Source organism: Corynebacterium sp. NML120713, assembly GCF_001875735.1.
Lineage (GTDB): Bacteria > Actinomycetota > Actinomycetes > Mycobacteriales > Mycobacteriaceae > Corynebacterium > Corynebacterium pseudogenitalium.
Window position 1 is genome coordinate 172,294 of sequence record NZ_MLCR01000005.1, and the last position, 57,020, is coordinate 229,313.

The 57,020-nt window shown below is 58.9% G+C and carries 55 protein-coding genes (2 of these 55 only partly in view); 39 read left to right on the plus strand and 16 right to left on the minus strand.

All coding sequences use genetic code 11. The annotated features are described in order from the left end of the window. The 3 genes in view from BJP06_RS00830 to BJP06_RS00840 are tightly spaced (at most 21 nt apart) and all read left to right on the plus strand, a layout consistent with a single transcriptional unit that may run on beyond the window. Positions 1–780, plus strand: partial view of a YifB family Mg chelatase-like AAA ATPase gene (locus BJP06_RS00830; protein ID WP_071572508.1) — the 3' portion only. It extends 777 nt beyond the left edge of the window; only the last 780 of its 1,557 coding nucleotides appear in the window; its start codon lies beyond the left edge, outside the window; the stop codon is at positions 778–780. After that, entirely contained in the window at positions 777–1,961 is a 1,185-nt protein-coding gene (locus BJP06_RS00835; protein ID WP_071572509.1) for a DNA-processing protein DprA, read from the plus strand. Before BJP06_RS00830 ends, BJP06_RS00835 begins: the two co-directional genes overlap by 4 nt. A gap of 21 nt (positions 1,962–1,982) precedes the next feature. Next, positions 1,983–2,888, plus strand: a complete 906-nt coding sequence (locus BJP06_RS00840; RefSeq protein ID WP_071572510.1) for a tyrosine recombinase XerC — start codon at positions 1,983–1,985, stop codon at positions 2,886–2,888. A 4-nt stretch (positions 2,889–2,892) separates the two neighbouring features. Here BJP06_RS00840 and BJP06_RS00845 read toward each other — a convergent pair whose 3' ends face one another. Next, positions 2,893–3,384, minus strand: coding sequence for a M23 family metallopeptidase (locus tag BJP06_RS00845; RefSeq protein WP_143110510.1), 492 nt, complete (start codon positions 3,382–3,384; stop codon positions 2,893–2,895). Between the two features lie 308 nt (positions 3,385–3,692). On the opposite strand from BJP06_RS00845, the gene rpsB reads away from it, so the two are divergent. The 3 genes from rpsB (at position 3,693) to pyrH (ending at position 6,476) form a co-directional block, all read left to right on the plus strand. Beyond that, complete coding sequence (rpsB, locus tag BJP06_RS00850; RefSeq protein WP_070362281.1) at positions 3,693–4,607, plus strand: 30S ribosomal protein S2; 915 nt, start codon at positions 3,693–3,695, stop codon at positions 4,605–4,607. Positions 4,608–4,774: 167 nt separating this feature from the next. Further along, on the plus strand, positions 4,775–5,593 hold the full coding sequence (tsf, locus tag BJP06_RS00855; protein WP_070362282.1) for a translation elongation factor Ts: 819 nt from the start codon (positions 4,775–4,777) through the stop codon (positions 5,591–5,593). Between the two features lie 199 nt (positions 5,594–5,792). Beyond that, positions 5,793–6,476: a UMP kinase gene (gene pyrH / locus BJP06_RS00860; protein ID WP_218161310.1), complete on the plus strand. Its 684-nt coding sequence runs from the start codon at positions 5,793–5,795 to the stop codon at positions 6,474–6,476. Between the two features lie 3 nt (positions 6,477–6,479). Here the strand turns inward: pyrH and BJP06_RS00865 are convergent, their stop codons facing one another. After that, entirely contained in the window at positions 6,480–7,571 is a 1,092-nt protein-coding gene (locus BJP06_RS00865) for an amidase family protein (protein ID WP_252930797.1), read from the minus strand. Positions 7,572–7,708: 137 nt separating this feature from the next. On the opposite strand from BJP06_RS00865, the gene frr reads away from it, so the two are divergent. Genes frr through rlmN form a run of 3 tightly spaced genes read left to right on the plus strand, consistent with a single transcriptional unit; the run spans position 7,709 to position 10,326 of the window. Further along, a complete protein-coding gene (gene frr / locus BJP06_RS00870) occupies positions 7,709–8,266 on the plus strand; it encodes a ribosome recycling factor (RefSeq protein ID WP_070362284.1) in 558 nt (185 codons plus the stop codon). Positions 8,267–8,278: 12 nt separating this feature from the next. After that, positions 8,279–9,208, plus strand: a complete 930-nt coding sequence (locus BJP06_RS00875) for a phosphatidate cytidylyltransferase (protein WP_083433144.1) — start codon at positions 8,279–8,281, stop codon at positions 9,206–9,208. Between the two features lie 20 nt (positions 9,209–9,228). Then, a complete protein-coding gene (rlmN, locus tag BJP06_RS00880; RefSeq protein ID WP_070478868.1) occupies positions 9,229–10,326 on the plus strand; it encodes a 23S rRNA (adenine(2503)-C(2))-methyltransferase RlmN in 1,098 nt (365 codons plus the stop codon). A gap of 93 nt (positions 10,327–10,419) precedes the next feature. Here rlmN and BJP06_RS00885 read toward each other — a convergent pair whose 3' ends face one another. Then, positions 10,420–10,860, minus strand: a complete 441-nt coding sequence (locus BJP06_RS00885) for a DUF2631 domain-containing protein (protein ID WP_070478870.1) — start codon at positions 10,858–10,860, stop codon at positions 10,420–10,422. Between the two features lie 327 nt (positions 10,861–11,187). Between BJP06_RS00885 and dxr the strand changes: the two genes are divergently transcribed. The 5 genes from dxr to map all read left to right on the plus strand — a co-directional run bounded on the left by dxr (position 11,188) and on the right by map (position 17,592). After that, a complete protein-coding gene (gene dxr, locus BJP06_RS00890; RefSeq protein ID WP_071572513.1) occupies positions 11,188–12,351 on the plus strand; it encodes a 1-deoxy-D-xylulose-5-phosphate reductoisomerase in 1,164 nt (387 codons plus the stop codon). A 27-nt stretch (positions 12,352–12,378) separates the two neighbouring features. After that, positions 12,379–13,587 carry an RIP metalloprotease gene (locus BJP06_RS00895; protein ID WP_071572514.1) on the plus strand — a complete coding sequence of 403 codons (1,209 nt, stop codon included), beginning with the start codon at positions 12,379–12,381 and terminating at the stop codon, positions 13,585–13,587. 20 nt (positions 13,588–13,607) lie between these two features. Further along, positions 13,608–14,771 (plus strand): flavodoxin-dependent (E)-4-hydroxy-3-methylbut-2-enyl-diphosphate synthase, encoded by a 1,164-nt coding sequence (ispG, locus tag BJP06_RS00900; RefSeq protein ID WP_070362289.1) that lies wholly within the window; start codon positions 13,608–13,610, stop codon positions 14,769–14,771. A gap of 62 nt (positions 14,772–14,833) precedes the next feature. Then, complete coding sequence (locus tag BJP06_RS00905; RefSeq protein ID WP_071572515.1) at positions 14,834–16,657, plus strand: penicillin-binding transpeptidase domain-containing protein; 1,824 nt, start codon at positions 14,834–14,836, stop codon at positions 16,655–16,657. A gap of 35 nt (positions 16,658–16,692) precedes the next feature. Continuing rightward, entirely contained in the window at positions 16,693–17,592 is a 900-nt protein-coding gene (map, locus tag BJP06_RS00910; protein WP_071572660.1) for a type I methionyl aminopeptidase, read from the plus strand. 131 nt (positions 17,593–17,723) lie between these two features. Here map and BJP06_RS00915 read toward each other — a convergent pair whose 3' ends face one another. The 4 genes from BJP06_RS00915 to BJP06_RS00930 form a co-directional block, all read right to left on the minus strand. After that, positions 17,724–18,170 carry a hypothetical protein gene (locus tag BJP06_RS00915; protein WP_071572516.1) on the minus strand — a complete coding sequence of 149 codons (447 nt, stop codon included), beginning with the start codon at positions 18,168–18,170 and terminating at the stop codon, positions 17,724–17,726. Positions 18,171–18,223: 53 nt separating this feature from the next. After that, positions 18,224–18,631: a hypothetical protein gene (locus tag BJP06_RS00920; protein WP_071572517.1), complete on the minus strand. Its 408-nt coding sequence runs from the start codon at positions 18,629–18,631 to the stop codon at positions 18,224–18,226. 344 nt (positions 18,632–18,975) lie between these two features. Continuing rightward, positions 18,976–20,388 carry a mycothione reductase gene (mtr, locus tag BJP06_RS00925; RefSeq protein ID WP_071572518.1) on the minus strand — a complete coding sequence of 471 codons (1,413 nt, stop codon included), beginning with the start codon at positions 20,386–20,388 and terminating at the stop codon, positions 18,976–18,978. Positions 20,389–20,391: 3 nt separating this feature from the next. Next, complete coding sequence (locus BJP06_RS00930) at positions 20,392–21,396, minus strand: alpha/beta hydrolase (RefSeq protein ID WP_071572519.1); 1,005 nt, start codon at positions 21,394–21,396, stop codon at positions 20,392–20,394. Between the two features lie 259 nt (positions 21,397–21,655). Here BJP06_RS00930 and mqo point away from each other — a divergent pair, with 259 nt between their 5' ends. Next, the gene (mqo, locus tag BJP06_RS00935; RefSeq protein WP_071572520.1) at positions 21,656–23,152 is read left to right on the plus strand and encodes a malate dehydrogenase (quinone); all 1,497 of its coding nucleotides are present in this window, start codon (positions 21,656–21,658) and stop codon (positions 23,150–23,152) included. Between the two features lie 58 nt (positions 23,153–23,210). Here the strand turns inward: mqo and BJP06_RS00940 are convergent, their stop codons facing one another. Next, positions 23,211–24,419 carry a protein adenylyltransferase SelO family protein gene (locus BJP06_RS00940; RefSeq protein WP_071572521.1) on the minus strand — a complete coding sequence of 403 codons (1,209 nt, stop codon included), beginning with the start codon at positions 24,417–24,419 and terminating at the stop codon, positions 23,211–23,213. A gap of 87 nt (positions 24,420–24,506) precedes the next feature. Between BJP06_RS00940 and BJP06_RS00945 the strand changes: the two genes are divergently transcribed. Next, positions 24,507–25,475 carry a class I SAM-dependent methyltransferase gene (locus BJP06_RS00945; RefSeq protein ID WP_071572522.1) on the plus strand — a complete coding sequence of 323 codons (969 nt, stop codon included), beginning with the start codon at positions 24,507–24,509 and terminating at the stop codon, positions 25,473–25,475. On the opposite strand, the gene BJP06_RS00950 is transcribed toward BJP06_RS00945, so the two are convergent. Genes BJP06_RS00950 through yaaA form a run of 3 tightly spaced genes read right to left on the minus strand, consistent with a single transcriptional unit; the run spans position 25,450 to position 27,584 of the window. Continuing rightward, positions 25,450–26,139 carry a thermonuclease family protein gene (locus BJP06_RS00950; RefSeq protein ID WP_071572523.1) on the minus strand — a complete coding sequence of 230 codons (690 nt, stop codon included), beginning with the start codon at positions 26,137–26,139 and terminating at the stop codon, positions 25,450–25,452. The genes BJP06_RS00945 and BJP06_RS00950 overlap by 26 nt on opposite strands. After that, positions 26,136–26,861, minus strand: coding sequence for a DUF1648 domain-containing protein (locus BJP06_RS00955; protein ID WP_071572524.1), 726 nt, complete (start codon positions 26,859–26,861; stop codon positions 26,136–26,138). Before BJP06_RS00955 ends, BJP06_RS00950 begins: the two co-directional genes overlap by 4 nt. Continuing rightward, a complete protein-coding gene (gene yaaA, locus BJP06_RS00960) occupies positions 26,862–27,584 on the minus strand; it encodes a peroxide stress protein YaaA (RefSeq protein ID WP_071572525.1) in 723 nt (240 codons plus the stop codon). A gap of 30 nt (positions 27,585–27,614) precedes the next feature. On the opposite strand from yaaA, the gene BJP06_RS00965 reads away from it, so the two are divergent. Further along, complete coding sequence (locus BJP06_RS00965; protein WP_071572526.1) at positions 27,615–29,396, plus strand: proline--tRNA ligase; 1,782 nt, start codon at positions 27,615–27,617, stop codon at positions 29,394–29,396. Between the two features lie 20 nt (positions 29,397–29,416). Here the strand turns inward: BJP06_RS00965 and BJP06_RS00970 are convergent, their stop codons facing one another. Beyond that, the gene (locus tag BJP06_RS00970; protein WP_071572527.1) at positions 29,417–30,232 is read right to left on the minus strand and encodes a DUF4439 domain-containing protein; all 816 of its coding nucleotides are present in this window, start codon (positions 30,230–30,232) and stop codon (positions 29,417–29,419) included. A 42-nt stretch (positions 30,233–30,274) separates the two neighbouring features. Between BJP06_RS00970 and rimP the strand changes: the two genes are divergently transcribed. The 9 genes from rimP to BJP06_RS01015 all read left to right on the plus strand — a co-directional run bounded on the left by rimP (position 30,275) and on the right by BJP06_RS01015 (position 39,539). After that, positions 30,275–30,826: a ribosome maturation factor RimP gene (gene rimP / locus BJP06_RS00975; RefSeq protein ID WP_071572528.1), complete on the plus strand. Its 552-nt coding sequence runs from the start codon at positions 30,275–30,277 to the stop codon at positions 30,824–30,826. 19 nt (positions 30,827–30,845) lie between these two features. After that, entirely contained in the window at positions 30,846–31,850 is a 1,005-nt protein-coding gene (nusA, locus tag BJP06_RS00980; protein WP_070478894.1) for a transcription termination factor NusA, read from the plus strand. Between the two features lie 155 nt (positions 31,851–32,005). After that, a complete protein-coding gene (locus tag BJP06_RS00985; RefSeq protein WP_071572529.1) occupies positions 32,006–32,320 on the plus strand; it encodes a YlxR family protein in 315 nt (104 codons plus the stop codon). A 106-nt stretch (positions 32,321–32,426) separates the two neighbouring features. Further along, a complete protein-coding gene (infB, locus tag BJP06_RS00990; RefSeq protein ID WP_070478896.1) occupies positions 32,427–35,186 on the plus strand; it encodes a translation initiation factor IF-2 in 2,760 nt (919 codons plus the stop codon). A gap of 136 nt (positions 35,187–35,322) precedes the next feature. Next, positions 35,323–35,757 carry a 30S ribosome-binding factor RbfA gene (gene rbfA / locus BJP06_RS00995; protein ID WP_071572530.1) on the plus strand — a complete coding sequence of 145 codons (435 nt, stop codon included), beginning with the start codon at positions 35,323–35,325 and terminating at the stop codon, positions 35,755–35,757. 5 nt (positions 35,758–35,762) lie between these two features. Beyond that, the gene (locus BJP06_RS01000; RefSeq protein WP_071572531.1) at positions 35,763–36,749 is read left to right on the plus strand and encodes a bifunctional oligoribonuclease/PAP phosphatase NrnA; all 987 of its coding nucleotides are present in this window, start codon (positions 35,763–35,765) and stop codon (positions 36,747–36,749) included. Between the two features lie 12 nt (positions 36,750–36,761). Continuing rightward, positions 36,762–38,075 carry an MATE family efflux transporter gene (locus BJP06_RS01005; RefSeq protein WP_070478901.1) on the plus strand — a complete coding sequence of 438 codons (1,314 nt, stop codon included), beginning with the start codon at positions 36,762–36,764 and terminating at the stop codon, positions 38,073–38,075. Positions 38,076–38,082: 7 nt separating this feature from the next. Continuing rightward, on the plus strand, positions 38,083–38,886 hold the full coding sequence (locus tag BJP06_RS01010; RefSeq protein WP_070478902.1) for a metallophosphoesterase: 804 nt from the start codon (positions 38,083–38,085) through the stop codon (positions 38,884–38,886). After that, entirely contained in the window at positions 38,886–39,539 is a 654-nt protein-coding gene (locus BJP06_RS01015) for a 4'-phosphopantetheinyl transferase (RefSeq protein WP_071572532.1), read from the plus strand. The genes BJP06_RS01010 and BJP06_RS01015 overlap by 1 nt, the downstream gene beginning before the upstream one ends. Positions 39,540–39,570: 31 nt before the next feature. On the opposite strand, the gene truB is transcribed toward BJP06_RS01015, so the two are convergent. Beyond that, positions 39,571–40,464, minus strand: coding sequence for a tRNA pseudouridine(55) synthase TruB (gene truB / locus BJP06_RS01020; protein WP_070362310.1), 894 nt, complete (start codon positions 40,462–40,464; stop codon positions 39,571–39,573). 30 nt (positions 40,465–40,494) lie between these two features. Here truB and BJP06_RS01025 point away from each other — a divergent pair, with 30 nt between their 5' ends. The 4 genes from BJP06_RS01025 to BJP06_RS01040 all read left to right on the plus strand — a co-directional run bounded on the left by BJP06_RS01025 (position 40,495) and on the right by BJP06_RS01040 (position 45,304). Beyond that, positions 40,495–41,487: a bifunctional riboflavin kinase/FAD synthetase gene (locus BJP06_RS01025; protein ID WP_071572661.1), complete on the plus strand. Its 993-nt coding sequence runs from the start codon at positions 40,495–40,497 to the stop codon at positions 41,485–41,487. A gap of 38 nt (positions 41,488–41,525) precedes the next feature. Beyond that, on the plus strand, positions 41,526–42,479 hold the full coding sequence (locus BJP06_RS01030) for a nucleoside hydrolase (RefSeq protein WP_218161309.1): 954 nt from the start codon (positions 41,526–41,528) through the stop codon (positions 42,477–42,479). A gap of 99 nt (positions 42,480–42,578) precedes the next feature. Further along, on the plus strand, positions 42,579–42,848 hold the full coding sequence (gene rpsO, locus BJP06_RS01035; protein ID WP_070362312.1) for a 30S ribosomal protein S15: 270 nt from the start codon (positions 42,579–42,581) through the stop codon (positions 42,846–42,848). A 137-nt stretch (positions 42,849–42,985) separates the two neighbouring features. After that, positions 42,986–45,304 carry a polyribonucleotide nucleotidyltransferase gene (locus BJP06_RS01040; RefSeq protein ID WP_071572533.1) on the plus strand — a complete coding sequence of 773 codons (2,319 nt, stop codon included), beginning with the start codon at positions 42,986–42,988 and terminating at the stop codon, positions 45,302–45,304. 60 nt (positions 45,305–45,364) lie between these two features. Here BJP06_RS01040 and BJP06_RS01045 read toward each other — a convergent pair whose 3' ends face one another. Next, positions 45,365–45,979 carry a hypothetical protein gene (locus BJP06_RS01045; protein ID WP_071572534.1) on the minus strand — a complete coding sequence of 205 codons (615 nt, stop codon included), beginning with the start codon at positions 45,977–45,979 and terminating at the stop codon, positions 45,365–45,367. 97 nt (positions 45,980–46,076) lie between these two features. Here BJP06_RS01045 and dapB point away from each other — a divergent pair, with 97 nt between their 5' ends. From dapB to BJP06_RS01070, 5 genes are read left to right on the plus strand one after another with little or no spacing between them, the layout of a single operon-like run. Further along, positions 46,077–46,823, plus strand: coding sequence for a 4-hydroxy-tetrahydrodipicolinate reductase (gene dapB, locus BJP06_RS01050; RefSeq protein WP_071572535.1), 747 nt, complete (start codon positions 46,077–46,079; stop codon positions 46,821–46,823). Between the two features lie 36 nt (positions 46,824–46,859). Continuing rightward, on the plus strand, positions 46,860–47,579 hold the full coding sequence (thyX, locus tag BJP06_RS01055; protein WP_255365761.1) for an FAD-dependent thymidylate synthase: 720 nt from the start codon (positions 46,860–46,862) through the stop codon (positions 47,577–47,579). Between the two features lie 45 nt (positions 47,580–47,624). Next, entirely contained in the window at positions 47,625–48,533 is a 909-nt protein-coding gene (gene dapA, locus BJP06_RS01060; RefSeq protein WP_071572537.1) for a 4-hydroxy-tetrahydrodipicolinate synthase, read from the plus strand. Between the two features lie 2 nt (positions 48,534–48,535). Further along, the gene (locus BJP06_RS01065; RefSeq protein WP_071572538.1) at positions 48,536–50,548 is read left to right on the plus strand and encodes a ribonuclease J; all 2,013 of its coding nucleotides are present in this window, start codon (positions 48,536–48,538) and stop codon (positions 50,546–50,548) included. A gap of 53 nt (positions 50,549–50,601) precedes the next feature. Further along, positions 50,602–51,228, plus strand: coding sequence for a TIGR03085 family metal-binding protein (locus tag BJP06_RS01070; protein WP_083433162.1), 627 nt, complete (start codon positions 50,602–50,604; stop codon positions 51,226–51,228). Between the two features lie 166 nt (positions 51,229–51,394). On the opposite strand, the gene BJP06_RS12225 is transcribed toward BJP06_RS01070, so the two are convergent. Further along, positions 51,395–51,541 carry a hypothetical protein gene (locus tag BJP06_RS12225; RefSeq protein ID WP_246814942.1) on the minus strand — a complete coding sequence of 49 codons (147 nt, stop codon included), beginning with the start codon at positions 51,539–51,541 and terminating at the stop codon, positions 51,395–51,397. Positions 51,542–51,575: 34 nt separating this feature from the next. On the opposite strand from BJP06_RS12225, the gene BJP06_RS01075 reads away from it, so the two are divergent. Further along, positions 51,576–54,326 carry a DNA translocase FtsK gene (locus BJP06_RS01075; protein ID WP_255365762.1) on the plus strand — a complete coding sequence of 917 codons (2,751 nt, stop codon included), beginning with the start codon at positions 51,576–51,578 and terminating at the stop codon, positions 54,324–54,326. A 179-nt stretch (positions 54,327–54,505) separates the two neighbouring features. Next, positions 54,506–55,675 (plus strand): TerC family protein, encoded by a 1,170-nt coding sequence (locus BJP06_RS01080; protein ID WP_071572540.1) that lies wholly within the window; start codon positions 54,506–54,508, stop codon positions 55,673–55,675. A gap of 12 nt (positions 55,676–55,687) precedes the next feature. On the opposite strand, the gene BJP06_RS01085 is transcribed toward BJP06_RS01080, so the two are convergent. Next, the gene (locus BJP06_RS01085; RefSeq protein WP_071572541.1) at positions 55,688–55,975 is read right to left on the minus strand and encodes a YciI family protein; all 288 of its coding nucleotides are present in this window, start codon (positions 55,973–55,975) and stop codon (positions 55,688–55,690) included. A 45-nt stretch (positions 55,976–56,020) separates the two neighbouring features. Between BJP06_RS01085 and pgsA the strand changes: the two genes are divergently transcribed. Both pgsA and BJP06_RS01095 read left to right on the plus strand, forming a co-directional pair. Next, entirely contained in the window at positions 56,021–56,557 is a 537-nt protein-coding gene (gene pgsA, locus BJP06_RS01090) for a CDP-diacylglycerol--glycerol-3-phosphate 3-phosphatidyltransferase (protein WP_252930819.1), read from the plus strand. Next, positions 56,557–57,020 carry the 5' portion of a CinA family protein gene (locus BJP06_RS01095; RefSeq protein ID WP_071572542.1) on the plus strand. It continues 103 nt past the right edge of the window, so only the first 464 of its 567 coding nucleotides appear in the window; its start codon is at positions 56,557–56,559; the stop codon falls past the right edge of the window. The genes pgsA and BJP06_RS01095 overlap by 1 nt, the downstream gene beginning before the upstream one ends.

Consider the following 57,020-nt stretch of genomic DNA (forward strand, 5'->3'; position numbering starts at 1 on the left):
GGGATCGCCGGGGGAGAGCTGATTGCGCACCGCCCGTTCATCGCGCCGGACCCGTCGCTTTCCAAGGCGCAACTCATCGGGGGAGGCAGCGGGATTCCTCGCCCCGGCGCGGTCAGTCAAGCCCATAACGGTGTGCTGTTTCTCGACGAAGCCTCTGAGATCGCGTCCGCTACCCTCGATGCGTTGCGCATTCCCCTGGAGAAAGGCGAGGTGCGCCTGCGACGCAGCAACCGCGACGTCATCTTTCCAGCCGACTTCCAGCTCATCCTCGCGATGAACCCATGCCCGTGTGGAAAACCAGCGAACCGCTGTCGGTGCTCCGGGGCGCAGCGTGCGCGGTATGCGCGAAGTATTTCGGGTCCGCTGAGGGACCGCCTGGACATTGTCTGCAGGACTTCGCTGGATAACGCCGTGCTAAACCCAAACGGGGCAGAGTCTTCCACGGCCATCGCCCAGCGTGTGGCAGAGGCACGGGACCGTGCGGCACATCGGTGGCGGACGTGCGAGGAACACACGAACGGGGCGTTGACGAATGCGCGCGTGCCGGGGCCGTGGCTGCGTCGATACTTCCCGGCGGAAGATTCCGCGATGATGTTCCTCTCCTCGATGCTTGCGCGCGGGGAGGTCAGCCAGCGCGGTATCGACCGCATCCTGAAATTGTCGTGGACCTTGGCCGATCTCACTGGCGCACAATGCCCCCACCTCGGGCACGTCGCTGAGGCCGTCGATCTTCGGGACGACCAGACCTTGCTTTCAGCACATGAGGAGGTATCGGCATGAGCGCGCTTGAATCATGGGCCTACCTCAACCGTGTCATCGAGGGTCCGTCGACGGCGCTATGGGCACTGCGAAACGAAGGCTATACCGCTGACGAAATCGCCGAAGGCGTGCGCACACGAGCGCCCTGGCTCGGTGACCTGGCCGCCGACACCGATGCGAGATACACCTGGGACCAGCCAGCAGAAGACCTAGCTACTGCAGCGGAGCATGGGTACACACTTATCACACCGGAATCGCCCGAGTGGCCTCGCGAACGGATTTATGACTCCTTCAATCTCGGCGCAAAGATGAGTCGGGATGGCGAAGGTGCTCCGATACGTGCAGACGGGGTTCCGCCACACGCCCTCTGGGTTCGAGGCAATACCAACCTGCCGGAGCTATTGGAAAACTCGATCGCGATCGTCGGCACACGAGCGCTGAGCGCATATGGGCATTCAGCCACCCGTGACATCGTGCATGGACTGAAGCGCTGGGGATACACTATCGTCTCCGGCGGTGCACTCGGTATTGATGCGGCAGCCCACGATGCGGCCCTCGAGGCGGGACTGCCAACTGTGGTGTTCGCCGCATGCGGGCCGGGTATCACCTACCCGAGGCGCCACAAACAGCTATTTGATCGCATCGTGGCGGCAGGGGGAGCGATCATCACCGAATACAGCCCTGGCATGGCCCCTGAGAGACACCGCTTCCTCACCCGGAACCGACTCGTCGCTGGGTTCACACAGGCCACGCTAGTAATAGAAGCCGCCTACCGCTCCGGAGCACTTAGCACGTTGCGCTGGGCGCAGTACTACCAACGCGGGACGCTCGCAGTACCTGGGCCGATAACCACCGCCGGATCTGTCGGCACCAACCTCGCCATCTATAAGGGGGAGGCCACGATGGTGCTCAACGCGACCTACGTCCACGAGGCGATCCGCCTCGAGAACGGACTGGATGCAGAACAAGAACTTGCGGACAACAATGTAGCTTCGCCCCTCCAGCTCCTGACCCGCACCGAGATGCGCATCTACGATGCCGCGCCAAAGCATCATCGCGACGGGCTTGTAGCGGAGGAGATTGCAGGTGCCGCCGCGCTATCCCTCCAAGTCACCATCAACACGCTCATTGAGCTGCAAGGCAAGGGACTGATCCAGCGGGAAGGCCAGCTGTGGCGACGAAGCGAGACAGCCAAACCCTAAGGCACCGATACAATACGGAGCATGAGTAGCAGCCACGATCAGTCGTCCACCCAGTTTCTTACCGCGGTGGACGACTTCATCGATTACTGCCAACACGTCAAAAACCGCGCCGCGGCGACCTACAAGAGCTACAGATCGGATCTCACCACACTCGCGCCGTACACATCAGATCTCAACGCATTCACCATCGACGCTCTACGTCACTGGCTCGCCGACGCAGTCCAAGCAGGCAAAGCCCGCTCCACCATCTCGCGCCGCACCGCATCCGCGCGCGCCTTTTCCACCTGGGCTTATCAACACGGCTACATCGCAAAGGACGAAGCAGCCCGCCTGCGCACCCCGAAAGAACAGCGCAAACTACCCACCGTGCTCAGCGCCCCCGCTACCGAGGAACTCATCCGCCCCCACGGCGACACACCAGAAGACATCCGCGACACCGCCATCCTCGAACTGCTCTACGCCAGCGCAATCCGCGTCGGCGAACTCGTCGCCCTCAACATCGACGACCTCGACTTCCATACCAACACCGCAAAAGTCACTGGCAAAGGCAACAAACAACGCATCGTTCCCTTCGGAAACAACGCACACGAGGCACTCACCACATGGCTTCACGACGCCCGGCCAGCCCTCGCCAATAGTGCTAACGCGGGGGCCGAACCGCTGTTCGTTGGCACCCAGGGAAAGCGCATCGACCAACGCCAAGTTCGCCGAATCGTCGAGCGCGCCGGGCTGCAAGCGGGGCAGGCGAGTATCACGCCGCACTCGTTGCGACACACAGCGGCTACGCAAATGCTTGAAGGCGGCGCCGACCTACGAATGGTGCAAGAAATGCTCGGGCACTCTAGCCTGCAAACCACGCAGATATACACGCACGTCTCCTCACAGCGGCTCACGCAGATTTACAACCAAGCGCACCCCAGGGCATGAGCCTCTAACGGGTCGGCTTCAACCGAATGGTGGGCGTCGATAAGAGGGAAAGCGGATTGATGTAGGTGTCTTTCGCAATGAGTGCGCCCCAGTGCAGCCCGTCCTGGAGATGTGCCTGCGGCCCCGTCGGCCGTGCCAGCGTCCCAATCGCATCGCCGAGTTTTACTTCGTCGCCTTGCCGCACACGCGCGTGTACAGGCTGGTACGTCGTACGGATGCCATCTGGGTGATCAATACTGATAATGGGTGTGCCTGCTACCTTGCCCACGAAAGCGACTGTCCCGTTGTCTGCTGCTAGAACAGTGGCTCCGACGCGTAGCGCAAGATCAACCCCGCGATGCCCCGGCATCCAGTTCTTCTCCGGGATCTCTGCGGGCCGTGTAATCCGGGTTGCGTAGGGCAGCCCCGTGGTGGGGTCGACGTACGCAAGAGCCTGAGGCGCCAAGCACCACGTGCAAAGTAGGGGAGCAATGGCCGCGAGTAAGCGTGTGAACATGTGCATGTTGCCATTGAGCCCTGAAACCGCGGTAGTGGACAAGGCTGTGGGCATGCAGCCTGTGGAGAAAAACTGGCCTGTGGATAAAGCTCAGGGTTTGTGCAGGTCAAATTAGGTAATCGAGGGATAGTCGACTATGCTTGGCAAGGCAACTTTTCGAAGTTGACTACGCGCGCCGAATAACGCCAGCTCAGCGTTGGTCCCACAGTATGAGGGCGTTGAGCGGGTGCGGTGCTAGGGCGAGGGATAAAAACCCTTGCAGTACATGAACATTAACCGAACGAGATTACTCCAAAGGAGAAATTCCCATGGCAGTTGTAACCATGCGCGAACTCCTCGACGCAGGTGTCCACTTTGGCCACCAGACGCGTCGTTGGAACCCGAAGATGCGTCGCTTCATCTTCACCGACCGCAACGGCATTTACATCATCGACTTGCAGCAGACGCTGACCTACATTGACGAGGCTTTCGAGTTCGTCAAGGAGACCGTTGCACACGGCGGCACGATCCTGTTTGTTGGTACGAAGAAGCAGGCGCAGGAGCCTATTCAGGAAGAGGCTCAGCGCGTTGGTATGCCATACGTAACGCACCGCTGGCTCGGTGGCATGCTCACCAACTTCCAGACCGTTTCCAAGCGTATCGCCCGTATGAAGGAGCTCCAGGCTATGGACGCTGCTGAGAACGGCTACGCAGGTCGCGGCAAGAAGGAAGTTCTGATGCTGACCCGCGAGCGCCAGAAGCTCGAGCGTGTCCTCGGTGGCATCGCTGACATGACCAAGGCACCTTCTGCTCTGTGGGTTGTTGACACGAACAAGGAGCACATCGCGGTCAACGAGGCAGAGAAGCTGCGTATCCCGGTTGTTGCTGTTCTTGACACCAACTGCGATCCGGACGACGTCAACTTCCCAATCCCGGGTAACGACGACGCCATCGGCGCGGTCAAGATTCTGACCCACATCATCGGCGAGGCAGTCATCGCTGGTAAGCAGCAGCGCGAAGAGCGTCAGCTGGCTTCCGCACGTGAGGCTGCAGGCGACACCGACGCTAAGCACCAGGCAGAGGTTGCAGAGGCCGCTGCTCAGGCAGCCGCATCCGCTGAGGTTTCCGCTGCAGACGCTGCAAAGGCAGCTGCTGAGGCTGAAGCTGCTGCGCCACAGGAGGTTGCACCAGTCGAGCAGCCACACGCTGTTCGCGCTGCAGAGCAAGCTCAGCAGGCTAAGTAACTCCGCTCGCAGGACGCGCGAAACGTGTATCCTGCATAAGCGAGTGTGACACCCCGCGTCCTGTTCACGTCCTGGATTATGGGCGCGAATTGGGCGTGGGGTGTTTTGCTTGAAGCATAATTTTACGACGTATTTATCCACTACTGTACGAGGAGGATCGCCCGAATATGGCGAACTACACTGCTGCTGACGTAAAGAAGCTGCGCGAAACCACCGGCTCCGGCATGCTCGACTGCAAGAAGGCGCTGGAGGAAACCGGCGGCGACTTCGAGAAGGCTGTCGAGCTGCTCCGCATCAAGGGCGCAAAGGACGTGGGCAAGCGCGCAGAGCGCAATGCTCTCGAGGGGCTCGTCGCTGTCTCCGGCAACACCATCGTCGAAATCAACTCGGAGACGGACTTCGTTGCTAAGAACGACGAGTTCAAGACCATCGCTGGCAAGATTGCTGACGCTGCTGCAGCAGCGAAGGCAAACAGCCAGGAGGAGCTGGCAAACGCTGATGTCGACGGCGAGACTGCCCACGACGTTCTTGAGCGCCTCTCCGCAAAGATTGGCGAGAAGCTGGAGCTGCGCCGCGCTGCCACCATCGAGGGTGAGCAGCTGGCGAAGTACCTGCACCAGCGTTCCGCTGACCTGCCACCAGCTGTTGGCGTTTTGGTTGCTTACAAGGGCGACAACGCTGAGGCTGCACACCAGGTTGCGCTGCAGATCGCTGCGATGAAGGCTCGCTACCTCAAGGAAGAGGATATTCCGGCCGAGGTCGTCGAGAAGGAGCGCGCTGTTCAGGAAGAGATCACCCGCAACGAGGGTAAGCCTGAGGCAGCTATCGAGAAGATCGTCCAGGGCCGCATGGGCGGCTTCTTCAAGGACGTTGTTCTTCTGGACCAGCCGTCGCTTGCTGACTCCAAGAAGACCGTGAAGCAGTTCACGGAGGAGAGCGGCATTGAGGTCACCGACTTCGTTCGCTTCGAGGTTGGCCAGGCATAAGCCTGATGCTTTTACCGTCGGCGTTGAGGGGTTACCCTCGGCCGGCGGTTTCTTTATACCCGGTTGCTACAAACCGGACTGAGATCGCTAAGATCGGTCGAGAACAGAATTGTCCTCTACGGCTCGAATTGGCCAACTCTCAAGGAGTGTCCTCACAGTGTCAGAACTTGCGTCTACCCGCACAGGATTCAAACGCGTCATGCTCAAGCTGGGCGGTGAAATGTTCGGCGGTGGAAAGGTTGGTATCGATCCGGACGTCGTCGAAAGCGTTGCTGCACAGATTGCCGAAGTCGCCCAGTCCGGAACCGAAGTAGCGGTAGTGATTGGCGGCGGCAACTTCTTCCGCGGTGCAGAGCTGCAAAAGCGTGGCCTTGACCGTGCACGCTCCGACTACATGGGCATGCTCGGCACGGTGATGAACTGCCTGGCGCTCCAGGACTTCCTGCAGCAGAAGGGCGTCGACTGCCGCGTTCAGACCTCCATCAACATGGCGCAGATCGCTGAGCCCTATTTGCCGCTTCGTGCAGTGCGGCACCTGGAGAAGGGGCGCGTCGTCATCTTCGGTGCTGGCATGGGCATGCCGTACTTCTCTACGGATACCACGGCCGCGCAACGCGCCCTGGAAATTGGTTGCGAGGTGCTCCTGATGGCGAAGGGGGTTGACGGAGTCTACGACGACGACCCTCGAACCAACCCAGACGCACATCTCTACAGCGAGGTTTCTCCCCGCGAGGTGCTCGAAAAGGAACTCAAGGTTGCCGATGCCACCGCGTTTTCGCTGTGCATGGACAACAACATGCCGATCCTCGTGTTCAACCTGCTCAAGGAAGGCAACATTGCCCGCGCGGTATCCGGCGAGCAGATCGGTACCCTTGTTTCCTAAGAATTAATCGGGCAGCCCAAAATGTTCGACGGTGCGCGCTACCGAAAGTAGCGCGCGTCCGCCAACTGTGACTGACCCAAGGTGGAGCGCCCCGACTGCGACAGCGGGGCTGCCCATCACATTGAACAGCGTGCACCAGGGCGTCCACACTGTTTGTTGGTAAAAGCTCTCATCCGGGGCGAGGGAAGAGAAGTAGCCAATTGGTGGGGGATCAAACGCAATCGTGGGGGTGAGCACGATATCGACGTCCCACTCGTGCTGTACGTGTCTTAGTAGGTGCGCGAAGTGGTCATTCGCTGAAAATAGTTCTTCTGGAGTTACTGCGCAACCTTGTGCGTGCATCCATGCGAGGTAGTGATTGTCGAGTGGCTCTACGTTGCGGAAGCTGCTCGTGATGCGGTGTCTGAAGTGCTCAAACGTTGATTGTGCATCCGCATAGGGGCGAAGAGACACTACATCATGGTGTTTCCCGAGCTCACGTGCAGCGGCCTCAAGGGCATCACCGCGGCTCGTTGAAACAGTGGTGTTGGCGAAGAGGCCGTCGATAAGTACTCCGATGCGCAGTTTGCGTACCGCGGTGGGGTGATGTCCGTACAACTCAAACTGGTCTGCGACGCTGCGCGTGATAAAACCATTCGCGACTGCCCCGCGTGTTCCAGGCTTGTAACCAACGGCACCGCAGGCTGCAGCCGGGACTCGCAAGGACCCTCCAGCGTCCGTGCCGTGTGCAGCACGGTACAGCCCACTGCCCACGAGCACTCCGGCGCCTGCTGAAGAACCACCGGGCGTGCACCCAGGGAACATGGGGGACTCTAAAAGTGGTGAGTGGACTTCTTCGGCGTAGCACGTCGCCCCTAGCTCGGCTGTCAGTGACTTTCCAGGGATGGCTGCCCCAGACTCAAGCAGTGCTGCGACGATTGGGCTGTGCTCTTCCGCGATGACGCTGCGTGACGGGTTGCCGTGCGTGGTGGGCATTCCAGCGACATCCGTTCCGTCTTTGATGGGGATTTGCCACGATGAAAGTCGGCCCTCAGCAGTGCGCAATGGAGTCGGGTGTGTATAGACCATCGCGGCACTGGCGGGGGAGTAAAGCATGGGGACAGTCTAGGCGTAACTTGCCTTGAATTCTGCCGTTCCCCGTCAAGCCACGACACGGCTGGGAGTGAAACGCTGGTAGATTAGTGTGCGACTTATTTGTCCCGAACGCTTTGTACAGAAGAAGTGGAGTAAAAATGATTGATGACGTGTTGCTTGATGCCGAAGAGCGTATGAGCGCTTCTGTCGATTTCACCCGCGATGACCTCGTAACGATTCGGACTGGTCGCGCTAACCCTGCCATGTTTAATGGCGTCATGGCTGATTTTTACGGTGCCCCAACCCCGATCAACCAGATGGCGACGATCTCTGTTCCGGAGCCACGCATGCTGCTGATCAAGCCGTACGACATGTCAACGCTCAAGGAAATTGAGACTGCCATCCGCAACTCTGATCTCGGCGTCAATCCGACCGATGACGGGCAAGTCATTCGCGTCACGATCCCACAGCTGACGGAAGATCGTCGCCGTGACCTGGTCAAGCAGGCCAAGCAGAAAGGTGAGGACGGCAAGATCGCTATCCGTAACGTCCGCCGCCACGGTATGGAAGCACTGAAGAAGATCCAGAAGGACGGCGACGCCGGCGAGGACGAAGTGCAGACCGCAGAAAAGGCACTGGACAAGACCACCCAGGGCTACGTGGCACAGATTGATGAGCTAGTTCAGCGCAAGGAAGCCGAGCTGATGGAGGTCTAAGCAGACCTTTCGATGAATAGAAAGCACCGCTACGTGAAACACTCGACAGATCAGTCAGGACCATCGGGCTGGCCCCGCATCGCGCCGCCCAAGCCGAAAAATGATGCGGGTCGCGATCTGCCAGCCGCCATCACGACCGGGGTCATCCTCGGCGCTGTGGTGATCGCTGCTGTGTGGGTTGGTCCTATGGCCTGGTATCCGCTTGTCGCCATCGCTGTAGCAGGTGGGATGTGGGAGGTGCTTACCCGTTTGCGGGAAGCGGGCTACCAGCAGCCGCGCACGCTGCTGATCATCCTCGGTCAGATCATGGTGTGGTCCTCCGCCGCCTACAAAACCGCTGGCGTAGTTGGCGCTTTCGCGTTCACAGTGCTGTTCCTGATGTTTTGGCGGCTGTTCGACCATGGCAGGCACCAGACACCGACCAACTATCTCCGCGACACCGCCGTGGGAGTGTTCGTCCTGGCGTGGATTCCACTGTTTGGAAGCTTCGCTGCGATGGTTTCGCTTATCGACGAAGGCTCCGTCAGTGGTTCAGCGTTCATTGTCGCGTTCATGTGCTGTGTGGTGGCGTCTGACGTTGGGGGATACGCTGCTGGCGTGATGTTTGGTGCGCACCCGATGGCGCCGGCTGTAAGCCCGAAGAAGTCCTGGGAAGGATTTGCGGGCTCGATGATATTCGGGATCATTGCAGGCGTCGCGGTGGTCACGCTACTGATCAAGGGCCCGTGGTGGATGGGGATCCTTTTGGGTGCCGCACTGGTTATGTGCGCCACTATGGGTGATCTCGTCGAAAGCCAATTCAAGCGTGAACTCGGTATCAAGGATATGTCCCAGATACTGCCTGGACACGGCGGAATCATGGATCGCTTAGACGGTATGTTGCCAGCAGCGTGCGCAACGTACATTCTGCTCAGCGCTTCCGCATTGATGAATCCGTTCTAACGTGCAAAGATGGGGCAATTATGACTGAGACCCCAACACTGCCACTTCTGACCCCAAAGTTTGGTATGCCGCCGAAGCACTTCGCTGATTTGTCGAGCGAAGAGCGCATCGAGGCCCTGAAGTCCCTTGGTCTGCCGAAGTTCCGTGCGGACCAGATTGCGCGCCACTACTACGGCAAGTTTGAAGCAGATCCCCTCACGATGACGGATCTGCCTGCCGCGCAGCGCGAGAAGGTAAAAGAGGCTCTTTTTCCGACGCTGCTGACTCCAGTACGTCGGGTAGAGACCGATGAGGGGGACACCACCAAGACGTTGTGGCGGCTGCATGACGGCATTCTCCTGGAGTCTGTGCTGATGCGGTACAAGGATCGCGCGACGCTGTGTATCTCCTCACAGGCGGGTTGCGGAATGGCTTGTCCGTTCTGCGCGACCGGTCAGGGCGGTCTCGATAGAAACTTGTCAACTGCGGAGATCGTCGATCAGGTGCGAGCTGCAGCAGCCATGATGCAGGAGGAAGGCTCCCGTCTTTCCAACATCGTCTTTATGGGGATGGGAGAGCCGCTGGCGAACTACAAGCGCGTGGTCAGCGCAGTACGCCAGATCACGAGTCCAGCGCCGCAGGGATTCGGGATTTCTCAGCGCAACGTCACTGTGTCAACAGTTGGTCTCGCGCCGCAGATTCGAATGCTTGCCGACGAAGGCCTCTCCTGCACGCTCGCGGTTTCCTTGCACACCCCTGATGACGAGCTGCGCGACACACTGGTGCCGATGAACAATAGGTTTTCCGTGCAGGATGTGCTGGACGCAGCCCGCTACTACGCGGATACAACAGGGCGCCGCGTATCGATTGAGTACGCGTTGATTCGTGACATCAACGATCACGATTTCCGCGCTGACATGCTCGGCAGGAAGCTGCATCAGGCGCTAGGGCCGCTGGTACACGTCAACCTCATTCCACTGAACCCAACTCCGGGTTCGAAGTGGGACGCGTCCCCGAAGGCGCGCCAGGATGAGTTTGTTCGTCGTGTGATTGCGCAGGGTGTGACGTGCACTGTCCGTGACACGAAGGGTCAGGAGATCGCTGCGGCTTGCGGGCAGCTCGCGGCGGAAGGCGAGTGACGTTGCGCCGAGTTTAGGTGCGCGAAAACGGCGCCACCCTCAACCTGTGAGTGGGGTGGCGCCGTTTATTGCTATTCGGTGTAAAGCGCGAAACTAGTGAATGCTCTGCTGCTGTGCACCGCGCAGTGTATTGAGACGCGCCGGATCGATGTTGAGGGCGCGCAGCTCGCGCTCATCGAGCTCGGCGTATGGGCCGGTCATTGTCTGCTGTGCGTAAATCCAGTCCGGCTCCTTGTGGCCAGCAGGCTTGTTGTGCGAGGTGACCGTGCGAACCTGGCTGAGCTTCGGCTGCAGTCCGTGGAAAATCAGTGCAACTGCAATCAAAACTGCAAATGCGAGCAGCCAAATCGTTTCTACGTGGCCGTGGTGGTTACCGAAGTTGTACGCGAGCAAGAAGATCACCGAGATCCACCCTGCGAGTTGAATCGTGCGCGGCTTGAACGCGCTCCACCCGAAGCGGGCGGAAGGGACGTCAGCTTCAGAAACGCCGTTATATACCTGTGGAGCTTTGTCCTGAGGGTGAGCCACTGCCATTCTCCTTGAGCTGTAGTCGTCCGCATCGGTTCGCACTATTGTGTATGCGCCCGACGGCGGACATGCTAAATCTGTGTGTACTGTGCATTATCTTTTCATATTGCAGGGCGCGATGGCACTGTGTAGCCCCCAATGAGTTCAAACTTTCGCATCATGTACGTGAGGGCCAGCGGGGGAGGTGCGCCTGTGGGTGCGATGTGTGGTGATGGGAATGACAGAGTATCCCCACGGTCGTATGTGCACATCTTGTGTATGCACCACGACGAGCGGTGGTCAAAAATACTTTAAGGAGAAACTAAGTATCTATTTTTGCCGTGACGTGCCACAATGGAGGTTGTGAAAAAGGTTCTGATTCTTGGATCGACAGGCTCTATCGGCACACAGGCTCTCGATATCATTCGGAAGCACCCTGAAGACTTTGAGGTTGTCGGCATCGCGGCAGCAGGGCACAACCCTGAGCTTGTTATCCAACAGGCACAGGAGTTCAATCTGCGCCCAGAACAAATTGCAGTGCAGCAGCTCGACCCTGCGAAAGACGTTTCTCGCGCTGTGGGTGATGTCATTATCACAGGTGAGGACGCCGCTGCGGTTCTTGTTGAAATGCAAGATGCAGACATCGTGTTAAATGCACTTGTCGGTTCCGCCGGTCTTGAGTCGACGCTTGCGACGCTTCGCAAGGATGGCGTGCTAGCTCTGGCGAACAAGGAATCGCTGGTCGCTGGCGGTCAATTCGTCATGGAGAAGGTGAAGCCTGGACAGCTCGTGCCGGTCGATTCTGAGCACTCTGCGATGGCCCAATGCCTGCGCGCAGGGAGCCGTGCTGACGTTTCACGGTTCGTCCTTACTGCTTCGGGAGGCCCGTTCCGGGGGTGGACCCGCGAGCAGATGATGGAGGCAACTCCGCAGCAGGCCGGGCAGCACCCGACGTGGTCGATGGGCACTATGAACACCTTGAACTCCGCCACGATGGTGAACAAGGGACTGGAGCTGATCGAGGCGACGCTGCTGTTTGGTATTGCGCCCGACATTATTGATGTCGTGGTGCACCCGCAGTCGATTGTGCACTCGGCTATCACGTTTGCCGATGGTGCGACGATTGCGCAAGCTTCGCCGCCGTCGATGATGTTGCCGATTTCCCACGCTCTTGCTTGGCCGGAGCGTATCCCGGGTGCACAGCCAGCGCTGGACTTTTCGCAGGCAAGTGAGTGGACGTTTGAGCCGCTCGACGACGAAGCTTTCCCCGCCGTGCGTCTCGCTCGGGAAGCTTCAGCGATGGGGGACCCATACCCAGCGGTGTACAACGCTGCGAATGAGGTGGCGGTGGAAGCATTCCTTGCAGGCAAGATTCGTTTCCCGCACATCGTTGACGTGATTGGATATGTCCTTGACGCGGCAGGGGCGTTTGCTTTTGCGCCGACATCTATCGAAGATATTCTTCACGTGGATGCTGGTGCACGCCGGGCGGCAAAGGAAGTAATCGCCCAGCTGTAAACCAGCCTGAAAGGCAAGGAGCAGCGAGTGGGCGTTGTAGGAATCATACTTTTTGCCCTGGGTATTACAGTCTCTATCGCGCTCCATGAGGCCGGACACATGTTTACCGCACGCGCGTTTGGGATGCGCGTGCGGAGATATTTTGTGGGCTTTGGGCCGAAAGTGTGGTCCGTCAAGAAGGGGGAGACGGAGTACGGCATTGCGGCACTGCCTCTCGGCGGATTTTGCGATATCGCAGGGATGACCGCGCAGGATCCTGTCACTGAGGAGGAAGCTCCCGTTGCGATGTACCGCAAGCCGTGGTGGCAGCGAATTGCGGTGCTCAGTGGCGGCATCGCCATGAATCTACTGATCGGCGTTGTGGTGCTGTACTTCGTGGCGATCTTCGCGGCGATTCCGAACCCGTACGCCGACCGGACACCAACTGTGGGTGAGCTGCAGTGCGCTCCCGACCAGATTGATGAGACTCATCTGGGAGAATGCACCGGTAATGGTCCTGGCTATGATGCAGGTTTGCGTGAAGGGGATAAGCTACTCGCCGTTGATGGGGAGGAGCTCACTACGTTCCCCGCGTTGAGGGATTATGTGATGCAGCGTCCGGGGGAAACAGTCACGCTTACTGTGATGCGTAACGAGCAAGAGCTTGATATTGCAGTTCCACTCGCGACCGTGTCCAGGATCGATCCAGCGACCGGTGCGTCCTTTGAAGCGGGGGCGATCGGTGTCACAAGCGCGCCAGTGGAAGACGCGATGCGCCAGTTCGGTCCGCTCGAGGCTGTGCCAGCTACGGCTGCGTTTACGGGCCAGATGCTGAATGCGACTGTCCAGGGCCTTATCGCGTTCCCGTCGAAGATTCCTGGTGTTGTGGCTTCAATTTTTGGTGCTGAGCGAGAGCTTGACGGTCCAGTTAGTGTCATCGGCGCTTCTCGCGCAGGCGGGGAGTTAGCGCAACAAAGCATGTGGTCGATGTTCTGGATGATGTTGGCGAGTCTCAACTTCTTCCTCGCGCTGTTCAACTTGATTCCTTTGCCGCCCCTGGATGGTGGGCATATAGCAGTAGTCCTGTATGAGAAGATTAGGGATGCGCATCGCAGGTTGCGGGGGCTCGAGCCTGGTGGCCCTGCGGACTACCGCAAGCTGATGCCGGTGACATACGCGATGGCCGCTGCACTGCTGACGATTGGTGTATTTGTGATGCTTGCGGATGTGGTGAACCCAATCAAGCTGTTTGGGTAGCAGTGCTAGAGTAAGCAACTATGAATCTTCCCATCGGTTTAGGTATTCCTGAAGGCCCAGCGCCAACGCTCGCACCTCGTCGAAAGACTCGTCAGCTGATGGTTGGCGGTGTGGGAGTTGGGTCGGATCACCCGATCACGGTCCAGTCCATGACCACGACGAAGACGCACGACATTAACGCTACGCTGCAGCAGATCGCGCAGCTGGCTACCGCGGGCTGTGACATTGTGCGCATTGCCTGCCCGAAGACCGTTGACGCAGATGCTCTTCCAGCGATTGCGGCGAAGTCACCTATCCCGGTGATTGCCGACATCCACTTCCAGCCGAAGTACATCTTCGCAGCGATCGATGCCGGGTGTGCTGCCGTGCGAGTGAACCCGGGCAACATTAAAGAGTTTGATGGTCGTGTGAAGGAAGTCGCTAAGGCTGCAGGGGACGCTGGTATCCCGATTCGCATTGGTGTCAACGGTGGCTCGCTCGATAAGCGCCTGCTGGAGAAGTATGGCCGGGCCACCCCTGAGGCGTTGGTTGAATCCGCGATCTATGAGGCTGGCCTGTTCGAGGAGTACGGATACGGCGATATCGCCATTTCCGTGAAGCACTCTGACCCGGTTCTCATGGTTGAGGCTTACCGCCAGCTCGCCGAGAAGACCGACTACCCGTTGCACCTCGGCGTGACTGAGGCCGGCCCGAAGTTCATGGGCACTATTAAGTCCTCCGTCGCATTTGGTGCGCTGCTTTCACAGGGCATCGGCGACACGATTCGCGTTTCGCTCTCTGCGGACCCGGTGGAGGAGATCAAGGTCGGCGACCAGATTTTGCAGTCGCTGAACCTGCGCCCGCGAAAGCTTGAGATTGTCTCCTGCCCGTCCTGTGGCCGCGCACAGGTGGATGTGTACAAGCTCGCTGAGGAAGTGACTGCAGGTCTCGAGGGCATGGAGTACCCGCTGCGCGTCGCCGTCATGGGCTGCGTTGTGAACGGACCTGGTGAGGCTCGCGACGCTGACTTAGGCGTGGCTTCTGGCAACGGCAAGGGACAGATCTTTGTGAAGGGCGAGGTCGTTGAGACTGTTCCAGAGTCGAAGATCGTTGAGACCCTTATCGCCCACGCTCAGCGTATCGCTGAGGAAGAAGGCCTCGAGGAGGTCGAGGGCGCACGCGCGGAAGTCAAGGTTACGCGCTAGATAGTCTGCTCGCGGGGAGTGGCGGAGGCGACGTTTCGCTGTGGTCTTGGTACTTTAGGTCCATGCAACGTCTCCTCGCTTTGCTCCTAAGCGTAGTTTTTACGGGCGCGCTGGCCACTGCCTGCACACCGCGCCCGAATGATGTTGAGCCCGTCGCTCGTGAGTTTCTTGACGCCCTCGTGAGTCTTGACGGGTCTAATTTTCAAGATCTTGTCGACGTCCCCTCCGACGCCAACGCATCATTCCAAGAAACGGTCGAAGGGCTCCAAGCTGAGGCGCTGGAGGCGACGATCAACGACGTTAACCAGAGTGACAACCTAGCTACCGTCTCGTACCACTTGAAGTGGGGCCTGCCGAAAGAACGCACGGTCGAGTATGACTCGCACATGACGCTGACCCAGATTGGCGAGAAGTGGACCGTTCGTTGGCAGCCCAGCATTTTGCATCCGCGCCTGGGCGCGCAGCAACACTTGGAGCTGCGTTCCGTAGCTGCATCTAAGGCGAGCGTCGTTTCTTCCGATGGGGTAGAACTGCTGCGACCCGGGACAGCGTTCCGCATCCTGGTGGAAAAGCACGCCGTGCGCGACATCCCGGACACCGCTCGCCGGATTTCTGCATTCCTCCAAGATGCCCGTGGCAAGTCTTCCGCGGTGCCCGAGATTCCCGCGGATGAACTAGAGAACAGCCTCCTTCAGGCTCAGGGCACGTACTCAGTTGCGATGGTGCCGGCCGAATTCGGTGATGCCGCCAAGGCTGCGTTTAGCTCCGTGCCGGGAGTGCGCATCAACGAGGAAGCGGCGATGGTGAATATCGAGCCGGATTTCGCGCCGGATATGCTCGCTCGCGTTGGTGAGCTCGTTCGTGATGACTTGATTGGTGATGCCGGCTGGAGCGTGAGCGTGGTCAACGAGCACGGCGCGGTGCTGGAGGATATTGAACGCCACGCCCCGGCTCCTGCACCCGCGATTGAGGTCAGCCTGGACCACAGCGTGCAGCTGGCTGCAGAGCGGGCGCTCGAGCCGTATGCCGGACGACAGGCGATGATTGTTGCTATCCGCCCGTCCAATGGCGCGGTGCTTGCTGTTGCGCAGACGCGGGAGGCTGACCGTGAGGGCAACCTTGCGACGATGGGCCAGTACCCGCCAGGCTCAACGTTTAAGATCATCACAGCTGCGGCGGGCCTCGAGCGCCAGGCCCTTACTCCGGGTAGTACCGTGCCCTGCCCGGGAACCATGAACCTGTACGGCAGGACCGTGACGAACTACGCCGGATTCTCCCTCGGCAACGTCTCACTACAGTCGGCATTTGCGCACTCGTGCAACACGACATTCGCCGACATTTCGACGAAGCTCGCCCCTGGTGAACTTCGGGATATCGGCAAGCAGTTCGGGCTTGGACTCGATATGAAGATCCCTGGCCTGGAGACCATCACCGGCTCCATCCCGGTAGGCGAGGAGCCACTCGACCGAACAGAGGCCGGATACGGGCAGGGCCACGACCTTGTAAGCCCGTTCGGCATGGCACTTGTGGCCGCATCAGCTGCGAATGGGTCAATGCCGACCCCGTACCTGATTAAGGGACAGGAGACCGAGCTGAGCGAGTCTGCGCCTCGTATGCCGGATGAGGCATGGCACCAGCTCCAGGAAATGATGGCGGCCGTGACAGCCCCGGGTGGTACGGCGGCAGGAATGACCGCCGGTGGTGATATCCGTGGCAAAACCGGTGAGGCCGAAATCAACCAGGGTTCCCATTCGTGGTTTACCGGCTACCGAGTTGACGACGATATAGCGTTCGCAGCCCTGGTCGTGCTTGGCGGCGGCTCGGAGGCAGCAGTCGCGCTGACGAACTCGATGCTGGTGAATCTTGACCAGTCGCGCGGGGGTTAGTTCGACCTCAGTAGGCAGGTACTACTATGGGGCGCATGAGCAAACGAGGAAAACTACAACAACAAGCGTCCACTCCGATCCGGAAAGTACCCAAGGACATTGAGCGTCCGGAATACGCCTGGAAAGACGACGTACAGGAAAACATCGGCGAACCGTACGTGCAGGACGCCGAGACGATCGAGAAGATGCGCGAGAGCTCCAAGATCGCCGCAAATGCACTGGCGGTTGCGGGTGCAGCAGTCAAGCCCGGCGTGACGACTGACGAGATCGACCGCGTTGCCCACGAGTACATGCTTGACCACGGCGCGTACCCGTCCACGCTTGGCTACCGTGGCTTCCCGAAGTCCTGCTGTGTGTCTCTCAACGAGATCGTGTGCCATGGCATCCCGGATACCACCGTGATTGAGGATGGCGACATCGTCAACATCGACGTCACCGCGTATAAGAACGGTGTGCACGGTGATACGAATGCGACGTTCCTCGCCGGCGATGTCTCCCAGGAGCATAAGGATCTGGTCCAGCGCACGTACGAGGCGATGATGCGCGGTATCAAGGTTGCGAAGCCTGGCCGTGAGATCAACGTGATTGGCAGGGTCATCGAGTCTTATGCGAAGCGTTTTGGCTACAACGTAGTCACCGACTTCACTGGTCATGGTGTTGGCCCAACGTTCCACAACGGACTCGTGGTTCTCCACTACGACTCCGATGCCTACCGGGACATCCTGGAGCCAGGAATGACGCTGACTATCGAACCGATGATCAATCTCGGCGCGCTTCCGTACGACATTTGGGATAACGGTTGGACTGTGCAAAACCGCGACGGTAAGTTCACCGCCCAGTTCGAGCACACCTTGGTGATTACCGAGGACGGCAACGAGATCCTCACCATTCCGGATAAGGACGTTGCTGAGGGCCAGCTGATGTTGGGAGCATAAACAGCTCCTGAACGCGCTAAACCGCGGCTGGTGCTTGTCGTAAGGTACCAGCCGCGGTTTTATTTTGCCGAATAGAAAACTGCCCTGCCGCGTGTTGCGACAGGGCAGTGGCGTTTCCTAGGAGGCAGATCTTAGAGCTTGATCAGGCCGTTGTAGGAAGCGAAGTTGAAGCCAGCGATGATCAGGCCAACCAGTGCGCCGATGCCAGCGATGACGGTGCCGTCAATCCAAGCGCGTGCCCACTGAGGGACAGCCGCAGCGTCAGTCTCTTTACCGAACGCATCGGTGGCGTAGAAAGGCTTGTCGGTGTCATCGTAGTAGTGGGAGGAACCAGCGCCAGAGAACAGGCCCTTGGTGCCCTCGGAGATGACCTTGCCGGCTTCCTTGTCGCCTTCCTGCTTGCCCGTGAAGATTACCTGGCGGTCAGCCTTAGGCTTAGGCGTCTCGGTGGCGGTTGGGACGGTCTCTGGCTTTGCAGGAGTATCGGTCTTCTCTGCTGCGGAAGCGGTAGCAATGCCGCCAAGAGCGACAGTCAGTGCGGTTGCGGAAGCAACAGCTGCGGTGCGGAAGTTACGCATTGAGTTTCCTTCTTTCGAAATTTATTGATTCAGTTGCGGAAATCCGCGATTACTTACTTGGCTGCTGGCAGACCGTGAACAACGAAGTTGTATGCAGGTCCAACGATCAGGCCGACTGCTGCAGCGACGGAGGTGAACACGGTGAGGACGTAGCCGATCTGCGCCCACACTGGCTGGTCCCCAAAGCCCTCCTTCTTGATGCCGAACAGAGCCTTAGCGTTAGCGCCCTTGGCCTGAACCTTGCCGTTCTCGTCCTTCTCCCAAGCGCCCAGCTTGTGGCCGATCTTGGTGGAAGAGCCACCGAGGTTCTTGTTCTTGTCGATCTGCTTGTCCGGAGCGACGTTGACGGTCGGGGTTGGGGTAGCGATAGTGGACTCTTCAGCAATAGCGACGGTTGCGGAGCCGAATGCTACAGCGACAGCGGTAGCGCCTGCGAGGGCTGCCTTACGGAAATTACGCATGAAACGAAATCCTTCTCTGATAGATACTTACAAGACGTCCGGGTGGAAGTTCGGAGAAATCCAGAACCTGTGAAGGTCCTAGGACCGATAGCAAGCCCCATGTGGACTCTGCCCGGTGTCGGTGACCTACTTTAGACCAACGCGGGCAAGATTGCACAAGTTATCCCAAAAAATCCGTGAGAGAACTTTCAGTAAGCCCGCGTATCGCCTGTTGCACCAACAGGGGAATCGTCGCGCGTGTCACATGCGTTACACGTGGTACGGCCACCTGGGGAAATATGCACGTTAAATAGGTGTGCCTTGCCTGATCTCGTCTCCACCCCATTTTGGGGTGGCGGTAAGGTTTAGTCACCAATAAATACAAGGTCAAGACCAAGAATCGCGTTTTCGATGACCTCCGGCAGAGCGGGGTGGATCCAGTACTGCTTGCGTACAACCTCTCGAAGGTCCATGTCGAACGCCATGATCGTGATCAGTTGCTGGACGAGCGTTGAGGCCTGCGGACCAATAAGTTGGGCTCCCAGGAGTCTCCCAGTTTTCTTGTCGGCGACAAGCTTTACGATGCCTGAGGTGTCCTCGAGTGCCCAGCCGTAGGCGACGTCACCATAGTTTTGCTGCTTCACGGTGACGTCGTAGCCTGCGTCTTGGGCCTCCTTCTCCGTGAGGCCAACTGTGGCGATCTGTGGCTCGGTGAAGACGGCGAATGGGACATGCTCGTGTGGCATGGTGCGGTACTCGGATTCTGGGGCGCCATTCATCGCCGCCAGTAGGTTGTGGCGCACGGCACGCATCTCCGCGTTAGCTACATGCTTGAGCTGATACGGGGAGGACACGTCACCGAGTGCCCACACGCCCGGGCAGGTGGTGCGCCCGTAACTATCGACGGCCACGCGACTGTCATCTTCCATATCGATGCCCGATGCCTCGAGCGACATCTGGTCGCCGTTCGGGATACGGCCCATGCCAATCAGGAGGTGCTCGCTGGTGATGGTGGTGCCGTCGTCAAGAGTCAGCGCTATGCCGTCTTCGTTGTGCTGGGCCTCGCGGACGGTGCCGAAGTGGACGTCGAAACGCTCTTGGGCAAGCTTATTGAAGCGCTGGGTGATGTCCTCATCTAGCGTGCGAAGGAACGGTGAGCGGTTGACCACCGTGACTTTGGTGCCGAGGGCATCAAAGACGTGGGCGAACTCCATCGCAATGAAGCCGCCGCCCACGATAGTCAGTGACTTAGGTAGCTCTGGCAGGCGCATGATGTCCTCGTTCGTGTGGAACGGAACTGCCTTTGCCCACTCGGGGATGAAGGGGCGCGATCCTGCGGCGATCACAATCTGATCCGCGGAGATCGTGCGTGCTTCGTTGCCGATGCCAGTGGAAATTGTCTTTGGGGCGACGAATCTTGCGTGCTGGTCGAAGACGGTGACGTTGGGGCACTCGTCGCCGCGGCGGTAGGCTTCGCCACCCTCGGCAATCTTGTCGATGCGCTCGGTGAAGACACGGTCGACGATTGAGGGCCAATCGACGCCACGGTATTCCAAGTCGATGCCGAGCTTCTTGGACGTGCGGGCCTGGTATGCGGCGTCTGCGGCGAGAACATACATCTTTGTCGGAATGCAGCCGACGTTGAGGCACGTGCCACCGAAGGTGCCTTTCTCGACGATGGCAACCTTCTTGTCGTCGAACTCTGGGGTAAGGATCGAGTTGCCGGACCCGGTGCCGATAATAATGAGGTCAAAATGCTCGTCTACGTGAATGCTCATTGGTTACTCCTTAGGTGTTGTGAGGGTCTGCAGCCACTGGATGGACGCGCGGTAGGCAGCTGTGCGCGAGTAAGGCTCGGAAAGGAAGACGTCGTGGCGGGCGCCATCGATGGCGACGGTGGTGGTGTCGTCGGCGACGTGGGGCGCCCAGTAGCTGATCTGGTCGACGTCCAAGATGGTATCCGCGGTATCAGCAGCTGGGGTGTATTCGTTTTTCAAAAAAGAATGCGAGGAATGCAGGACCAGCGTTGGAACACCAGCGTTGACCGTTCCCGAGTGAATCTTTGCCTGCGCCTGGAGTACAGCGCGCATCCAGCCGAAATATTTCCGATGCCCGGAGATCGGTTTCCACTGCTTGTCGAAGGACCATGAACCATGATCCTCGTAGTGGAGAGATTTACCGTAGGCCGTAAGACTTCCGCCGGGGAGCGGGAGCAGTGGGACCACGCGGCCAAGAATATTAATGACTGGTTTGAATGCCGTCGTCAGCGCTTTCGGGAACTGTAGGTCAAGCCAGGGGCTGTTCAGAATGATGCCCGCTATTAGATCGTGGACTTCGGGGTTGTTACGGCGCATCTCGTCGGCCCACAGAGGCGCGATAAGCCCACCCGTAGAGTGCGCGAGTAGGACCACCTGGCCGTGTCCCTGGGCTACGTACTGCACCGCCTTTGTGATTTCGGGGAAGTAGTGGGACATGTCCCGGGTGTAGTGCCAGCGCTCACCTCGCTGCCGAGAGCGCCCGCAGCGACGAAGGTCGAGTGCATAAAATGGATAACCCTGTTCGTGGAAGTGTTCGGCCACATGATCCTGGAAAAAGTAATCGGACATGCCGTGAATCCACAGTAAGGCTGGTTGTCCAGGCTTGGGCGGAGGCGTTGGGCTCATTCTTACGAGTGTCGCGACGACTGGTTGGTGGGTATCCGGGTCCTCTCCAAGGGGGAGCGTTAGTTGCTCAAATCCTTCCCCCAATACGTCCGGTTGCCAGTGGTTGTTGCTAGTTTTGGCCATGTAGGAATGGTAACCGACTGGCCGAAAGCTTGCTTGGGTGCGCTGGGGTGGGGACAAGAGCTATTTGGTCTAGGGGGTGGGGGCGGGTGTAGGGGGTGGGGTGACTGTGCACATGAAGCAAAAACAAAATGTGGACACAAGGGGTAACGTAAGGTGGAAACTGTTCAGCTAACAAGCGTATGGTTAGAGAGGTTACGCACCCGCCTGAAATGTGCGTTGCACTCGTACAACGATATGGATCGAAGAGGGAATAATACGAATGTCTGAGACGGGCAACATCCAGTACGTTGATGAAGTTGACGTACTGCATATCGGCGCCGGAATTATGAGTGCCACGCTGGGAGCAATGATCCGGGAGCTGGAGCCGGAGTGGACCCAAGCGGTGTATGAGCGACTTGAGGGGCCAGCACAGGAGTCTTCGTACCCGCTGAACAATGCGGGAACCGGGCACTCTGCGCTTTGCGAACTGAACTACACGCCTGAAAAGAATGGCCAGATTCAGATCACGAAGGCGCTTGCGATTAATGAGAAGTTCCAGACTGCGCGCCAGTTTTGGTCCCATCAAATTGAAAACGGCAAGCTGGGGGATCCGAGCGAGTTCATCCACCCAGTGCCACACGTATCGTTCGCACAAGGTCAGGACCAGATTGATTACCTGCGTCGCCGCTACGAGACGCTGTCAGCGAACCACATGTTCCCGGGCATGGATTTTTCGGCAGCGGAAGACAAGTTTGCTGAGAAGCTTCCGCTGATGGCCAAAGGTCGTGACTTTGGTGCTGAGCCGGTGGCGATTTCCTGGATGGACGCAGGCACCGACATTAACTATGGCGCGCTGACCCGCCAGTTTTTCGACGCCTCTGCGAAGGCTGGCACGCAGATCCACTACGGGCACGAGGTGCTCAACCTGAAACGTGAGGGCAAGCTGTGGAACGTCACCGTTCGCAACGTGCGCACTGGGGATAAGCATGTCGCACGTGCACGCTTCGTATTCGTAGGAGCAGGCGGCTACGCCCTTGACTTGCTGCGTAAGGCAGGCGTGCCGGAAGTGCACGGTTACGCCGGGTTCCCGATTTCCGGCATGTGGCTGCGGACCAACAACCAGGAGCTCGTCGCGCAGCACCAGGCCAAGGTATACGGCAAGGCAAAGGTGGGTGCTCCTCCGATGTCTGTGCCGCACCTCGATCTGCGCGTTGTTGACGGTGAGCAGTCCTTGCTGTTCGGCCCGTACGGTGGTTGGAGCCCGAAGTTCTTGAAGAAGGGTTCCTACCTGGACCTGTTCAAGTCGATCCGCCCTGACAACATTCCTTCTTATCTCGGTGTTGCGGCCTCAAACATCGGCCTGGTGAAGTACCTGGTGGAGGAAGTCTTCCGCGACTTCGACGGCAAGATTGACGTGCTGCGCCAGTACTACCCGGAGGTCAACCCGGCTGACTGGGACGTTGCAGTCGCAGGCCAGCGTGTCCAGGTGATCAAGCCAGCACGCGCGCCGAAGTTCGGTTCCCTCGAATTCGGTACCGCGTTGGTCAACGACCAGGACGGCACGATCGCGGGTATTTTGGGCGCTTCGCCGGGTGCGTCGATTACCCCGGCTGCGATGATTGAGCTGCTGGAACGCTGCTTCGGCGAGCGCATGGTCTCTTGGGGCGACAAGCTGCACGAAATGTTCCCGACCTACGGCGTATCGCTGCGCGACGACAAGGCAGCGTATGAGAAGCAGTGGGAGTGGACGCAAAAGACGCTTGGTCTGCAGGCGTAGTAACCGCTTGAAAGTATTGGCCACACGGTTTCCGGTTGTACCGGCGCCGTGCGGCTTTTTACGTTCCGCAGAACGTGGTGAATGCGCTGTCAGGTTCCTTCTCGAGCATCCACTGCTCCCCGGCATCCGTGTCGTACGGGTGGGTGACTGCCTGGAGCAAAGCGGTCAACAGTCTGTAGTCGCCATCGTGCTCGACCGCGTCGAGTGCCTCTTGGAGCGCGAAGTTTTTCGGCACATACAACGGACCTGGGCGTCCGTTGACGCCGTGTTTACGGTTGTAGGCGGCGAGGTCGTCGACACCTACTGCCGCATCGAGGCCTTCCGGTCCGAACCAGCGCTTGGTGGCGCCCTCCCAGCGCTCAGGGATAGTGGTAAGGATCTCGTTGGCCCGCGATTCCGGCATCAGTGGCAAGAGCCCTTCCGCGAGTCGCACTAGATTCCATGCGATCACGTTTGGCTGGGCTCCGAAGCAGTAGCGCCCATGCCGATCGATGGATGAGAAGCATGAGTGCGGGTCAAACCCTTGGGTGAAAGCGCAGGGGCCGTAGTCGATGGTTTCGCCGCTGAGCGCGGTGTTGTCCGTGTTCATGACGCCGTGCACGAACCCGTAGCGCATCCACTGCGCTACCAGTTCAAGTTGCTTGTCGACAACCCCTTCCAGCAGCCTTTCCGCAGCATCGAAACCCGCGGCGTGCACGACGGCTTCCAAGAGTTCATGGGACTGAGTTGCTGCGTACTGCACCGAGCCAACGCGTAGGTGGGAGCGCGCGACGCGGACCACGATGCCTGCTGGAACGGGGCCACTGTTGCGCATGATCGTCTCCCCGGTACTGATAACGGCCAGTGCGCGTGTGGTTGGAACACCGATCGCGTGCATATGCTCCGAGACCAGGTACTCGCGCAGCATTGCGGTCAGTGGGCCCTTCCCGTCGGAGCCCGGGCGGGAGAAAGGGGTGCGCCCGCTTCCCTTGAGCTGGATCTCGTACCCGTTGCGGTCGCCGAGGAGGGTTGCGCGGCCGTCGCCAAGCAGGGGCACGAACGCGCCGAATTGGTGGCCTGCGTAGGCGGTTGCAACGCCGCCCGTCGCACCTGTCATCCAGGCGATGCCCTCATCGCTTCGGAGCCACTCCGTGTCGAGGTCGAGCTCGGACGCGACTGACTCGTTGAGGTAGCTCACCTGGGCGTTGGGGAAGTGCGTGGGCGCCACCGTGCCGACCATGCCTGGGAGTGTTTCCGCAAAGTGTTGGTGGAGCTCGGGGTAATGCATGCCAACAGCCTAAACTGTCTGGGCAAGGAGCAAAAGGAGAGAACATGCAGCAGTACCTGGTGTTGACGCAGTGGGAGGTAAGTGGCCGTGCGCGCGCTTGACCGGCTGATCTGGGAGCAGGCGAGTGAACTCGAGGGGTTCGAGTCAGCCGACATGCTCATCGTGTGCAACGACCCGACCGGGGCGCTTGTGCGTGCCGGGGTGGAAAGCGGGAAGCGTGTCGTCGTCGCGGACACGGACTACTCCCGCTGCCGGCAAGCAGCAGCGTTGGGCGCAGAGGTCGTCGGTGATCAGCGCCTCGACGAGTACCTGGCGGGGTTGTCCGGTTCGTGCGTTGCGTTGGGAGAGATGCCGAAGTCGCTCGCGCGCCTTGACTACCTCGCGCGCAGTATCGCGGGCGCAGGGTTTACGCAGGCGGACGTCGTGTTGGGGGCGAACAACAAGCACCTGAGCCGCACCATGAATGGTGTGCTGGCGCAGTCCTTCGTTGAGGTGCACGCCACGCGGGGTAGAGGTAAATTCCGCTGCCTCGCGGCGCGTGACCCAAAGCCTGTGTCCTACACGCCGGTAGAAGAAAACGGGTTCGTTGCCATCGGAGGCGTCTTCGCGGGGGCGCGGGCGGACTACGGCGGGCAGTTGCTGCGGTCGTGTCTTCCGGACGCCCCCGGCGCGCTATTGGACCTCGGTTGCGGCAATGGGGCTGTTTCGAAGGGGCTTGAGGGGGAGGTGTGTGCCACGGATGCTGATGTGGACGCGGTGCTTTCCGCCCGCGCGATCGGTATTGACGCGACTTGGGATGATGCCGGAAGCAAGTTTGCCGACGCCTCCTTCGACACCGTGGCGCTCAACCCTCCATTTCACGCGGGCACGACCGTGGACACGACGCTGGTGGAGCATCTGCTGAACGCATCGCATCGCCTGTTGAAACCGGGCGGTCAGCTCTTCATAGTGTTCAACTCGCACCTGCCGTACCGTGCCCAGGTCGCGAAGCGTTTTGCACAGGTGGAGCAGGTGGCGAGGAACTCGAAGTTTACGGTGTTGACAGCTCGTCGATAAGGCGTTGCTGTTCGTCGAGGTACTCCATGGCGGGCTCGCGGAACGTGAAGTTTCGCGTGCGCTTCACGCTGTCGCGCAGTGCGTCGACGTAGTGCTGGCAGAGGCCGGCAAGCCCGCGGTCACCGGGGGAGCGCTCGAGCTCCTCGATGCCGGTGGTGAGCATCTCCAACGTCACCTGTTGCGTGGGCTCGGTGAACCAGCACTCGGGCCCCAGCCCGTAGATGCCGAGGGAATCGCGCACTGCGGGTGCGGCTTCTGCCTCGAGGCGCTGCGTGAACTTCGTGTTCGGCGCGTACTCGACGACGCGGGCAAGCCCCTCGGACACCATCACGGCGTTGACGAATTGGCCGTCGCGAAACACTCCGGCAAGTGTGCGCCCGTAGCGGTCGGTGCGCTCCTGGTCGTATTCGAGGCGTACGCCCGTGCCTTCGGGGAGGAGCTCCTCGAGACGCCGGGTTGCGTCGTCAGCTAAGCACTCGCCACGCTCCGGAGTGTCAATCCCGAGCAGGCGAACGCGCTCTTGCCCAGCGGGGCCGTCGACAACGATTGTGTCGCCATCGACGACGCTCGCTACGCGTACTTCCGGGGCATCGACTTGCTGCCAGACCCAGCTGCCGACAGCGAGCAGCACAATCGCAGCGAGGAGCCCAAACACCTTTTTCATAGCATGGCCACCAGCACGGTGAAGAGCGTGTACACCACGATCGAGACCACCATCCGCATTAAATACTGCTTGCCCAGCCGCTGCCCACGGTTGATGATGATGCGAGTCGGGCGAGACGAAATCGATATTGCGGCCATCGGATCGTTCGGGTCGTTGTACATGCCCACGAGAAACTCGTCATCAGCGCGGTCCATCTCCTCCGCATCGGGTTCGATCTTCTTCGAGGACGTCAGCCGCACCATCAAGATGAGGCTTCCCGCGACAACCAGGATGGTGAACGCCACCCAAATAGCGGGGGCAAGCCACTGCATGTGGGCAAACGCTGGAAGGCGCGTCGTGGCGTCGCTGACCAGAAACGCGACAGCAATCGCCACTGCGAACCACCCCATGAAGCGCCAGGTAATGTGCACAAGCTGTTCCACTCGCTGCGCAACACTCACGGAGTACGGCACGGAGGCGCTTCCAGGAACCGGCTGCGGCTGTGCGAGCTCACGTGGGGGAAGGCATGCAAACATCAACAGGGCAGTCGCCACCGAAACCAGCGGCATCATCAGCACGTGCAGCATCGTCTTCGGCTCCCAACTATCCGCCTGGCCCGACGCGTCAAAATGCGTCGCAACAGGGTCAGGAATACTGTCCCAGTACAGCAGCAACAGCGCCACGTGCGCCAGCAGCACAATGACAGCAACACCCCACGGCTTCCAGTTCACCGGCGCACCCATCTACGTTTCCTCCACCACAAGCGTCAGCACCAAACCATGAACCTCGACAGCATAACCCGCGGCCTCGGCAACCTCGGCGACCTCGCCTATCGACGCCACCTCCGGCCCGCACGCCAGCGCCCTGGCCAGCAGCCCCTTGTAGTGCTTATTAAAGTGGCTGACCACCTTGCGCGACCCATCCGGGGCAACGGACTCCACCCGGACCGTCACCGCGCCATCGACAGGCCCCAGCTTCTCGTACGCGCCAGAGCGCATATCCACCACGAACGGCTCCTGCGCAAGCGCCTCCGAAATCGCTGATCCCCAGCGCGCCCGCATCGTCGGCAGCGACCCATCCGCAGCAGGCACCTTCGACGAGGCCGAGACCCGGTAGCGCGGAATCATGTCACCAGCACGCACAACACCGAACAGCGCCGAGCCAACCGCCAAACGGCGAATCGCATCATCCGGCAACGTCTCAGGAACCAGCGCGTCATACAGCACCCCCGTATAGCGATAAATCGCAGGCATCACCGGGCCAGTGCGCAGCGACTGATTCTCCACCGCCTCCTCCCGCTTCGTCTTCGGGATCTTGAGCAGCCCCATCATCTCGTCTACGTCCATTGCGGAGAGGTCGTCGAAAAGTGAAGCACGCACCGAATCAAGGGCAGGGAAGGAGACAGACATGGCGTCGCGCTCGCCGCCGGGCGCCTTCGTCTCGGAAGGAGGGAGCAGGATCAACATGCAACTCACCCTAGCGCTAAGATATGCCCCATGATTACACGCCTGTCAGAGCTATTCCTGCGCACACTGCGCGAGGACCCCGCCGATGCCGAAGTCCCTAGCCACAAACTGCTCGTCCGAGCAGGCTACGTCCGTCGCGCCGCGCCGGGCGTCTACAGCTGGCTGCCCCTCGGGCTTCGCACGCTGCGCAAGATCGAGGGCATCGTCCGTGAAGAAATGAACAGCATGGGCGCACAAGAGCTGTTGTTCCCGGCGCTTCTTCCACGCGAACCATACGAGCTGACCAATCGCTGGACCGAATACGGCGACGACCTCTTCCGCTTGCAGGATCGCAAGGGCGCCGACATGCTGCTTGGCCCAACCCACGAAGAGATGTTCACTGCAGCAGTTAAGGACATGTACTCCTCCTACAAGGACTTCCCGGTCACGCTCTACCAAATCCAGACCAAGTACCGCGACGAAGCACGCCCACGCGCCGGGATTCTCCGCGGCCGCGAGTTCGTGATGAAGGACTCCTACTCCTTCGACATGTCGGACGAAGGCTTGGACAACTCGTACGCCAAGCATCGCGAGACCTACCAGCGCATCTTTAACCGCGTTGGCATCCGCTACGAGATCTGCAAGGCAACCTCCGGAGCGATGGGTGGCTCCGCATCCGAGGAGTTCCTTGCGTACTCCGAGAACGGCGAGGACACCTTTGCTGTGTCGACCGCGGGAGATTACGCCGCCAACGTTGAGGCAGTGACCACGGTTGCACCTGAACCACGCCCGATTGAAGGGCTGCCGGAGGCCGTCGAGCACGACACCCCAGCTTCCGAGACCATCGCGGCACTCGTGGAATGGGCGCAAGAAGCAGGAGTGCTTATCGACGGCCGCCCTGCCGAAGCCTCCGACACCCTGAAGTGCATGATGATCAAGGTCGACGACCCACGCGTGCTCGACGACAACGGGAAGCCGGTCGGCCCGCAGCTCGTCGGCGTTGTGATCCCGGGCGATCGCGAGCTCGACGAAAAGCGCCTGGAAGCTTCCCTGGAACCAGCGACGTTTGAGCTGGCCAGCGACGAGGACTTCACCAAGAGCGACTTCCTGGTGAAGGGCTACGTCGGGCCACGCGCACTGCAAGCCAACGGTGTACGCGTCCTCGCGGACCCGCGCGTGGTGGAAGGTTCCGCGTGGATCACCGGTGCAGACGCTCCTCAGAAGCACGTCGTCGGCCTCGTTGCCGGCCGCGACTTCACCGTTGACGGGTTCATCGAAGCCGCCGAGATCAAGGAAGGCGACCCCTCACCGTCCGGCAACGGCACAGTGAAGCTTGCCCGTGGCATCGAACTGGGCCATATCTTCCAGCTTGGTCGCAAGTACACCGAGGCAATGGATGTGCAGATCCTGGACGAAAATGGCAAGCGCGCTGTCCCTACCATGGGTTCCTACGGCATCGGCATCTCCCGCATGATGGCCGTCGTCGCGGAGCAGAAGCACGACGAGAAGGGCCTCGTGTGGCCAGTTGCAGTCGCGCCGTACCAGGTACACGTTGCCGTCGCGAACAAGGACAAGGCAGCCATGGAGGCTGGAGACGCCCTCGTGCAGGAACTCAGCGACAAGGGCATCGAAGTACTTTACGACGACCGCCCAAAGGTGTCCCCAGGCGTCAAGTTCAAGGATGCCGAATTGCTCGGCATGCCATTCCTTGTGATCCTTGGACGCTCGTTCGCCGACGGCATTGTCGAGCTGCGCATCCGCGGCGGCGAAACCCTCGAGGTCCCAGCAGGTGAGGTCGTGGCGAAGCTGCAGCAGCTCATCGCCGAAAGCTAATTCGGCAGTAGCAAGGAGCCTTATGCTTGCTGCGCGTGCGCGGCAAGCACAAGGCTTTGTTGTTTCCACTCGGAAGAGCTGGCTTGGGATACGGTTCCCCTCCAGGTATTGGTGAGCTGGGCGGAGAGGGCGTCGACAAGCGCTTCGGCATCTGCTGCATCATTGAGCGCATCATCGTGGGCGAGTTGATACCCAGCTGCTGCGACTGGAATCGAGTCAGCGTCGCGCAGTGCGGTGCGCAGGAACGCGACGCGCTCATCGGAGGCGTCCTCCAACGTGGCGATACGCGCGTGCAGCGGCGCATCCGCATACGCCTTTGCCAGCCCCAGCCCATAGAGGAACTCGTACTCTGTTTTGAGCGCCGCACTGGCAAGCTCGATATCGCCCTTGTTTTGCAGTGCGGCGACGTCCTCAGCGTCGAGTTCGGGGCCGATTGCCGCGATGATGTCGACGGCCTGCGCCGCAACTAAGTCTCGCGACTGCGCTGGAACCTTCTCCAAAGAAGCTGTCACGGACTGCTCGACGAACTCTTGCAGAGCTGCATCGTCGCTGACACCCACGGCTTCACCAGGACCGGTGGAAAACTCGCAGCTGCGCGGCAACTCCGCGTCAATGTTGCCGCAGAGTCGCGCAACCTCTCCAAAAAGCTCATCCGCCTGCTTGCCACGAAGCTCAGCGAGTGCTGGATCCGAAAGACTGCGCGCATCCGCAGTCGCCTGTTGCGCAAGGCCAAGCACTGCTTTGTCGGGGCGGGGCCCGACAACACCGAGAAGGTCGCACGACGAAAGCGTCAGCGACAACGGCACCGCAAGAACAGCAACCAGCAATTTTTTCACGGGGAAAACGCTAGCACGTTTGCGTCGCGCTATGGTGGGCACATGGCTTTTCCAACTCCCCAAGAACTAGAGACACTCATTGAGCCGCTGGCCCAACGCCACAACATGGACATCGAACACGTCAAGGCAGTGAAGGCTGGCAAGAAATCCCAGATTGTCATCGCGCTTGATGCCGATGCGCGTCCAACGCTGGACGAGCTCGAGGTAGTGTCCAACGAAATCGGGGAGTTCCTCGACGAACAGGAAGAAGTCGGAGCGTTCTCATTCGGTGCTGGCTACACGCTGGAAGTGACCACCCCAGGCGTCGACTTACCGCTCACAGCACCGCGCCACTGGCGTCGTAACCGCGGACGGCTAGTGAAGCTCAACGACACCAACGGCCAGAGTTCTATCTGGCGCATTGGCGCGATGAACTCCGAGGAAACGAAGGTCGCGCTGATCGAGGCAGGGAAGATGACCCCGGCGGTGCAAATCTTGGAAGTTTCCGAAATGCCGAAATCGGTGGTAGAAATTGAGTTCAACACGCCGCCCGCTGCTGAGCGAGAACTCAGCGAGGCGACGTTTGAAGAAGCAGAAGTAGCAGCAACCCTGTAAGGGATCCGGAGGAAGACAAGTGAATATTGACGTCCAAGTCTTGAAGAACATCGAAGCACAGCAAGGAATTGGGTTCGACGAACTACTCGAGACCATCGCCTCGGCGCTGCTCTTCGCATACACGGACAACCTGGAGCACCCCCAGGATGAACACCACAAGGCGCGCGTCGACATCGACTCCGAAACCGGTGACGTTGCCGTCATGGTTTCTGAGCTCGACGCTGAGGGCGAAATTATCTCGGAGTACGACGCCACCCCGGTCAACTTTTCTCGAATCGGTGCGAGGGCCGTGCGCGACGCCATCAAGGGCAAGCTATTGGCCGTCGAAGCTGGTCGCGTGTACGAGGAGTACTCCGGCGCTGAAGGTACTGTTGTCTCAGGCATCGTGCAGCGGGACGCGCAAGCGGAAGCACGCGGAATCTCCGTGGTGCAGCTTGGAACCGAAGCCGATCCACAGGATGGCCTGCTCATCCCGGCAGAAAAGATCCCTTCCGAAACGCTCAAGCACGGTGACCGCATTAAGGCGTACGTAGTTGGCGTCAATAAGTCTGACCGTCGTGTGCAGGTAAGCCTGTCGCGCACGCACCCTGAGCTCGTGCGCGGGTTGTTCGCGCTTGAGGTCCCGGAAATCGCAGATGGCACCGTTGAGATCGTGGGCATTGCCCGTGAGGCGGGGCACCGCTCCAAGATCGCTGTACGGGCGACGGTGAAGGGTGTCAACGCGAAAGGCGCATGCATCGGCCCGCGCGGCTCGCGTGTCTCAAACGTGATGAAGGAGCTCGGTGGGGAAAAGATCGACATCATCGACTGGGCAGAGGATCCGGCTACGTATGTTGGTAACTCACTGGCGCCATCGAAGGTTGTCAAGGTCGAGGTCGTCGACCCAGTGGCGCAAGTAGCGCGTGTTACCGTGCCCGACTACCAGCTGTCACTTGCGATTGGCAAGGAGGGGCAGAACGCACGTCTGGCTGCTCGCCTTACCGGTTGGAAGATCGACATCCACTCCGACGCAGCCGCGGATTAACGACGCCAGATCCTGGCCTCTGTGTCGGGAATTCACACAACGCTTATAAAAACTTGGCAAAGTGGCGTAGGCTGGTCCGTGGCTAATTTTCCCATCGTGGTGTTGGCCACGCGATAGCCGTTCAGCAATGTCGAGTATGTGGAAGAAGGGTGTGGATGACTTCAGCGAGCGAACGCTCAATCCGTCGTCGCACCTGTATAGCCACAGGCCGGAAACTTCCAGATAGGGAATTGCTCCGGGTTGTTGCTGACGGTACTGTTCCAGGTGTTGTTCTTGCAGATCCCACCCGATCATTACCTGGGCGGGGAGCGTGGATAACCCCTACATGGGATGCATTAAAGCTGGCGGAAGAGCGTAGAGCTTTCTCTCGCGCCCTCCGTCTGTCCGCTCCTGCGGACGTAGGTCATGTACACAAGTACCTCGCTGAAAAGGCGAAAGACCCAACAGAAGTAAGGAAGACCGAACACTGATGAGAACGCAACAATGAAGCAGCATCAGCGATGAAAGTCATAATCAACGTCTAGAGGCCGGTCGCCGTTTCCGGTGCCGCCCTCTAGCCCAACTAAGAGGAGACACGTGCCCGGAAAGCTACGCGTACACGAGCTCGCAAAACGACTCGGCGTAACAAGCAAGGAACTACTCGCCACTCTGAAGGAAGAGGGCGAATTCGTAAAGACAGCTTCCTCCACCATTGAGCCTCCCGTCGTCAAGAAGATGACGGCACTGTACGAGCAAAAGAATGGTGGCGGAGAAGAAGCATCCGCGAAGGATAAGGATGCAGCGAAGCCCGCTGGTAAGGCGTCGAAGCCTGCAGCAGCAAAGCCTGCGGCACCGAAGCCAAGTGCTGCAAAACCTGCAGCACCAAAACCCGGTGCTGCCACACCAGCCGCTCCAAAGCCCGGCGCTGCTAAGCCAGCTGCCCCGAAGCCTGCAGCAGCAAAGCCAGCGGCACCGAAGCCAAGTGCTGCAAAACCTGCAGCACCAAAGCCTGCCGCAGCGAAACCTGCAGCACCGAAGCCGTCGGGTATGCCGCGGCCGATGCCGAAGCCGGGTGGCCGCCCACGGGTAGCCAACAATCCATTTTCTTCCAACACTGGTGGGGCAAGACCAGCTCCACGTCCGGGTGGTCGCGGTGCACAGGGTGGCCGTGGTGGTCAGCCTGGTCGCGGTGGCCAAGGTGGCCCACGCCCAGGGCAGAACCAGGGCCAGGGTCGCGGGACTGGCGCGCAGCGTCAAGGTAGCCGTCGTCCGTCCCCAGCAGATATGGCAGCGGCACCATCACCAACGCAAATGCCACGCAAGGCGGCTGGGTCGGACAACCGTGGCGGTCGTGGGCACGGCCGCGGCCGTGGTGGACACGGCCCGGGCGGCCCACAGGGCGGCGGTTTCCGCGGTCGCGGTGGACGTCGTGGCGGAACCGCTGGTGCATTCGGCCGTCCAGGTGGCGCACCAGGGCGTCGTCGTAAGTCGAAGGGTCAGAAGAGGGCCGAGTACGAAGAGATGCACGCACCAAACGTCATCGGTGGCGTACGCCTTCCCGATGGCGGTGGCAAGACTGTGCGTCTGCGTCAGGGCGCGACCTTGGCTGACTTCGCTGACAAGATCGGTACCGAAGCATCGAACCTGGTGCAGGCGCTGTTCAACCTTGGTGAAATGGTAACGGCAACGCAGTCGGTTCCTGAGGAGACGCTGCAGCTACTCGGTGCCGAAATTAACTACGAGGTTAAGATCGTCTCTCCTGAGGACGAGGACCGCGAACTTCTCGAGTCCTTCGACCTCCAGTTCGGTGAGGATGAAGGCACCGAAGAGGACCTTGAACAGCGCCCACCAGTGGTGTCTGTCATGGGTCACGTGGACCACGGTAAGACCCGCTTGCTGGATACAATTCGTCGCGCCAACGTTGGGCGCGGCGAGGCCGGCGGTATTACCCAGGGCATCGGTGCGTACCAGACCACCGTTGAGCTCGAGGGGGTTGAGCGTAAGATCACGTTCCTCGATACCCCAGGTCACGAGGCGTTCACGGCAATGCGTGCCCGCGGTGCGAAGTCGACCGACCTCGCTATCCTCGTTGTCGCTGCTGACGACGGCGTGATGCCACAGACGGTTGAGGCTATCAACCACGCCAAGGCTGCAGACCTGCCTATCGTGGTTGCAGTGAACAAGGTGGATAAGCCGGAGGCTTCGCCGGAGAAGATCCGTGGTCAGCTGACCGAATACGGACTGGTTCCGGAGGAGTACGGCGGTGACACCATGTTCATCGACATCTCCGCGAAGCAGGGCACCGGCATCGATGAACTGCTCGAGGCAGTCTTGCTGACCGCCGACGCAGCTCTCGAGCTGCAGGCGAACCCGGACATGGATGCACAGGGCGTGGCTATCGAGTCGCACCTCGACCGTGGCCGTGGCCCAGTCTCCACCGTTATCGTGCAGCGCGGTACGTTGCGCGTCGGCGACTCCATCGTTGTGGGCGGCAACTTCGGCCGTGTCCGCCGAATGGTCGACGAGTGGGGCAACGACGTTGAAGAGGCTGGCCCGTCCCGCCCGGTACAGGTACAAGGCCTCAATGGCGTTCCTGGTCCAGGCGACAACCTCCTGGTAGTCGAGGACGACCGTGTTGCCCGCCAGATCGCTGCGCAGCGCGACGCTCGTCATCGCGCCGCTATGCAGGCACGCAACAAGAAGCGCGTCTCTCTGGAGAACCTGGATCAGGCGCTCAAGGAGACCAGCCAGCTCAACCTCATCCTCAAGGGCGACAACGCCGGTTCGGTGGAAGCTCTGGAGGAGGCGCTGCTCAAGATCGAGGTCGACGACGAAGTCGAGGTAAACATCATCGACCGTGGCGTCGGTGCTGTTACCCAGACCAACGTCGTGCTCGCGGCCGCTTCCGACGCTGTCATCGTGGCATTCAATGTCCGTGCTGAGGGCAAGGCTACGGAGGAAGCCAACAACGAGGGCGTCGAGATCCGTTACTACTCGGTGATCTACAAGGCGATCGAGGAAGTCGAGGCAGCCCTGAAGGGCATGCTGAAGCCGATCTACGAAGAGAAGGACCTGGGCAAGGCCGAGATCCGTCAGATCTTCAAGGCGTCTTCTGTCGGCCTCATCGCAGGCTGCATGGTTACCGAAGGCAAGGTCAAGCGTGGAGCGAAGATTCGCCTCGTGCGCGACGGCAATGTTGTTACCTCGGACGCGACCATCGACTCGCTGCGACGCGAGAAGGACGACGCAACAGAGGTTGCAAAGGGCTACGAGTGCGGCATGGTGCTGTCCTACCCGGACATCCAGGTCGACGACATCATCGAGGCATACGAGATGGTGGAAGTCCCCCGCGACTAGTCGGTAGAGAGAAAACGGCCCTGCTCTTTCGCAAACGCGAAGTGAGCAGGGCCGTTTCTTTTCTTGAAGTAGTGGGCTGCGTCGTAGCAGGGTAGACTGTTCGGAGGTTTAGTGCCAATGAAGTAAAGGAGACGAAATGTCAGAGAACCCTCGCGCGCAGCGCCTGGCGAAGCAGATCCAAATGATCGTCGCTTCGGCGATAGAGCGTGAAGTGAAAGACCGTCGCCTCGAATTGGTGACTATTACGGACGTCCGGATGACCGGCGACCTACATGATGCGACTGTCTACTACACGGTACGCGGAAAGAATATCGACGACGAGCCGGATTACGATCAGGCTGCAGAGGCGCTGTACCGTCACCGAGGACAGATCCGCAAGATTGTTGGCGACCAGTTGAGTGTCCGCTTTACTCCTACGATTGAGTTCAAGCTTGATACGGTGCCGGAGTCCTCGGCACGGATGGAAGAGCTGATGGAGAAAGCTCGTCGTCGCGATGCAGAGCTGGCGCGACTGCGAGAGAGCGCCCAGCCAGCAGGTGAGGAAAACCCGTATAAGACGATTGAAGAGTAGGCACTATGGCGTTGTTATTTCCCCAAGCAGAGGCCGAATTTAACAAAGTTGCTGGCGCCATTAAGAACGCGTCGAATGTTGCGGTGCTGGCCCATATCAAGCCCGATGCTGATGCGATTGGATCGGCGTGCGCTCTTGTTCGAGGATTGCGGCAGATCGGAATTGAAGCCAGTGCTTACATCGGCCAGCCATTCCCGCACGCAAATAACCTGCGCTCTATTCCGGGGGTTGATGAGGTCATCTATGGGGAAGCGTTACCAGCGGATGGGCTGATCGTCACGGTTGATTGTGCCTCGGTAGACCGAACGGGATGCTACCAATCTGAGCTTGTGGCGCAGCAAGAGCGGGTGATCGTGCTTGACCATCACCGTTCGAATGACGGGTTCGGAGCGCGGAACCTCATTATCGATTCTGAATCGACGACGACTATCATCCGGGAGCTGTTTACGTACCTCGGCGTCGAGTTAGACGCTGAACTAGCCTATTGCCTGTATTCCGGGCTTGTCACCGACACAGGTAACTTCCGTTGGGGTTCCCCGAGAATGCATACGCTTGCTGGAGAGTTGTTGGAATTCGGGCTCAATCCAAGGAACATATCCCTGCAGCTTTCGGACGAGATGACGGCCGATGACCTACGTTTGATGGGTAGTGCATTAGCAAGCTTGGAATCACGTCAAGTCGATGATCTCACAGTTTCGTTCATGTGTATTGATGAAGCTGCGATGCAAGCGATGAGCCAAACTGCCGTTGAAGCCGTAATTGATTACGCGCGTGTCCTCGTTGGCAGTGACGTCGGGGTTGTACTCAAGCAGTTCCACTCGGAGCGGTGGGGGATTTCCTTGCGCTCGACAAAGGTAGATGTCTCCGTCGTTGCAAGTGCGCTCGGCGGGGGTGGTCACCGCCCAGCTGCGGGGTACTCGGCGCAAGGAACGAAAGAACAGGTACAAGATCGGCTTCTCGCTGCATTGCATGACGCTTACGTTGCGGAGTAAGGCTGCTCCTGTATGACGAATACACATGGTGTGCGGGCGCGTGACATTTTTGCCTTGGCGCTACCGGCCCTCGGCGTGCTTGCGGCGAATCCTCTGTATTTGCTGCTGGATACTGCTGTGGTTGGAAGGCTGGGCACGGTTGAGCTTGCGGCGCTCGCTGCTGGTACTGCGGTGCAATCTACGGTGACCACGCAGCTGACGTTTCTTTCCTACGGCACTACCGCGCGTAGCTCGCGTCTTTACGGCGCAGGTCGGCGTGCTGATGCGGTCGCGGAAGGCGTCCAGGCTTCGTGGGTGGCAATACTCGTGGGCCTCGGATTGGCGTCGATTATTTGGCTGTTCGCCGAACCCATCGCGTTTGCGTTGACTCAGAATGCGGAAACGTCTGCTGACGCGGCGCAGTGGATGCATGTCGCGGCGGTCGCTATTCCGCTGACGCTGCTGATTATGGCAGGTAATGGTTGGATGCGAGGAGTGCAAAACACCAGGCTACCGTTTGTGTTGACGCTGTGCGGTCTTGTACCCGGGGCGGTTCTATTGCCTTTGCTTGTTGACCACTTTGGGCTGGTGGGCTCTGCTGTGGCCAATGTAATAGGAATGGGAATTACCGCTTCACTATTCGTTGGGGCGCTTGTAAAGGAACATCGAGGAGAGGGCGCTGTTTGGCGCCCACAGTGGAATGTCATTGCCCATCAGTTGGTGCTTGGACGTGACTTGATTTTGCGCTCCGCCTCCTTTCAGATTTCGTTGCTCGCCGCTACTGCAGTCGCTGGTCGTTTTGGTGTCTTCGCATTGGCCGCGCACCAGGTGTTGCTGCAGTTGTGGAACTTCCTGAGCCTCGTGCTGGACTCGCTCGCAATTGCAGCTCAGACGCTTACAGGGGCTGCACTTGGGCAGGGAAACGTGGAGCGCGCAAGAGGGACAGGTGCAGCTGTTACGCGCTACGCTACGGTGTTTGCGGTTGTGCTCGCTGCGGTTTTTCTTGTGTTCGATGGGCCAATCCAGTCGATTTTTACGCATGATCCTGGCATGGCAGACGCGCTGGCTGTCCCTTGGCGGTGGTTGGTGGCGATGATCGTTGTGGGGGGTGCGGTGTTTGCGCTCGACGGGGTGCTGCTTGGAGCGAGTGACGCTGTCTTCCTGCGCAACCTTTCGATTGGCGCAATGCTCGGTGGATTTTTGCCTTTGACGTTGTTGTCCATGTGGCTGGGGTGGGGTCTCGCGGGTGTGTGGGCCGGCTATTTTGTCTCAGTCGTGTTGCGTCTGGTGGGAGTGCTGTGGCGGTTCCGTTCGATGAAGTGGGCGCGCACCGGGGTAGAGGAGTGAGTACGTCATGCTAGGTCCGACACTGTGGGCGGTCAGCGACCTGCATGCTGCAGTAAAGGCGAATCAGGCCAAGATCGACCTCATTCAACCGCGGCATGAGGGGGATTGGCTGATTGTCGCGGGTGATGTTGCAGAGAAATTTGAGCTGATAGTCAACGTGATGGGTGTACTTGCTCAACGGTTTGAGAAAGTCATCTGGGCCCCTGGAAACCACGAGCTGTTCTCTAGCGAGCGATCACGCTACAGAGGCCGTGATAAGTACGTTGCGCTAGTCCAGGCAATGCGAGAACTCGGCGTTGTAACGCCTGAGGACCCGTACCCGGTATTCCACGGCATTACGGTGGCGCCACTGTTTACTCTGTACGACTACTCGTTTCGCCCTCAGCATTTAAGTGTCGACGCCGCGCTGAAGAAAGCTCGCGACAACAACATTCTGATGACGGACGAGTTTGCTATCCGCCCATTTGTAGATACTCGTGCGTGGTGCTGGGAGCGCTTGGCGTACACAACGAAGCGCCTTTCTCGCGTGCACGGTAAGACGATCTTGGTCAACCACTGGCCACTGGTAAAGGAGCCAACGCACCGCCTGTTCTACGGGGACATTGCCATGTGGTGCGGGACCCGGCACACGCGCAGTTGGCCTAAGCGGTTCCAGGCACAGGCCGTAGTCTACGGACACCTTCATATCCCGGGGACTGTACATGTAGACGGCATTCCGCATATTGAAGTGTCGTTGGGGTACCCCAGGGAGTGGCAGCGCTGGCCAGAGGAACATCGTTGGCCGTACCCAGTCTGGGAGGTGAACCGCTAGTGCGCGATCTGTCATTATTCCCTCCCTCTGCGCGGTTCGTCTCTCTTCGAACCGATGACGGCCATAATCTCCGCAATTACGATAATCTCGACGAGCAGGAGAAAGGCGTTGTCCGCGGAGCCGTCGATATCCGGAAAGGGGAGTTCGGCGATGCCCGTTGGTGTGCGCACCGCGCCCTCGACGAACTAGGGGTCGAAGGTCCTCACCGCATCATGCGGGGCGAAGCTGGGATGCCGTTGTGGCCCGAGGGCGTGTGTGGCTCATTGACGCATACGGATGGTTTTCGTGCGGCGGTCGTTGCGCCACTCAACAAGGTGCGCTCTATCGGTATTGATGCTGAGCTGGCGGAGCCGCTTCCGGAAGGCGTATTGCCCCAAATCGCGTGCCCAACCGAGCTTGAGATGTTGGACGCACTTCGGGCAGAGGGCTGCTTCTGGGCTGATCGGCTGCTGTTCTGCGCGAAAGAGGCCACATATAAGTGTTGGTTCCCGTTGGCGCGAAAGATGTTGGAATTCGATCAGGCGGAAATCTATATCCGGCCGAACGGAACATTTGTTTCGTACATTCTCGAGCGGCCGACGCCCGCTCCGTTCTTTGAGGGGCGCTGGGTGCACCGGGCTGGCTACGTCATCACTTCTGCATTTCTGTTGTAGCGACAAACGCGAAAAACGGCGTTAGCGCTGACTACAGCGTGGATGGGCGCGCGACAAACACCGTGGCAAGACGCTTCTTGGATTCTTTCACAAGGGCGACGACGCGGCCGTCGTCACGTTGTGCAGCGTGTACACCCGAAAGTCCGCGAGGTTCGAGCCATTTGCCCATAGCGAGGGCGTCGTATTCATCGTTGGTGACGGGCAGTACCGGCCAACAGGTAGCGCAGGCTTCGTCGAGGGTGAGGCTGAAGCGCGGGTGAGCCTGGATGTCTTCCAGCTCCAATGCGTGCTCGAGGTTAAAGGGCCCGACTGTGGTTCGGCGAAGCGCAGTCAGGTGCCCGCCGGTGTGTAGGGTCTCACCTAGATCGCGTGCGAGCGCGCGAATGTACGTCCCCGAGGAGCAGTGCACACGGACATCGACGTCAATCCAGGTATCGACGCGAGCGATGCCCAAAATGCTGTACTCATGAATTGTTACTGGTCGGGCTGGGATCTCGACATCGTGTCCTTCGCGGACGAGCTGATGTGCGCGCTTGCCGTCGATTTTGATTGCGGACACGCTTGAGGGACGCTGCATGATATCGCCGCGGAAGCTGTCGATGGCGTCGATAATGTCGGCGTCAGTGACTGCATCGGTGGGGGAGGTGCTGACGACCTCGCCCTCGGCGTCATCCGTCGTGGTGGCGGCACCGAGCCGAATGGTTGCCTCGTACGTCTTGGTTTCCGCGACGAGGTGGGCGAGGAGCTTTGTGCCACGCTCGATACCGACAACCAGTACTCCAGTCGCCATCGGATCCAAGGTGCCGGCATGACCAACTTTGCGGGTCCCGAAAGCACGGCGAAGGCGTGCGACCACGTCGTGGCTTGTGAGACCTTGTGGCTTATCGATGACAACAATTCCAGATGTAGCGAGGGGATCACTCATAGCTCTTTAGTATGCCGTACGCTATTGCACGTGGATATTTTGCACGGTCTTAATGCTGTACCGGAATCGTTCGGTGCCCTTGACGGCACCGTGCTGACGATAGGGGTCTTTGACGGGGTCCACCGCGGTCACCAGATGCTGATCAAAGCAGCTGTTGATGAGGCGAAGCGTCTCCAGGTGCCATGCGTGGTGATGACATTTGAGCCGCACCCGGTAGCAGTATTTCGTCCAGAAGCCGCGCCCACGGCGCTGATGCCACTCGAGGAGCGGGCGCGGCTCATCGCTGAGCTTGGCGTGGACGCGCTGATTGTTATCGATTTCCGCAAAGAGCTTGCGGGGGAGAGTGCACAAGACTATTTCGGCAAAATAGTGATGGGCACCTTGCATGCTCGTCACGTCTTTGTGGGCGAGAATTTTACGTTCGGACGAGATGCTTCCGGCACGTCGCAGACGATGGTGCAGCTCGGTGAGCAGAATGGTGTTGATGTGACGGTAGTCCGCCTGCTGAAAGAGGGCGCGACAAGAATTTGTTCAACGGCGATTCGGGACGAGCTCGCACAGGGCAACATCAGTGTGGCTAAGGACTACATGGGCAGGCCGTTCTCCGTCGTGGGTCCGATCGAGCGGGGTGCTGGGCGAGGAGGTCGCGAGCTCGGTTACCCGACCGCGAATCAGTATGTTGCTGATGTTTCTGCCCTCCCGAAAGATGGGGTGTACGCGGGGTGGCTCACAATTATCGACGATGCCCCCATCGGCGGGAACATGGTTCCGGGAAAGCGCTACCCGGCTGCGATTTCAGTCGGCACTAATCCGACGTTCGGTGACAAGCGGCGCAGTGTCGAGTCCTACGTGCTTGATAGAGATGCTGACCTCTACGATCGGATGGCCCGCGTCGAATTTGTGGCGAAGGTTCGCGACATGGTCAAGTTCGATTCCGTTGACGAGCTTCTGGAGCACATGGCTCGGGACGTTTCCCGGACCCGCGAACTCTTAAGCGAGCCTGTTGCTGATTCCGTAGAATAAAGCCGTTGCTGATCTGTGTTGCTTGAAAGGTTTTTGCTGTGACCATCAAGATGATTCTCGACGTAGACACCGGTATCGACGACGCGTTGGCGTTGGCATACGCTATGGCTTCACCTGAAGTGGAACTTGTCGGCGTGACATCGACATATGGAAACGTCACGGTGGCTGATAGCGTTCGCAACAGTCTCGCGATTCTCGAGCTATTCGGGCGCACCGATATTCCCGTGTTCGCTGGCCCGACGCATGCTCGTGCCAAGGACAGCTTTGAAGTGTTGGAAATTTCGCAGTTCATTCACGGCGTAAACGGTATAGGGGAGGCGCAACTTCCGGATGCCCATCGCGCTGTCGAGGAAGCCTCCGCGGTGGACTTCATGGTCGATGCGTTCCACCGCTACGGCGACGAATTAGTGATTGTTCCTGTCGGGCCTCTGACGACGGTCGCAGCTGCCATGGAAGCCGATAAAGACTTTGCAGACAGTGCCAGGATTGTGATGATGGGCGGTGCGCTGACCGTGCCGGGAAACGTCAATACGTGTACTGAGGCGAACATCAATCAGGACCCCGAAGCTGCTGATTTTGTGATGCGCAGGGCGCAGAACCTCACCATGATCGGGCTCGATGTCACTTTGCAGACGCTGTTGACGTCGAAAGAAACCGCGGTGTGGAAGGAGTTGGGCACGTCTCAAGGCGACTTCTTGGCAGAGGCGACTGACTTTTACATCAAGGCATATGAAACAACTTCGCCGCATCTTGGTGGGTGCGGGCTGCATGACCCGTTGGCGGTAGCAGTTGCGATAGATCCCAGCCTGGTTGACTGCATTGGTATAAACCTGCGCACGGACCTCGAAGAGCCAACTCGTGGACGAACGATCGGGGACCCGGAGCGCCTGAACGACCCGAAGAAGACGAGTCAGGTTGCAGTTGGTGTCGACGTTGATCGATTCCTCGATGAGTTCATGACGCGTTTGACCAACCTGGCGCGCAGCAGCTAAAGTAGTCCAGGCTTTGTGCGCATTGAGACTGTGGTTCGCAGCAGTTGCAGCACGAAGTGGTCAAAGTATATGCGGACTGAAACAAATGAGGAGTTTTTCATGGCGCTGAACGCTGAGAAAAAGGCAGAGATTCTGAAGACCTACGGTGTGCACGAGACTGACACCGGTTCCCCGGAGGCACAGGTTGCGCTGCTCACCGAGCGCATCAACAACCTGACTGAGCACCTGAAGTTCCACCAGCACGACCACCACTCCCGTCGTGGCCTGCTGCTGCTGGTTGGTCGCCGTCGTGGTCTGCTGAAGTACCTGCGTGAGAACAACGTCGAGCGCTACCGTGACCTGATTGCTCGTCTCGGCCTGCGTCGTTAAGACGATCACGTCATAAGGCTTCAAACCCCCGCTCTGGCTTTCAGGGCGGGGGTTTAGCTGTGTCTGGAGCGTGGTGAAATCCCTTGCAGGGTGGTAGAGTGTGCTTCGTTCTAAATGACACAAAAACGGCGACATCGATGATCGCCCGGAGATCCAAGGAGAGGGATCAATTGAGCAGTTTTAAGCCGAGAAATTCGTACGAAATCCACGTTGATGAAGAGTATGGGGTTACCGAAGCAGTAGCGTCGCTCGACAATGGTGATTTCGGTTCTCGCACCATTCGTTTTGAGACGGGCCAGTTGGCTCGCCAGGCAGATGGCTCGGTGACGACCTACCTGGACGATGACACCATGATGCTTGCGACGACTACGGCGTCGAATAACCCCCGCGAAGGCTTTGATTTCTTCCCTCTGACCGTTGATGTCGAGGAGCGAATGTATGCCGCGGGCCGTATCCCGGGCTCGTTCTTCCGCCGCGAAGGCCGCCCATCCACCGAGGCGATCCTGGCTTGCCGTCTCATCGACCGCCCACTGCGCCCAACCTTCGTGAAGGGGCTGCGCAACGAGGTTCAGGTCGTGATTACCGTCCTGTCGATCGCCCCGGAAGAATACTACGACGTTGTCGCTATCAACGGAGCTTCCGCGGCAACGCAGCTTTCTGGCCTGCCGGTTTCCGGCCCCGTTGGTGGTGTGCGTATGGCATTGATCGCTGACGATAAACACCCAGAAGGCCAGTGGGTTGCATTCCCGAATCACGAGCAGCACCAGCGTGCCATCTTCGAGATGGTTGTTGCGGGCCGCATTGTTGAGCGCAAGCGTGGCCGTAAGACGGAAGCGGATGTTGCAATCATGATGGTTGAGGCAGGAGCTGGCGCGAACGTCGTCAAGCTGATCGCTGACGGCGCACCTGCACCTACCGAGGAAACCGTCGCAGACGGTCTGGAGGCTGCGAAACCGTACATCAAGACGCTGTGTGAGGCGCAGCGCGACCTTGCAGCTCAGTTCGACAAGGAACGCAAGGAGTTTCCGCTATTCCCGGCATACACCGATGAGGTGTTTGAAGCAGTGGAGAAGAAGGCATCGAAGAAGCTCGCTTCCTTCCTGACCATCGCTGGCAAGCAGGAGCGCGAAGAGAAGATTAACGCGTACATCGAGGACATCGAAGAAGATGTGCTTGACCGCCTCGACGTCGACGAAGATGACGACGATGTTGCTGCTGTGGTGAAGGAGATTCGCGCGGCGTACAACGCACTGCAGAAGGAGATTGTTCGAGGCAAGATCCTGAAGGATGGCTACCGTATCGACGGTCGCAGCGTGACCGCGATCCGTGACCTCGGCGTGGAAGTCGAACTGGTCCCGCGTGCGCATGGTTCGGCACTGTTCGAGCGCGGTGAGACCCAGATCCTTGGTGTGACGACGCTTGACATGCTGAAGATGGAACAGCCAATCGATTCGCTGAGCCCTGAGACTTCGAAGCGTTACATTCACCACTACAACTTCCCACCGTATTCGACTGGTGAAACAGGTCGTGTTGGCTCCCCGAAGCGCCGCGAAATCGGTCACGGTGCGCTTGCAGAGCGCGCGTTGTTGCCAGTGATACCTTCGCGCGAAGACTTCCCGTACACGATTCGCCAGGTTTCTGAGGCGCTGAGCTCCAACGGTTCGACGTCGATGGGCTCCGTGTGCGCATCGACGTTGTCGCTGTACAACGCTGGTGTGCCACTGGCTGCTCCGGTCGCGGGTATTGCGATGGGCCTTGTGTCGGGTGACGTCGATGGTGAGACGAAGTACGTCGCTCTGACGGACATTCTGGGCGCGGAAGATGCGTTCGGCGATATGGACTTCAAGGTGGCAGGCACCCGCGAGTTCATCACCGCCCTGCAGCTTGATACCAAGCTGGACGGCATTCCTTCTGACGTGCTCGCTTCGGCTCTGAAGCAGGCGCATGATGCTCGAGAGACCATCCTGGACACGATGGCAGAGGTCATTGATTCGCCGGATGACATGAGCTCGTTGGCGCCGAAAATCACCACGGTGAAGGTTCCTGTTTCCAAGATTGGTGAGGTCATTGGCCCGAAGGGCAAGATGATCAACTCGATTACCGAGGAAACCGGCGCGGACATCTCGATTGAAGAGGACGGAACCGTGTACGTCTCGGCAACCAGTGGCGAAGCAGCAGACGCCGCGATCGACAAGATCAACGCAATTGCTAACCCACAGTTGCCGAAGGTAGGCGAGCACTACCTGGGTACCGTGGTCAAAACCGTTGCATTCGGTGCGTTCGTTTCGATCGTCCCGGGAACCGACGGCCTGATTCATATCTCGAACTTGGGTGGCAACAAGCGCATCGAGAAGGTCGAGGACGTTGTCAACGTCGGTGACAAGATCGAGGTCGAGATTCGTGATATTGATAATCGCGGCAAGATCTCCCTTGTTCCTGTTGAGCAGAACAAGTAGTCTCACCGCTTAAAGAAGTGGCCAGGGCATTTACGCCCTGGCCACTACGCGTTTGCCGAGCTAACGGTGGACGTCAATAACTAGCCGTGTTGGACTTTCCAACACCGTAGCCTCAAACGAACGCTGCCGGTCGAGTCCGATGAAGAACTGCGACTGGTTTTCAAACGTGCCGCCGTTGGTGATCCCAGCGACGTTGCCGGTTGCCAGCTGATACGGGCCAGCGGAGATAAGATCAGGGTTGCTCGGGAGTCGATCCATCGGTGTGCCTTCGATGAGCACCTCCAAGATGTCGTTACCGGAGACCGCGAGCTCGTGGCCGGAGGCCTGCTGGAGTGCCTTATCGGTGTACTGAATTCGGTATCCAGGTAGGCCATCGCCTGAGAACTCGAAGACGACGCGGTCGTATGTCTCGTGGCTACCGACTCGAACATCCTGGAGCGTTAGCTCAGGGGCACCTTCGGGTGGAGCGAAGGTGTTGAAAGCGGCTGGGGCTGCGGGAGATGCGGCAGCCGACACCGTTGACTCCGTAGCAGGTACGTCTTGCGTAGCGGTAGCTGTAGCGCTTTCAGGGGACGAGGTTGCTGTGGAAGGCTCTGTCACTTCGGAGCCCGTGCCGCACGCGGTGAGCAGTGCAGCCACGGTGAGGACACCGGGGAGGATCAAGCTACTCTTCATGCTTTTCGAGTGTACCCAACCACACCTGCCGCACGGCGCGCTACAGTGACAGCAGTAGAACGAACGCAACTCGCAAAGACAGAATTGAGGAATGGATATGACAATCAAAGTCGGTGTTTTGGGAGCGCATGGACGCGTTGGTACCGCAGTTGTAGCGGGCGTGCGCGCGGCTGACGATCTTGAACTTGTGGCCGAGATCGATAAAGACGACAGCTTAGAAAAGCTGTTGGACGCCGGTGCCGAAGTTATCGTCGACTTCACCACTCCAGACTCGGTAATGAGCAATCTCGAGTTCTGTATCAAGCACGGCATCCACTGTGTTGTGGGCACAACGGGATTTGACGACGATCGCTACGACCAAGTACGCAGCTGGTGTGCTGCTTCGCAGGGCACTGGCGTTCTCATTGCGCCTAACTTCGCCATCTCAGCTGTATTGACGATGTCCTTTGCTCGCCAGGCGGCCAAGTTCTTCGAGTCAGCCGAGGTAGTTGAGTACCACCATCCGAACAAGCTGGATGCACCGTCCGGCACTGCGGTAAAGACAGCGCAAGGGATTGCAGAGGCCCGAAAGGCCGCCGGAATGCAACCTTGTCCGGATGCCACTGTGCAGGAACTCGATGGAGCGCGCGGCACGGATATCGATGGCGTCCGAGTCCACGCTGTGCGTATGACCGGAATGGTTGCGCATGAGGAAGTTATCTTCGGCACCGTCGATCAGTCGTTGACTATCCGCCAAGATTCCTATGGGCGTGATTCGTTCGTACCGGGTGTATTGCTCGGCGTGCGAAACGTCATGGATCATCCAGGCCTCACGATCGGCCTTGACAAGTTCCTCGGGCTGTAACAGATGCAGCCGCAGCGCCAACTCAGCATCCAGCTCGTGGCAGCATCAACGTTCGAACCGCCAGCCGGACTGGGCTGGCGGCCTTCATCTGGTGCAGCGGCGGCGGATGCTGTCGTCGAATTTGCAGGCAGGGCAAGCTATGACTCCTTCGGTGACAATGAGTCTCACACTTCGAGCACGGACGCCTTCCTGCATCACGTCATTGATACCGGCAACCTCTCGCTGCTCGAGCACGCAAGCGTGACGCTGTATATTCAGGGAATCTCAATGGCCACCAGCCATGAGATATTGCGGCACCGAGACTTTTCAATCAGCGAGCTTTCACAGTACTCCTTACCTGAAGAGCAAAGAGGAGTCGTGGTTCCTAGCGTCGTACAGCGCGACGAGCAACTTCAACGGTTTTTCGAGCACGCGATTGAAGACGCTGCGTTTGTGCACGACGAATTGCATAACGCGGTGGAAGCAAGTCTGACGGATGAGAAGAATGTGCTACTGCGCAAGCAACAGGTACGCGAGGCAGCTATGGCACTTGCTCCGGCTGCGAGAGAAACCCGACTTGTTGTCAGCGGCAACCTCCGGACTTGGCGGAATTTTGTTGCGACCAGGGCAGGTGAGCACAGTGGGGAGGAGCTACGAGCGGTCGCCGTGAGGTGTCTGGAACTTTTGAGTGAGTGCGCACCCGTCTTGTTCGAGGACTTCGTTGTCACAACGCTGCCGGACGGGACTAAGAAGGCAACAACCCAGTACAAAACATAGCGGTGGAGTTACATTCAGCCAGCAAAAAGGGTACGCTCTTTTGGCATGGGCACTTCTATGAAAGCTAATATCGGTGCTGACGTTTTCGGCACAGTCTGCGTCGCAATGGTCACGCCGTTCGATAAGCATGGCGAGCTAGACGTTAAGGCAGGACGAGCATTAGCTGCCCACCTTGTCGGCAATGGCATTGATGCCCTCGTGCTTGCGGGCACGACGGGCGAATCGCCAACGACAACCAGTGAAGAGAAAGTCGCGTTACTGAAAGCGGTGCGTGAAGAAGTTGGCGATAGCGCCAAACTTATCGCCGGAGTAGGCACGAACGATACCCGAAAGTCCGTCGCATTGGCGAAGGAAGCTGCTGAGGCAGGGGCTGATGGCCTCTTGGTTGTCACGCCGTATTACTCGAAGCCGTCTCAAGACGGCGTGTTTGCGCACTTCCGGGAGATCGCGTCTGCAACTTCGTTGCCGATCTGCCTCTACGACATTCCAGGACGCTCCGCGATTCCGATTGCCTCGGACACCATTGCGAAGTTGGCGGAATTGCAAACCGTAGTTGCGATGAAAGATGCGAAAGGCGACTTCTTCCAGGCAGCACCGTTGATCCAATCAACAGGCCTGGCATGGTATTCCGGGGATGACCCGCTGAACCTGCCGTGGCTGGCCATGGGGGCAACCGGTGTGATCTCGGTTGTAGGCCACGCAGCACCGCAAGCGTTGCGCGAGCTCATCACAAGCTTCGAGGAAGGCGACCTCGTCCGTGCGCGGGAAATTAACGCCAACGTCATCGACGTTCTCGCACATCAACAAGCGATTCTCGGTGGCACAACATTTGCAAAGGCTGCTCTGCGTCTGCAGGGCATTGAAGTAGGCGAACCACGCCTGCCAGTGGTCGGAGCGACCTCTGAGCAGGTAGAGGTTCTCAGAGAAGATTTGAAGAAGGCTGGAGTCCTTTAAGTATGAACGAACCCCGTACACGCTCACGCAAAGTGACGCGTAAAGCAGGGCCACCTGAGGCCACTGAACAGAAGCCGGTGTTTCAGGCACCGAAGCAGGCCGCAGGAACCGCAAGTAATGAAGATGACAAGGGCCCTGAGAAGTCACAGCGGGATAGCAAGTCCCGGAACTCGAACGGAAATGGCGGTAACGGCAGGAATCGCCGACGCGGCCGTGGGCGCGGTAGCAACGGCGGTGGCCGTCGCAACCCGGTGAAGTCGATGCAGGGCGCAGACTTGACGAAGCGCCTCCCGGCTCCTCCGAAGGCACCGAAGGGAACCCTGCGTATTTACGCCTTGGGTGGTATTTCCGAAATCGGTCGTAATATGACGGTGTTTGAATACAACGGGCGCCTGCTCATCGTCGACTGTGGTGTGCTGTTCCCGAACTCCGGTGAACCAGGCGTTGATCTTGTGCTGCCTGACTTTGGTCCGATTGAAAAGAAGTTGGACAAGGTCGAGGCCCTGGTTGTCACACATGGTCATGAAGACCACATTGGCGCAATCCCGTGGCTGTTGAAGCTGCGCCCGGATATCCCGATTTACTCGTCGCGTTTCACCAATGCGCTGATTGCTGCGAAGACGAAGGAGCACCGTCAGCGTCCGAAGTTGCATGAGGTGAACAAGGATTCTTCCGTCAACTTGGGCCCATTCCACGTGCGTTTCTGGCACGTGAATCACTCCATTCCGCAGTGTCTCGGCCTGTCTATTAAGACCGGCGCGGGTCATGTTGTGATGACCGGTGACGTCAAGGTGGACCAGACTCCGTACGACGGAATGCCGACGGACCTGCCGGCGCTGTCGCGTTACGGTGACGAAGGCGTCGATCTGTTTATGTGCGACTCCACGAACGCTACGGTGCCGGGTATTTCTGCATCCGAGGCCGGTATCGAGGAGACACTGACGCGTTTGGTGAGCCAGGCGAAGCAACGCGTTGTGATTGCCTCGTTTGCTTCCAACGTTGCTCGCGTCCAAATGGCAGTCAACGCGGCTGTAGCGAATGGTCGCAAGGTTGCCTTCAACGGCCGCTCCATGTTGAGAAATATGGAAATCGCCGAGAAGATGAGCCTGCTGAAGGCTCCGAAGAACACGATTATCCCTATCGAAGAAGCCGCCAAGATGGCGCCGCATAAGGTTGTGCTGATCACAACGGGTACGCAGGGCGAGCCGATGGCTGCGCTTTCGCGTATGTCGCGCCGTGAACACCGCCAGATCACCATTCGCGACGGTGACATGATCATCCTGTCGTCTTCCCTGATCCCAGGTAATGAGGAGGCTGTGTTCGCGACGATCAACAACCTCGCACAAATCGGTGCGACTGTGGTGACGAACTCCGAAGCTCATGTCCACGCTTCTGGCCACGGCTACGCCGGTGAGCTTCTCTTCCTGTACAACGCAGCACGCCCGACTTGCGCGATGCCTGTGCATGGTGAGTGGCGCCACATGCGCGCGAACAAGGAGCTTGCTATTGCGACCGGCGTGAAGCCGGAGAATACCGCACTTGCTCAAAATGGTGTTGTGGTTGACATGACGAAGGGCAAGATCAAGGTTGTTGGCCAGTACCAGGTCGGACAGCTTTATGTTGATGGCGCGACGATGGGCGACGTTGACCCGGATGTACTGGCAGATCGCAGCTCGCTTGCCTCAGGTGGCGTTGTCTCGATTACCTGTGTGATCGACGACCGCACGAGTAGCCTCATCGAGGTACCGCGCGTCTCCACCACTGGTTTCTCTGAAGACGACCGTGACTTCAATAAGAAGGTCGTCGAGCGTGTCCAGGAAGTTATGGGTGATTTGGCTGCAGAAGGGGAGAATGACCCGTACCGCATGGTGCAGCAGCTTCGTCGTCAGCTCTCGCGAACGATTGAGCAGAAGTACAAGCGTGAGCCAGTCATTCTTCCAACCGTGGTTCCAACCGCGGCGGATATTGGACCGGCAGAAGACGCTGATGTTCAAGCAACACGAGAGTCGCTTTAATACCTGACACTTTTGTGAGCAGAACTATGGGCCCTGGCACTATGCTAGGGCCCATGTCATTTGCAAAGACTGAACGAAATCAACTTGCTGAACTGTTACTCGAAGTCGGGCCTGAAGCACCGACGCTGTGCGAGGGCTGGAACACTCGCGATTTGGCGACGCACCTCTATATCCGTGAACGAAGGCCATTAGCTGCCATCGGAATATTTGTAAAGCGAGCGAGGAAGTTTTTGGAGGCGGAGGAAGCCCGACTTGCATCATGGTCGTACGAGGATCTTGTGCGTCTCTGGGCCATCGGTCCGCCTTCGCTTTTCAAGCCGAGTGACGATACGTTAAATACAGCCGAGCACTTTATTCACCACGAAGACGTTCGTCGTGGTGGGGGTAAGGTCGAGCCTCGACAGTTTAGCGCCGTCACCAACAAAGAACTTTTGAAGCTTGCGAAGCGGTTTGGTTCAGTCACGCTGAAAGGTGTTGCGGTACCTGTGATTTTGACGCCCCCGGACTTGCCTCCCGCGGTCATTGGCGAAGGCGTCGGCGTTTCAAAGCAGGGCGATAACGTCGTCCGCGTATATGGCGAGCCCGGGGAACTATTGTTGTGGGCCGCCGGTCGCAGCGCGGTCGAAGTGGATGTAACCGGTGCGGTCGAAGCTCTTGCTGGAGTAGGTATCAAGTTGTAGTACTTGATTCATTCGCCTGTAACAACATCTGTGGTTTTAGAGTGGCGGATGGTAATAATGGTGCGCAAGGTACTAGTGTGTAGCACATGTCTGCCAGAAAACCAGCGCCACGAAATACGCGAGCTTCAACGGGCCCGCGGGACCGTGCACGTTCAACGACGAGCCGTTACGGTGCCCCAGCGTCGATGACGCATCCACCGACCTCGTCCATGGTCGCGGCAGAGACTGCCGATGAACGGGTCGGGTCCGCGACGAGAGTCGTCGGAAGCTCAATTGGCAGTGCAGTTCGCGGAGCTGGTTCGTTGCTTACCAAACTTCGACCACGCCGTAAGGAGAGTTTTGACAGCGTGCCCGACGCAAACGGATACGATGACGAGGACGACAACTTCGATTTTCTTGACGACGGCCCCTCTGCTGAGGCGCCGCAACGTGAAGAGCACTCACGAAAGTCCAGTCGCTCGTTGGGCATCTCGCGTGGCAACGTTGACGCGTACGGTTTAGTGCTCATTGGCCTTGCCGCGATCCTGGGCGCCTCCGTGTGGATGGATATCGCTGGCCCGATAGGCAACGTCATTGCGCAGGGTGTTCACTGGGCAATTGGTGCTGGTGCGCTCCTGCTTCCTGTGATTTTGGTCTGCATCGCTATCGCTCTCATGCTGAACGTGAAGGCAGAACCGGCAGTACGTGCCAGGGTGGCGTCGGGCCTGTTGATTATTGGTATTGCCATGCTTGGCATGATTCATGTCTTCGCTGGCAACCCTGCCGATTGGGAATCTCGCAAGATCGCCGGTGGGGTAGTGGGCACGTTCACCGGTGGCTTGCTCGCCGCTGGATTCTCCTCATATGTGGCAGTTCCGCTGCTGGGACTTGTCATTGTTTATGGTGCGCTTCGTACAACCGGTATTACTGTGCGTGAAGCCTATGATTTTTTCACTGCATGGCTTAGCTCGGTATTCCAGCGCCCCGAGACTGACGATGAGTCGGATCCTTACAGTGATGTAGGCCGGGACATTGACGCTATCGCAGAGGGGCGCCCGCGCACGTCGGCAAAGCGCTCGCGGGTTGAGCCTGAATCGAGGAGCCCACGTACCGGTCTTTCTCCACGTACCGCGGCAAAGAAACCAAGGGTTTCTGGGTTTTCGTCGTTCTCGGAGAAGTTGCGAAAGGCCTCCACGCCGCTGGATAACTACCCGGCGGAGCCAGCGTCAGTGTCTCAAGCACCGGGTGATGAGACAGAGGTTTTCGATTTCGGTGAAGACTTCGACACGCAGGAAGGCAGTGACGCCACTACGGTCATTGAGCGCCCTGCGACGAAGGCGGCGTCGAAACGTCAGCCTGCGCAACCCGAGGAGACGAAGATTCTGCCCCGGCCTACGCTTGAGGAGGCTCAACGGGATGCTGTCGATCAGTCGCGAGATGCAGTTCGCCAGGCGGTCGTAGCTCGTTCAGGGAAGGACCCAAGCGCAACTCCACCTGAGGCGCCGAAGGATGGCCACGCGAAGAAGGTCGACAGGAATTCCACCTACGTCGTTCCAACAACCGATTTGCTGCTCGCTGGCCAAGCGCCGAAGACTCGCACCGAAGCCAACGATCGCATGATCGAAGCCATCACAGAGGTCTTCGAGGAGTTCAAAGTCAACGCCATGGTGACGGGCTTCTCCCGTGGTCCGACCGTGACCCGCTACGAAGTAGAGCTTGGGCCCGGCGTCAAGGTGTCGAAGATTACCAACTTGCAGTCCAATCTTGCCTATGCAGTCGCGACCGATAACGTTCGTTTGTTGACGCCAATTCCCGGCAAATCTGCCGTCGGTATTGAGGTGCCGAATCAGGACCGTGAGATGGTTCGTCTGCGCGATGTCCTCGAAGCGCCGAATGTTGCTGCGGACGATGACCCTATGCTCATCGGCTTAGGCAAGGACATCGAGGGTGACTTTATTGCCTCTTCGGTGCAGAAGATGCCGCACTTGCTTGTTGCGGGTTCTACGGGATCCGGTAAGTCGGCGTTCGTGAACTCGATGTTGGTTTCCTTGCTGACGCGCGCAACACCTGAAGAAGTACGCCTGATCCTCATCGATCCAAAGATGGTGGAGCTCACTCCGTACGAGGGAATTCCGCACCTGATCACGCCAATTATCACGCAGCCGAAGAAGGCTTCGGCGGCACTGCAGTGGCTGGTGGAGGAGATGGAGCAGCGGTACATGGACATGAAGACCGCTCGGGTCCGCCACATCAAGGACTTCAACAAGAAGGTCAAGAGTGGTGAGATCAGTGCTCCTCCGGGATCTCAGCGCGAAATGCGCCCGTATCCGTTCATTGTCTGTGTCGTGGACGAGCTCGCAGACCTGATGATGACCGCGCCGAAGGAGATCGAGGACTCGATCGTCCGCATTACGCAGAAGGCCCGCGCAGCAGGTATCCACCTTGTCTTGGCTACGCAGCGACCTTCGGTGGACGTCGTCACGGGCTTGATCAAGACGAACGTGCCGTCCAGGCTCGCGTTTGCAACATCCTCACTTACTGACTCACGCGTCATCCTCGACCAGGGTGGCGCGGAGAAGCTCATCGGCATGGGCGACGGTCTCTTCATCCCACAGGGCGCCGGCAAGCCGCAACGCATGCAAGGTGCGTTCGTGTCTGACGCTGAAATCCAAGCCGTCGTGGACGCCGCCAAGAGCCAGGACGAGCCACAGTACGTCGAGGGCGTTACGGAAGAGAAGGAGTCCGAGAAGAAAGTTATCGACGACGACATCGGCAAGGACCTGGACGACCTGCTGGAAGCCGTTGAACTCGTTGTTACGGCGCAGCTCGGATCGACCTCGATGCTGCAGCGTAAGCTGCGTATCGGGTTTGCGAAGGCCGGTCGACTGATGGATTTGATGGAGTCCCGTGGCATCGTTGGGCCATCGGAAGGCTCCAAGGCCCGTGAAGTGCTGGTGAAGCCAGAAGAGCTCGAGACCATTCTTTGGATGCTCAAGGGTGCGGATCCCGCGGACGCACCGAAGGACGTCGACGCGCAACTTGGTGATGACGCCACTGCAGATGAAGATGACGTGAAGACGGTCGAAGCAACCTACAATCCCACCGGTGGAGCCGTATAACTGGTAGCGACTCCCCCTGATGGTGTAGCCTGGCATTCGCATTGGAGGGGAGTACCCCGCAAGTGCCTCAGACCGTCAACACGGAACAAACGTATCCCGGTTGAGGCAGCCCCGTAGCTACGTGGTGGGGGAGACCTCCGGTCTTTCTTTGTCCTATGCAACGACCGGAGGTAGCCACGTTGAGTGTCCCCCTATGGATATGGCTGCTCACTGCAGCAATCATTCTGGGCTTTTTCGCCTTTGACTTTCTTACTCACGTTCGCCAGGCCCACGAGCCAACTATCAAAGAATCGGGCTTTTGGACGCTGTTCTACATGACGATGGCAGCGATCTGTGGCGGTGTGATCTGGTGGGAGTGGGACGGCGAGCACGGCGTCCAGTTCTTCACTGGCTACATCACTGAGCTGGCGCTGTCCGTGGACAACTTGTTCGTCTTCGCGCTGATCATGGGTGCGTTCAAGATTCCAAGGAAGTACCAGCAAAAGGTGCTGCTCTTGGGCATTGTTATCGCGTTGGTATGCCGCCTGCTGTTTATTCTGCTCGGCGCAGCACTTATCGAGGCGTGGAGCGACGTCTTCTACATCTTCGCAGCGTTCTTGATCTACACGGCTGTCAAACTCGTTTACGACGAGGCGACTGATGCACCTGAAACAGATCCGAACGATATGGCTGTCGTGAAGGCACTCCGTAAAGTCGTCCCTGTCACGAGCTCCTACCACGGTGACAAGCTGTGGTCGAAGACGAAGGAGGGCAAGTCCGCAGCGACCCCGCTGTTCGTCGCACTGCTCTCCATCGGGTTTATCGACGTAATGTTTGCGTTTGATTCGATCCCAGCAATCTACGGGATTACCTCTGAGGCGTACATCGTGTTTACCGCGAATGCGTTCGCACTCATGGGCCTTCGCCAGATGTTCTTCCTGCTTTCTGGCTTGTTGGACCGTGTGGTGTATCTGCCGTACGGGTTGGGCGTGATTCTTGGCTTTATCGGCATCAAACTGTTGCTTCACGCGCTACACGAGAACAACCTGCCGTTTGTCAATGGCGGTGAGAATGTGAGCGTGCCGGAGGTTGGCACCGTTGCATCGCTCGGCTTCATTGTGGCAGTACTGGTGATTACCGTGCTGTGCTCCATGGTGAAGGACCGAGCGGATATCAAGGCAGGGCGGCGGGACCCGAATGGGCCGAGCTGGCACATTGACTATGACGACCACGGCAATCGCCGGAAAGTCGACAATCAGGGCCACCACATCGAGTGGATTGATGACCCTGCAACGTCGGGCAAGGGCGACCACACCGCCACTGGTTCCCGCGAGACGGATCACCTTCACGTCCAGCGCGGGAGGAAGTAGAACCTCCGCGGTCTAAGGGAACACCCGGGAAACCGGGTTCCACTCGTGGACCTCTCGGCTGAGTAGAGCGTTGTTCTGCCAGTAGGGGTCCTGGTTCATGAGTGATACTGCCTCCGCAGCATCGGCAGTATCTGGTAATTGCACGATGATTAGGGCCTTGCCGGCGTCGACAAGCGGGCCAGATCCGACAATCCTTCCGAGCTCTAGCTGCTTCGCGATGAACTCGCGGTGTGCGGGGCGCGTAGCATCTACGAGGTCCGTATTATCTGAGTACGTGTAATGGAATACAAAATATTTCATAACACGCAGTCTAAGGGAAAGCATGGGATAGGTAGGGTAGAGGGCGTGACTGAAAAACCATCGAACTGGAACGTACCTAACGTCTTGACGTCGTTGCGAATCATTTTTATCCCCGTCTTCGCATGGTTGGCACTGGACCAGCGATGGGGTGCGGCGTTCGGTGTGTTCGTCGCGCTGATGCTCACGGACAAGCTAGACGGAACAATCGCCCGTACCTACAACCTGATTACCGACTTCGGGAAAATTGCGGACCCGATCGCGGACAAGGCCCTGATGATTACGGCACTTGTAGTACTCAACGTGGCGTCCAACCTTCCTGTGTGGATGACTATCGTCATCGTGGTCCGCGAGCTCGGCATCACCATGTGGAGAATGTGGATGCTGCGCAACGACCAAGTCGTTCCCGCGTCCAAGGGAGGAAAATTGAAGACGGTGCTCCAGACCGTCGGCGTTGCTCTCTACCTGTGCCCGCTGCCTTCCTGGATGGACGCGCCTTCCTACGTTGTAATGGTGTTGGCCGTAGTCGTCACCGTGGTGACCGGCGTGCAATACCTTGTCGATGCTCGCAAGGTGAATAACTAATGCGAGGTACTGCATCCGATGTGATTGCGGAACTTACTAAGAGGGGTGCAACAGTTGGGCTTTGTGAATCGCTCACTGCCGGTTTGGCAAGTGCCGCACTCGCAGGCGTTCCGGGTGCCTCCGCAGCGCTACGAGGCGCGATGGTGACTTACGAGACCGAGTGCAAAGTTACCTTGGCCGGCGTTCCCCAGGACGTCATCGATGAGTTTGGACCTGTTTCTCCGGTGACCGCGAAAGAGATGGCGAAGGCGGCAAAGCGGAAGCTCAACGCAGACTGGGGTCTTTCGCTCACTGGTGTGGCCGGGCCCAGTGAACAGGATGGCCACCCTGTCGGTGAGGTCTGGGTAGGGATCGCCTCAAGTGATGGTTGTGAAGCAGTTCTCGCCGGCGACATACTTTCCGACGCCCCTCTCGTACGCGGAACCATTCCAGGATTCAGACAGGCCCGAAACTTGCTACAGGC

Coding starts and splice junctions, on each gene's coding strand:
- pyrH (WP_218161310.1), top strand. CDS start 5,793: ATGCTCAAGCTGGGCGGTGAAATGTTCGGCGGTGGAAAGGTTGGTATC.
- BJP06_RS01070 (WP_083433162.1), top strand. CDS start 50,602: ATGTCATTTGCAAAGACTGAACGAAATCAACTTGCTGAACTGTTACTC.
- BJP06_RS00905 (WP_071572515.1), top strand. CDS start 14,834: ATGCAACGTCTCCTCGCTTTGCTCCTAAGCGTAGTTTTTACGGGCGCG.
- BJP06_RS00835 (WP_071572509.1), top strand. CDS start 777: ATGAGCGCGCTTGAATCATGGGCCTACCTCAACCGTGTCATCGAGGGT.
- yaaA (WP_071572525.1), bottom strand. CDS start 27,584: ATGTTGATCCTGCTCCCTCCTTCCGAGACGAAGGCGCCCGGCGGCGAG.
- BJP06_RS01045 (WP_071572534.1), bottom strand. CDS start 45,979: ATGAAGAGTAGCTTGATCCTCCCCGGTGTCCTCACCGTGGCTGCACTG.
- dapA (WP_071572537.1), top strand. CDS start 47,625: ATGGGCACTTCTATGAAAGCTAATATCGGTGCTGACGTTTTCGGCACA.
- BJP06_RS00920 (WP_071572517.1), bottom strand. CDS start 18,631: ATGCGTAATTTCCGTAAGGCAGCCCTCGCAGGCGCTACCGCTGTCGCT.
- rlmN (WP_070478868.1), top strand. CDS start 9,229: ATGACTGAGACCCCAACACTGCCACTTCTGACCCCAAAGTTTGGTATG.
- rimP (WP_071572528.1), top strand. CDS start 30,275: ATGGCTTTTCCAACTCCCCAAGAACTAGAGACACTCATTGAGCCGCTG.
- dapB (WP_071572535.1), top strand. CDS start 46,077: ATGACAATCAAAGTCGGTGTTTTGGGAGCGCATGGACGCGTTGGTACC.
- BJP06_RS00965 (WP_071572526.1), top strand. CDS start 27,615: ATGATTACACGCCTGTCAGAGCTATTCCTGCGCACACTGCGCGAGGAC.
- dxr (WP_071572513.1), top strand. CDS start 11,188: ATGGAGGTTGTGAAAAAGGTTCTGATTCTTGGATCGACAGGCTCTATC.
- mtr (WP_071572518.1), bottom strand. CDS start 20,388: ATGAGCATTCACGTAGACGAGCATTTTGACCTCATTATTATCGGCACC.
- BJP06_RS01085 (WP_071572541.1), bottom strand. CDS start 55,975: ATGAAATATTTTGTATTCCATTACACGTACTCAGATAATACGGACCTC.
- mqo (WP_071572520.1), top strand. CDS start 21,656: ATGTCTGAGACGGGCAACATCCAGTACGTTGATGAAGTTGACGTACTG.
- truB (WP_070362310.1), bottom strand. CDS start 40,464: ATGAGTGATCCCCTCGCTACATCTGGAATTGTTGTCATCGATAAGCCA.
- BJP06_RS00955 (WP_071572524.1), bottom strand. CDS start 26,861: ATGGGTGCGCCGGTGAACTGGAAGCCGTGGGGTGTTGCTGTCATTGTG.
- rbfA (WP_071572530.1), top strand. CDS start 35,323: ATGTCAGAGAACCCTCGCGCGCAGCGCCTGGCGAAGCAGATCCAAATG.
- BJP06_RS00865 (WP_252930797.1), bottom strand. CDS start 7,571: ATGCTTTACTCCCCCGCCAGTGCCGCGATGGTCTATACACACCCGACT.
- BJP06_RS00940 (WP_071572521.1), bottom strand. CDS start 24,419: ATGCATTACCCCGAGCTCCACCAACACTTTGCGGAAACACTCCCAGGC.
- BJP06_RS01040 (WP_071572533.1), top strand. CDS start 42,986: ATGATCGCCCGGAGATCCAAGGAGAGGGATCAATTGAGCAGTTTTAAG.
- BJP06_RS00985 (WP_071572529.1), top strand. CDS start 32,006: ATGACTTCAGCGAGCGAACGCTCAATCCGTCGTCGCACCTGTATAGCC.
- rpsB (WP_070362281.1), top strand. CDS start 3,693: ATGGCAGTTGTAACCATGCGCGAACTCCTCGACGCAGGTGTCCACTTT.
- BJP06_RS00875 (WP_083433144.1), top strand. CDS start 8,279: ATGAATAGAAAGCACCGCTACGTGAAACACTCGACAGATCAGTCAGGA.
- BJP06_RS01000 (WP_071572531.1), top strand. CDS start 35,763: ATGGCGTTGTTATTTCCCCAAGCAGAGGCCGAATTTAACAAAGTTGCT.
- BJP06_RS00885 (WP_070478870.1), bottom strand. CDS start 10,860: ATGGCAGTGGCTCACCCTCAGGACAAAGCTCCACAGGTATATAACGGC.
- BJP06_RS00950 (WP_071572523.1), bottom strand. CDS start 26,139: ATGAAAAAGGTGTTTGGGCTCCTCGCTGCGATTGTGCTGCTCGCTGTC.
- BJP06_RS00930 (WP_071572519.1), bottom strand. CDS start 21,396: ATGGCCAAAACTAGCAACAACCACTGGCAACCGGACGTATTGGGGGAA.
- BJP06_RS01065 (WP_071572538.1), top strand. CDS start 48,536: ATGAACGAACCCCGTACACGCTCACGCAAAGTGACGCGTAAAGCAGGG.
- BJP06_RS00845 (WP_143110510.1), bottom strand. CDS start 3,384: ATGTTCACACGCTTACTCGCGGCCATTGCTCCCCTACTTTGCACGTGG.
- BJP06_RS00840 (WP_071572510.1), top strand. CDS start 1,983: ATGAGTAGCAGCCACGATCAGTCGTCCACCCAGTTTCTTACCGCGGTG.
- ispG (WP_070362289.1), top strand. CDS start 13,608: ATGAATCTTCCCATCGGTTTAGGTATTCCTGAAGGCCCAGCGCCAACG.
- frr (WP_070362284.1), top strand. CDS start 7,709: ATGATTGATGACGTGTTGCTTGATGCCGAAGAGCGTATGAGCGCTTCT.
- BJP06_RS01010 (WP_070478902.1), top strand. CDS start 38,083: ATGCTAGGTCCGACACTGTGGGCGGTCAGCGACCTGCATGCTGCAGTA.
- tsf (WP_070362282.1), top strand. CDS start 4,775: ATGGCGAACTACACTGCTGCTGACGTAAAGAAGCTGCGCGAAACCACC.
- rpsO (WP_070362312.1), top strand. CDS start 42,579: ATGGCGCTGAACGCTGAGAAAAAGGCAGAGATTCTGAAGACCTACGGT.
- BJP06_RS00915 (WP_071572516.1), bottom strand. CDS start 18,170: ATGCGTAACTTCCGCACCGCAGCTGTTGCTTCCGCAACCGCACTGACT.
- map (WP_071572660.1), top strand. CDS start 16,693: ATGAGCAAACGAGGAAAACTACAACAACAAGCGTCCACTCCGATCCGG.
- BJP06_RS01005 (WP_070478901.1), top strand. CDS start 36,762: ATGACGAATACACATGGTGTGCGGGCGCGTGACATTTTTGCCTTGGCG.